Here is a 57,032-nt window from a genome sequence, read left to right as displayed (position 1 = left end):
TTCGTGGCAGACTCTGGTGGATCTCGGCGAAGAAGTCGTCGACCGAGCGTACGCGGTTCTCCGCGACATCCGGCACCGGCGGACGAGCCTCCGCCATGCGCTCAGGCGTCCAGTAGGTATGAGCCTGCACCTGCTCCGCCGCCGGGACCTCCACCCCCTCGACCACGCTGCTCACCCGGTCATGGACCGAGCCTGTCAGATCATCCAGCGGCACTGAGGCGTGCACCGTCGGGGCGCCACCCCCCGTTGACACCACAAGCAAGCCCCCAAGGGCCAGAGCTGCCGCTGCACCGGACATTCGACCGTGAACCATTGACCTTCTCCTCCCACGCACCCCCTGGGTGCCACCGTGAAACCGCCATGGCGTCTCCTGTGCGAGACCATGACGCGGGTCACGCTAGCAGCCGGTCAGCGGGCCAGGAAGGGCTCCCGTCGCTGCCGGTGGATCACGCGGCACAGAAGTGTTCGGACTGAAACGGGCAAGCACTGTCTATGGACGGGGATCCTGACATGGCCGCTCGGTGGCGGAGAGCTGCGTCGGGAAGGGCAGCCGCCGTCTCAGCTGCGGATGTAGGTCTCCCACTTGCGGGACTGGTGCTCAGCCTCCACCGTGCGAACCGTGCCGGACTTGGCACGCATCACGATCGACTGAGTGGTGACCCGCTCGCCCTCGTAGCGCACCCCGCGCAGCAGGTCACCGTCGGTGATGCCGGTGGCCGCGAAGTAGCAGTTGTCCGAGGTGACCAGCTGCTCGGTGGAGAGGATGTCGTCGACGTCGTGACCCGCGGCGGCCGCCGCCTCGCGCTCTGCGTCATCTGTGGGGGCGAGACGCCCCTGGATGACGCCGCCGATCGCGCGGATCGCACAGGCGGTGACGATGCCCTCGGGAGTGCCGCCGATGCCCATCAGCGCGTCCACACCGGAGCCCTCACGAGCCGCAGCGATGCCGCCGGCGACGTCGCCGTCCATGATGAACCGGGTGCGGGCGCCCGCATTGCGGATGTCCTCCACCAGCCGGGCGTGGCGCGGACGGTCCAGCACACAGACGTTGAGCTGATTGATGCGCTTGCCCTTGGCCTTCGCGATCAGGTGCAGGTTCTGCTTCACCGGCAGGCGAAGATCCACCATGTCAGCCGCCTCCGGGCCGGTGACCAGCTTGTCCATGTAGAAGACCGAGGAGGGGTCGAACATGGAGCCGCGCTCGGCCACGGCCAGCACAGCCAAGGCGTTGTTGTAGCCCAGAGCGGTCAGCCGGGTCCCGTCGATGGGATCCACGGCGACGTCGGCCTCCGGACCCGCTCCGTTACCCACGCGTTCCCCGTTGAAGAGCATCGGGGCCTCGTCCTTCTCGCCCTCGCCGATGACGACCACCCCGTTGAGGTTCACCGTGTCGAGCAGGGATCGCATGGCATCGACCGCGGCCCCGTCGGCTCCGTTCTTGTCCCCATGGCCGACCCACGCGCCGCCAGCGATGGCGGCGGCCTCGGTCACCCGGACGAGCTCGAGGGCCAGGTTACGGTCTGGCTCGGAGTCCCCGACCGCCAGCCGAGGAGAGAGATGGGAGAAGTCCTGTGGGCTCTCGGCGCTGGGGGCGGGGGTCGTCGTTGCAGTCTCGGACTCGTTGGACACGTCGTCAGCCACCTGTTCGTCTCGCCGTGGGCGGCCTCGTCGCCGCCCGTTGCTGTCGGTGCCTCGATGATAGCGCGGGACGTGCCCGGAGGGCCTGGTGACCAGCGGGTACAGACGCCTATGACATGTAAGGTTCTGCTCACCTCGGCGCTGCGCCGGGGTGAGGTCGGGGTGCTCTCGAGGCGCTCATCAGCGCCGGACTGCGCGGCGCAGCGCTGGCGACGTCCCGCGCGTCCGGGGCATCGATCGTCAGCGTCGATCGTCCGTGTCAGGGGTCCTCGTAGGAGGCGCCGCATCCCGGGCTGGCCCCGGCCGGGCTCATGCCCATGTCATCCCAGGTCTCGATTCCGGGCTGCTCCCAGTTGGCGCGCGCCTGGGACTGCTGCCAGAGAGCCTCGTCGATCTCGTCCTGCGACTGTCCGGTGTCACCGATCGTCGATGTTTCGATGCCCTCCCAGCAGGCCATGTGGGCTTCCAGGTCGTTCCACTCGCCGATCTCCAAGTAGTCCGGATGACAGTACGGGTCCGGCATGGCTCCGGTGCCGTCCCAGTCCTGAGGCCATCCGACCGGCTGGCTTTCGCCATTATGGGCCGCCTTCTCTGCCAGGGCCTCTTCATCTTCACAATGGAGGTGGTGGACCTCGACACCGGCCCCGTCCTGACCGGGCAGATACCGGACATCTAGCCCGTCCCCTGTGTCGATGATCTGTTGGCTCGGCCGGAACTCGCGATCATCAGCAGGCTCAGCGGGGCACATGTGGACCAGGTCGTGCTCTCGGATGGTCGTGCCCGACTCCACGTAGATGGCTTCGTCCGCGCACCCGTCGGGCATCTCGACGCCCTCAGCCAGGTGCTCCTCGGAGAGCGGCACAGTGCGGCCTTCGTCAACCTGGCTGCGATTCTCGGCGGACTCCTCCTCACCAGGAGCGGCTCCCGCGGCGGCATCGGCACCGGCATCGGCAGAAGTACAGGCGGAGGTCAGCAGCGCCGCAAGTGCAGCTGCGACAGCGAGTGACGAACAGTTGTGACGCAGTGCCATAGCCAGTGGTTCCTCTCATCAACGGTGAGCATCACGGTTCCCACAGTACCGGCCCTCGGGGACAGAGGGCTCCTTCATGTTTTCTCCCTCCTCTGCGAAGCGTGACCGCCCTCCGGGTGGCAACACCCCCGATCGAGCTGCCCCGGATCCGGCTGCCCGCCGATCGGGAGACCGCAGTACGAGACGTGTCAGGGGTGCCTGGCACCCTGGAAGACATGAAGGAAACACTGCTTCTCGGCGGGCCCGGATCGGGGTGATGCCGCGGATCCAGACAGCGAGGAAGAAGTTCGGAGCAGAGTTCGGAGGATGGTCCGGAGCACGGTCCGGAGCACGGTCCGGAAGGCGTGTCATAGGGGGTGGATAGCGTGGGAGACATGGAACACCAGCACCGGAACAACCAGAGGCGCGACGACGGCGCCGCCGTCGGTGGTGCTGGTGCCGGTGTGCTGCCGGAGCGGATCGCCCACCTCGCCGACGAACCCGAACTCACCACCGGCTACGAGCTGCTGATCACCTCCCGCCAAGCCGAAGCCCGTGCAGTCACCGCCCTGCTGGCCTACCAAGACCGGCGGAACCGCGAAGCCGAGAATCTCGGACTGGGGTTCCATGAACGCCGCGCCGCCAGTGACGCCGCCACCCGAAATGCCGCCCTGACCCTCGGTGTCAGTGAGCCCGCCGCCTTGGGGATCCTCACCGCAGCCCGGACCACCCGGGCGAGCATGCCGGCCACCTGGGCGGTCTACTCCTCTGGGGTGGTCGACACCGCCCGGATGCGCGCCATCGCCCGGGCCAGTCAGACCCTGCTGCGTCCGGCCGATGTGGAACACCTGGATGCGGCCGCCGCAGACGCCGCGACCCGGCTGACCCCAGGGGAGCTGCGGTCCTGGCTACGCCGCTACACCGCAGGTCTGAACCCCGCCCAGTACGCGGCTGACTGCGCCGCCGCCCGGGCTGATCGATGGGTCAGGGTCCAGCATGATGATCACGCGATGAGCTACCTGGAAGCCCGGCTGCCCACGATAGCGGCCGCGGCGATCGCCAACCGGCTCCGTGCCGCCGCCCGCGGACAGCAGCACCCGATTCCCGTCCCGGCCGGACTCCACACCACCACAGCAGAGCACACCGGAGCAGCGCACACCGGAGACGACCCAGCCGCAGCATCGGGCACCGGAGCAGAACACACTGGAGCGGCGCACGCCCAAGACCATCCCGCCGGGGCAGTCACCCAACGCCAGGCCCAGGTTCAGGAGCACCTGCCCGTCGAGCATCCTGAGCTGCCTGCTCCGGGAACGCTCGACGAGGACCCCGGGCAGAACTCTGCCCAGCAGCAGCACCAGACCCCGGATCGGGGCCAGGAGCAGGGCCTGGATCGGGGCCTGGATCGGGGCCAGAGCGTGGTCCCTGTTCAGGTCCAGGACGGCCCGGAGATCCTCCCCGGAGATACCCCGCCCCCAGGGGATGCAGACCGGCTCGAACTGGCCCCCGATGATGCTGACTGTTCTGATCTCAGGACCCTGGCCCAACGGGAAGCAGACCTGTTCACCGCGTGGCTGCTCGTCGGCCGAGTCGACGGTGCTGCGATCGAGGCGAAGATCGCAGTGATGATCCCCGAGGCCACCCTGACCGGAGACTCCCAGGCCCCTGGGGTCAGTGCAGACCGGACATGGGTGATCCCGCCTGAGGATGCCCGCCACCTGGCCGCCCAAGACCAGACCCCGCCCACCAGCACCGACGGAACCGACGCACGCCCCGGCACAGGTGCCGGCGCCAGTCATGACTGGTACCAGGCCCGCTACCAGCCGACTCAAGATCCTGCCGGCTCCGACGGGCTGGACCCTACCGACGATGAGGCTGACATCCTCTCGATCACCTACACCGGCCGCTACGCCCCGGCCCGGCTGCGAGACGCGATCACCTTCCGCGACGGCACCTGCCGAGCCCCCGGCTGCGAGACCCCGGTACCCCGCTGTGATCTCGACCACCGACTGCCCTACCCGGCAGGGGCCACCACCGGGAACAACCTCCAAGCACTCTGCCGCAGGCACCACCGACTGAAATCCCACGGACACCTCACACTGCCCGAACCAGTGTCACCCGAACCCCCGACAGCCGAACCAGTGCCACCCGAACCCACGGCAAGACCACCAGCCCCCTCGGAACATGCCCCGTCAGGCCCCATCCCACCGGACCCCAGCCCACCGGGCCCGGGCTCGTCCGAGAAGGTTCGGCCATCTCGGCGGCACCACCACCGGCACCACCGGCACGACCGGCAACACCGTTCCCCGCTCGAGCGTGCCCTGCACGACTCCCTGCCCCATGGTGCTGCTCCCCTCCGCGGGGCCGTCGATCTGCTCCACTGCACCGCCCGCATCCGGATCTGACCACACCCGGATCTGACCCCACCCGGATCTAACCGCCGCGGCAGCAGATCGTCCTCACCTGCGCGCGATCACGTCGTAGCGATGCCAGTGCTTCGGGCCCCGGCCACTGGGCCTGTCGAACTCATGCTCCTGCAGCTGCAGGACCTCGAGCCCGGCCACCACCGCCTCCACCTGCTCCCGGGTGTGGAAGGTCATGCCCGCCACGGGGTGCCATCCTCAGCGTGCCCGCACCACGGCCCGGGCCAGCATCGTCAGGTGTTCGACGGCGCCGGAATCACGCCTCACCGCCTGCTCTCCGCCGAAGTGAGCAGTCGAGTTCATCAGGCCGAAGACCGCATGCGCCCGGTGCCGCAACGCCGAGGACGACTCCTCACCGTGCAGATCCGCCATCGCCGCCACCCACAGGTCCAGGTACTCGCGCTGACGACGGCGGATCAGGTGCCGCGGCTCCTCCCCCATCCGCGGCAGCTCCTGCTCCTGGATCCGAATGACACCCGGACTGCGCAGCGAGAACTCCACGTGGAAGTCGATCAGCCGGTCCACCCTCTCCCCGGGGTCCCCCGCACCCTCCATGATCCGTGCACCCCCGGCGAGCAGGCCCTCACTGACCTCCAGCAGGAGCTGAGCCAGCAGCTCCTCCTTGCTCGCGAAATGCCGGTAGATCGCCTGTGCGGTGACCCCCGCCTCCGCGCCGACGTCGCGCAGGGTGACCGCGGAGAACCCGCGCGTGCCGAACAGCCGCCCGGCCGCAGCCAGCAGTTCCTGCCGGCGCCGCACCTTGTCCTGCTGACGACGGGTCCGCGGCTCGCCGGGCCTCTCCTCCGGCTCGGCGTCGGGGATGGACATCATGTGAGCACCGCCACTAGAGTCGGTTTCAGTGAACAATCGTTCACTCAAATCTACTGGACACCGGACCCGCCGCACAGCAGGAGGACACGTGGAGCCACGGGGCATCTCGCACACCCTGAGCAGCACCGTGGACCCCCGGGACGCGATCTTCCAGGCCAATGCCCGGCGGAACCAGCATCTGCGCGAGGACCTCCTCCAGACGCTGCGCCGCACCGCCCAGGGCGGTTCGGAGAAATCTCGGCAACGGCACCAGCAGCGCGGCAAACTGCTCCCCCGCGAGCGCGTGGACCGGCTCCTCGACGTCGGCAGTCCCTTCCTCGAGATCGGCGCCCTGGCCGCCCATGGCATGTATGACGACGCCTCCCCCGGGGCCGGCATCATCACCGGCATCGGCCTGGTCCACGGTCGGCGGGTGATGGTGGTCTGCAACGACTCCACCGTCAAAGGCGGCACCTATTTCCCGATCACGGTGAAGAAGCATCTGCGGGCCCAACGGATCGCCGCGGAGAACCGTCTGCCCTGTCTCTACCTGGTGGACTCCGGCGGCGCGTACCTGCCCCTGCAGGACGAGGTCTTCCCCGATGAGGACCACTTCGGCCGGATCTTCTACCACCAATCTCAGCTCTCCGCGCAGGGCATCCCGCAGATCGCCGCAGTGATGGGCTCCTGCACCGCCGGCGGGGCCTACGTGCCGGCGATGAGCGACGAGTCAGTGATCGTCCGCAACCAGGGAACCATCTTCCTCGGCGGCCCGCCGCTGGTGAAGGCCGCCACCGGGGAGGTCGTCACACCCGAGGAGCTCGGCGGCGCGAAGGTCCACACCGCTGAATCCGGGGTGGCCGACCACATCGCCGAGGACGACGACCACGCCCTGCAGATCCTCCGCGACATCGTCGCCACCCTGCCGTCCCCCGGGCCGCCCGCCTGGGAGCGCGCCGCAGTGGCTCCTCCGCCCCGACACGACCCCGGGGAGCTGGACGGCATCATCCCGCAGGACGTCAACCAGCCCTATGACGTCCACGAAGTGATCGCCCGGATCGTCGACGACAGCGCCTTCCACGAGTTCAAACGCGACTACGGCACCACGCTGGTCACCGGGTTCGCCCACCTCGACGGCCACCCGGTGGGCATCGTGGCGAACAACGGGATCCTGTTCTCCGAGTCCTCCCTGAAGGGCGCGCACTTCATCGAGCTGTGCGACCAGCGGGGCATCCCCCTGCTGTTCCTGCAGAACATCTCCGGATTCATGGTCGGCCGCGACTACGAGGCCGGAGGCATCGCGAAGAACGGCGCCAAGATGGTCACCGCCGTGGCCACCACCCGGGTCCCGAAGATCACCGTGGTGATCGGCGGCTCGTTCGGGGCCGGGAACTACTCCATGTGCGGCCGCGCCTACTCGCCCCGCTTCCTGTTCATGTGGCCCAACGCCCGGATCTCTGTCATGGGTGGAGAACAGGCCGCCGCCGTGCTGGCCACGGTGAAGCGCGACCAGCGGGAAGCCTCCGGCGAGACGTGGAGCTCCGAGGAGGAGGACGCGTTCAAGGCGCCGATTCGGCAGACCTACGAGGACCAGGGGCAGCCGTACTACTCCACCGCCCGGCTCTGGGACGACGGCATCATCGACCCCGCCGACACCCGCCGGGTGCTCGCCATGGCGCTGGAGGTCTGCTCGCGGACCCCGCTGCCGGATTCGACCTTCGGCCTGTTCAGGATGTAGGAGGCCAGATGCCGCAGCACGAGACGACCCGCCCCACACCGCGCCCCACACCGCGCCCCACACCGCTGTTCTCCACCGTGCTGGTGGCCAACCGCGGAGAGATCGCCTGCCGGGTGATCGCCACCCTGCACCGGTTGGGCATCACCGCGGTGGCGGTCCACTCCGAGGCGGACGCCGACGCCGCCCACGTCCGCAGGGCAGACCGTTCCGTCTGCCTGGGACCGGCCGCCGCGTCCGCCTCCTATCTGGACATCGCCGCCGTGATCGAGGCCGCCCGCACCACCGGGGCCGAGGCCATCCACCCCGGCTACGGCTTCCTCTCCGAGAACGCCGCCTTCGCCCGCGCCTGCGCCGAGGCGGGCCTGGTGTTCATCGGCCCCGGAGTCCACGCCCTGGAGATCATGGGCGACAAGATCCGGTCGAAGAACCATGTGGCCGCCGCCGGCGTGCCGCTGGTCGACGGAGTCTCCGCCCCCGGGCTGGGCGATGACCAGCTCGTCGCCGCGGCGGCTGAGGTCCCCTTCCCGGTACTGATCAAACCCTCCGCCGGTGGCGGAGGCAAAGGCATGCAGGTGGTGGAACACCTCGAGGACCTCTCGGCTGCTCTTCCGGCCGCCCGCCGGGTCGCCCAGGCCGCGTTCGGGGACGACTCGCTGATGATCGAGCAGCTGGTCCGCTCCCCCCGGCACATCGAGGTCCAGATCCTGGCCGACGCCGACGGGCACGTCATCCACCTCGGCGAGCGCGAATGCTCCCTGCAACGGCGCCACCAGAAGGTCATCGAAGAGGCCCCTTCTCCGCTGCTGCGGGACGCCGACGACGGCGAGCAGCTCCGCGCCCAGCTCGGCGAAGCCGCCTGCCAGGCGGCCCGCAGCGTCGACTACCGCGGCGCCGGCACGGTGGAGTTCCTGGTCTCCGACGCGCAGCCGGACCAGTTCTTCTTCATGGAGATGAACACCCGCCTGCAGGTGGAGCATCCGGTCACCGAGGAGATCACCGGAGTCGACCTGGTGGAGCAGCAGATCCGCATCGCCGCGGGCCAGGCGCTCCAGCTCACCCAGGAGGACATCGAGCTCACCGGCCACGCCGTCGAAGCCCGGGTCTATGCCGAGGTCCCCGAGGCGGGATTCATGCCCGCCACGGGCCGGATCCTGCACCTGCGGGAACCCTGCGGGCCCGGCATCCGGGTGGATTCCGGACTGCGGGAGGGATTCGCCGTCGGCGTCGACTATGACCCGATGCTGGCCAAGGTGATCGCTTCCGGCCCGGACCGGGACCAGGCGCTCGCCCGGCTGGATCGAGCACTGGGACAGACGGTGGTGCTCGGCGTGGAGACCAACCTGGCCTACCTGCGCAGCCTCCTCGCCGATGAGGACGTCCGTGCCGGTCGCCTGGACACCACCCTGATCGAACGTCGGCTGCCCGAGCTGACCTTCCCCCGCCCCGACGACGACATGCTCACCGCCGCCGCGCTGCTCATCCGCGGCGGCGGTGAGCATGGCGTCGGGCAGGGCTCCCGGACCCCTGACGGCTGGACCCCCGGCGGCTGGACCTGCGATGGCTGGCGGCTGGCCGACCAGGCGGTGCCCACCCTGCTGGTCACCCACCGCTCCCCCGACGGCCAGATGCTGACCGCCGGTGTGCGGCTCGACGGCACCGCGGCCCTCACCGCGCTGGCGCCGCAGAGCACACAGTCACCCGAGGCCGGACCCGGCACGCACCTGCTGACCCGAGAGGCCCGGTCTCGGCCGATGGCGCTGGCCGCCGACGGTGCGGAGGCCTGGGTGTGGGCCGCCGGCCAGACGGCGCGACTCACAGTCGCGGACCGGCAGACCCAGACGACGACCGCCCTGGCCCAGCGGGAGGCGGAGCTGACCGACGCGCTCCCGGAGGTGACCGCCCCGCTTCCCGGCACGGTGATCGCCGTCCACGCCGAGGACGGCAGCCGGGTCACCGCCGGGGATCCGCTGGTGACGATCGAGGCGATGAAGATGGAGCACCGGATGCTCGCCCCGTTCGACGGCACGGCGGGCCTCGTCGTCGCCGCCGGGGACCAGGTGTCGCTCGGCCAGGTGCTGGCGCGGGTGACGCACACGACGAAGGAGGACTGAGCCCCATGCCGCAGTCGATGAACCACGTGCTCAGCGACGAGCACCAGGCCCTGGTGGAGGCGGTGCGCGACTTCACCCAGGAGGTGGTCGCCCCGGTCTCCGCACAGCACGACAAGGACCATTCCTTCCCCTACGAGGTCGTCTCCCAGATGGCACAGATGGGCCTGTTCGGGCTCCCGTTCCCCGAGGAGCACGGGGGCCAGGGCGGAGACTACTTCGCCCTGTGCCTGGCGCTGGAGGAGCTGGCGAAGGTCGACCAGTCGGTGGCGATCACCCTCGAGGCCGGAGTGTCCCTGGGCGCGATGCCCATCTACCGTTTCGGCACCGCTGAGCAGAAGGAACGCTGGCTGCCGGAGCTGACCAGCGGCTCACGACTGGCCGGCTTCGGGCTCACCGAGTCCGAAGCCGGCTCGGACGCCGGCGGCACCCGCACCAAGGCGGTGCTCGAGGGCGGGGAATGGGTCATCGACGGCACCAAGGAGTTCATCACCAACTCCGGCACCGACATCACCTCCCTGGTGACCATCACCGCCGTCACCGGAGAGCAGACCAGGGCCGACGGGAGCGTGAAGAAGGAGATCTCCACGATCCTGGTGCCGACCGACACTCCCGGCTTCACCGCCGAGCCCGCCTATGACAAGGTCGGCTGGAACGCCTCCGACACCCACCCGCTGACGCTGCGCAACGTGCGGGTCCCCGAGGAGAACCTGCTCGGCGAGCGCGGCCGCGGCTACGCGAACTTCCTGGGCATCCTCGACGAGGGCCGCATCGCGATCGCCGCCCTGGCCACCGGGGCCGCCCAGGGCTGTGTGGACGAATCCGTCCGCTACGCCCAGGAACGGGAGACCTTCGGTGCCGCGATCGGCACGAATCAGGCCATCTCCTTCAAGATCGCCCGCATGCAGGCCCGAGCACACTCCGCCCGGCTGGCCTACTACGACGCCGCCGCCCGGATGCTGGCCGGCAAGCCGTTCAAGACCGAGGCCGCCATCGCGAAGCTGATCGCCGGAGAGGCCGCCATGGACAACGCCCGCGACGCCACCCAGGTGTTCGGCGGCTACGGCTTCATCAACGAGTTCGTCGTCTCCCGGCACTACCGGGACTCGAAGATCCTGGAGGTCGGCGAGGGCACCACCGAGGTGCAGCTGATGCTCATCGCACGCAGTCTGGGCATGATGGACGCATGAACGATCAGCAGATCATCCAGCAGCGCGGCCTCTACCTGGACGAGCTTCAGACCGGCGCCCTCTACCGGCACGCCCCCGGACGCACCGTGACCGAATCGGACAACGTCGGGTTCACCACCCTGACGATGAACACCCAGTCTCTGCATCTCGACGCCCACTGGGCGGCCGATCAGCCCTTCGGCCAGCCGTTGGTGAACTCCATGCTCACCCTCTCCACCCTGGTCGGAGCCTCTGTGGCGCAGCTGACCCAGGGCACCATCGTGGCGAATCTGGGCTTCGAGGAGGTGCGGTTCCCCCACCCGCTGTTCCACGGGGACACCCTCTACTCGGAGTCCGAGATCCTGGACACACGGCCCTCCTCCTCCCGCCCGGGGCAGGGCATCGCCACGATCCGCCACCGGGGACGGAACCAGGACGGCACCGTGGTCGCCGAATGTGTCCGCTCCGTGATGCTGTGGGTCTCCGAAGAGGCCCACCGGCAGAGCTCAGCAGGAGGTGCCGCATGAGTCCGCGTCCTGATCTGGCCACCGGACCGACCCTGCTGTTCTGCCCGGCTGACCGGCCTGAGCGCTACGCCAAGGCGGCCGAGCGCGCCGACGCCGTCATCCTGGATCTGGAGGATGCCGTCGCTGAGGCGGACAAGCCCGCCGCCCGCGAGCACCTGCGCGCACACCTGGAGACGCTCGTCTCACCAGAGGCGCAGGCGCTGCGGGAGCGCACCGTGGTCCGGATCAACCCTGCCGAGACTGCCGCCTTCGACGCTGACCTGGAGCTGTTGGCCGGCACGGGTGTGGAACTGGTGATGCTGGCCAAGACACAGACCTACGACGACGTCGCCGCCGTCGCCGAAGCGCTGCCCGAGGCCGGGATCATCGGTCTCTGCGAGACCGCCGCCGGGGTGACCCGGGCGGAGCAGATCGCCTCCCACCCGCACGTGGTGGCGCTGATGTGGGGAGCCGAGGACCTCATCGCCTCGATCGGCGGCAGCTCCTCCCGCGGCCCCGATGGCCGCTACCGTGATGTGGCCCGCCAGGCCCGCGCCCAGGTGCTGTTGGCCGCCGCCACGCACGGTGCCGCCGGCATCGATGCGATCTACGCCGACATCGACGACACTGAGGGCCTCGCGGCCGAGGCCGCCGACGCCGCCGCCAGCGGGTGGACGGCCAAAGCCTGCATCCATCCCGCCCAGGTGCCGATCATCCGCGACGCCTACGCCCCCACCGAGGCGGAGCTGGAGCACGCCCGCGCCCTGCTGGCCGCGGTGCCGCATCACGGTGGGGCGTTCCGCTTCCGCGGGGCCATGGTGGACCTGCCGCTGATCCGGCACGCCGAGCGGGTGGTCCACCGCGCGGAGACCGCCCGGGGACGATGACCCGCACTCCGGCCAGCCGGATCAGCCACGGCGGAACCGTGTGCCCGGCAGGGGACGCGCGGAGGTCCCCTTCCAGGCGCGCAGCGCCCAGATCGTCATGGTGATCACCACGGCCCAGGCGCTCAGCACCACTGCCGCGGGGACGACCCCGGGTTCGGAGACGAACGCGCCCACCGCCACCAGGGACACCTGACCGGGGATGGTGGAGACCACCCCGGCCAGCAGGAAGTCCCGCTGGGAGACGCCGAAGGCCCCTGACCCATAGTTGACCGGCCAGTACGGCAGCCCGGGCATGAGCCGCAGCGTCGCCACCGCCGCGAAGCCGGCGTCGGCGAGATGCCTCTCCACCGTCGCGGCATGGGTGCCGAGCATCCTCACCACTGTGGCCCGGCCCAGCCCCCGGGCGAGCCAGTACGCGCCCCAGCACCCGAGGAGGACTCCGACGATCGAGAGGAGACTGCCCTCCAGCACACCGAAGAGCAGCCCGCCGGTGACCGCCATGATCGTCACCGGGATGGGGGTCATCGCCACCACGGCGTAGAGTCCCACGAACACCAGCCGGGCCGCCCATCCCAGCCCCTCCATATGCCCTCGCAGCTCCTCCACCGAGGGCAGCCGCACGTTGAAGGCGATCCAGAGCATCAGCAGCAGCACGACCACCAGCAGCGTGTTGCGCAGGTAGGTGCCCCACTGCAGGCCGGTCCTGGGCGAGGGGGCGTCGGCAGCGGCGTCGTCGGGGACGTCGTCGTCGGGGACGTCGTCGTCGGGGGCGGAGCTCGCGTCCGGCTGATCCTGACTCATCGGTTCTACTCTACGCCGCTCATGACCACGAGCTGCCGGTCCGTCATCGACGGTCAGGTGGACGGAGCACCGGCAGATGTTTGGGACAATGGTCGGGTGACAGAGCGCGAACACGAGCCCCAACCCTCCCAGGACCACACGCCGGCCAAGCCGCAGCTGACCGCCGCCCAGTCCAAGAGGATCTCACAACCCATGGTCGCCATGGTGATCACCATGGCCGTGACCGTCGGAGCCGTCGCCGCCGTCTACATGATGAACCCGGAACCTGACGTGGAGCCCTACCACCGGGACGAGGACGTCCACCAGGAAGCGGTCTATGTCGCCGACGTCGCCGAGTTCGCCCCGCTGGCCCCGGAGGTCCCGGAGAGCTGGACCGCCAACTACGCCCGCTGGGAGACCCGCCCCCAGCACGGAGTCCCGGTCTGGGAGGTCGGCTACACCACCGACGCCGTGGACTTCATCGGATTCGCCCAGACCGACCAGGGCAACCCGACCTGGATCGCGGAGGAGACCCGCCAGGCGGTCCCCTCGGGCAGTCTGACCGTGGACGGGCTGGTGTTCGAAGTCCTCGACGGGGAGCGCGAGCGCACTTACTATGTGCTCACCGAGGAGCAGAACCCCGTCGACGACACCACAGTGGTGGTGTCCGGCGACGCCTCCGACGAGGAGTTCTCCCGTGCCCTGGACGCCCTGGTGGAGTCCCTCGGCGAGGTCCCCCGGGACGAGGCGCAACACCGTGAGGACCCGGACACAGACGGGTGACACGCCGTGGCATAGGCTGTTGCCACCTGCCATGGAGCGGACCCCTGCCCGTGCACCGCTCCTGACCACCTGTGACACCTGCCGAGGAGCGCCATGACCGACACCACCACGCCCGCTGTCAGCCTGCCCGCGCCCACCACCCCCGCCGAGGTGTGGGAGCGCCTGCAGGCCGGCAACGCCCGCTTCGTGTCCGGCGAGGTCGCCCATCCGAACCAGAACGCCGCCCGCCGCAGCTCGCTCACCGAGGGCCAGCACCCCATGGCGGTGATCTTCGGCTGCTCGGACTCCCGGCTGGCCGCGGAGATCATCTTCGACGTCGGCCTCGGAGACGTGTTCGTGGTGCGCACCGCCGGTCAGGTGATCGACGACGCCGTCCTGGGTTCCCTGGAGTACAGCGTGGATGTGCTGGAGGTGCCGCTGATCGTGGTGCTCGGCCATGACTCCTGCGGCGCGGTGACCGCCGCGATGGACTCCGCCGCCTCCGCCACCACCCCCACCGGATTCGTGCGCAGCCTGGTGGAGCGCATCACGCCCTCGGTGCTGGCCGCCCAGCGCCAGGGGCTGACCACGGTCAATGAGACCGTGGAGGAACACGTGAAACAGACCGTCTCACGGATCACCGAGCACTCCCGCGCCATCTTCGAGGCCGTCCAGGAGGGCCGCACGGCGGTGATCGGTGTCACCTACCGGCTCGCCGAGGGCCGGGCTGACCTGGTGAGCACCACCGGCGAGGTCTGAGCGCGTCACAGGGCGCTTCACAGGGCGCGCTTCACAGTGCGGCGGCTCGTCGCGGAGGCTCACCGGCGTCCATAGAATGGGCCCATGACCCAGAACTCTGCTGCTGAGACCGAATACCGCATCGAGCGCGACACCATGGGTGAGGTGAAGGTGCCCGCCCACGCGCTGTACCGGGCCCAGACCCAGCGCGCCGTGGAGAACTTCCCCATCTCCGGACGCACCCTGGAGCGCGCCCACATCGAGGCGCTGGCCCGGGTGAAGAAGGCCGCCGCCCTGGCGAACCAGGAGCTGGGCGTGCTCGACGGCGAGCTCGCCGAAGCCATCGCCGGTGCCGCCGAGAAGGTCGCCTCCGGCGAGCTGGACGAGCACTTCCCGGTGGACGTGTTCCAGACCGGCTCCGGCACCTCCTCGAACATGAACACCAACGAGGTGCTGGCCACCCTGGCCAACCAGGCGCTGCAGGAGAAGGGCTCGGACAAGCAGGTCCACCCCAACGACCACGTCAACGCCTCACAGTCCTCCAACGACGTCTTCCCCACCTCGGTGCATGTGGCCGCCACCGGTGCGCTGATCAACGACCTCAAGCCCGCCCTGACCTACCTGGCCGAGGCCCTGGAGGCCAAGGCGGAGGAGTTCGCCGACGTCGTGAAGTCCGGCCGCACCCACCTGATGGACGCCACCCCGGTGACCCTGGGCCAGGAGTTCGCCGGCTATGCCGCCCAGGTCCGCTACGGCATCGAGCGCATCGACTCGTCCCTGCCGCGCGTCGCCGAGGTCCCGCTGGGCGGCACCGCCGTGGGCACCGGCATCAACACCCCCCTGGGCTTCGCCGAGAAGGCCATCGCCCACCTGGCCGAGGACACCGGCCTGCCCCTGAGCGAGGCGCGCGACCACTTCGAGGCGCAGGCCAACCGGGACGGGCTCGTGGAGGCCTCCGGCCAGCTGCGGACCATCGCCTACTCGCTGATCAAGATCAACAATGACCTGCGCTGGATGGGTTCGGGCCCCAACACCGGGCTGGGCGAGATCGCCATCCCGGACCTGCAGCCGGGATCCTCGATCATGCCGGGCAAGGTGAACCCGGTCATCTGCGAGTCCGCCATCCAGGTGTGCGCCCAGGTGATCGGCAACGACACCACGGTGGCGCTGTCCTCCACCAACGGCGCCTTCGAACTCAACGTCGGCATCCCGGTGATGGCGGCGAACCTGCTGGAGTCGATCCGCCTGCTGACGAACACCTCCTACGTGATGGCGGACAAGATGATCTCCGGGCTCACCGCCAACGATGAGCGCTGCGCGTTCCTCGCCGGCGCCTCCCCCTCAGTGGTCACCCCGCTGAACAAGCACATCGGCTATGAGGCCGCCGCCGACATCGCCAAGCACGCAGTGAAGAACAAGGTGACGGTCCGGGAGGCCGTGGTGGAGCTGGGCTACCTGGAGCGCGGCGAACTCACCGAGGCCCAGATGGACGAGGCCCTCGACGTGAAGTCCATGACCCAGCCGGGCTGATGACCTTCTCATCCCCCGTGCCCGCAGTGCAGGCGGCGCTGGAGGCCGCGCTGCCCGGCCGGGTCACCTCTGATCCGGCCGGGCTGAGTGCGCTGTCCACCGACCGGTCCGGCCACCCTGGCGCAGGGGCCCCGCTGGCCGCCGTGCACGCCGAGTCGGTGGAGCACGTCCAGCAGGTGTGTCGGATCGCCAGCGACCACTCCCTCCCGGTGGTCACCCGCGGGGCCGGCACCGGGCTGGCCGGCGGGGCCACCGCCGGAGCCGGGGAGATCGTGCTCTGCCTGGACCGGATGGACCAGGTGCTCGAGATCTCCGCGGAGAACCGCTTGGCCGTCGTGCAGGCCGGGGTGATCAACTCACGGCTCAACCAGGAGCTGGCCACTCACGGACTGTGGTGGTCCCCCGACCCGGCCAGCAAGGACATCTCCACGGTGGGCGGCAACATCGCCATGAACGCCGGCGGGCTGCTGTGCGCCAAGTACGGGGTCACCCGGGAGTCCGTCCTGGCGCTGAAGGTGGTGCTCGCCGACGGCCGGGTGCTCGAGGTCGGGCATCGCACCGTCAAGGGCGTCACCGGCTATGACCTCACAGCGCTGATGATCGGCTCCGAGGGCACCCTGGGCATCATCGTGGAGGCCACGTTGAAGCTGCGGCCCGCCGTCGTCGGGGACACCCCCACCCTCAGTGCTGTCTTCGGCAGCATCGTCGACGCCGCCGCGGCCGCCGCCGAAGTGGTCCGCGCCGGTCATGTGCCGGCGGCCATGGAGCTGCTGGACCGTCCCTGCCTGGACGCGATCGCCGCCCACACCGGGGAGGAACTGGCCGCCGACGGCGAGGCGCTGATGCTGCTGCAGCACGACGGCCCCTCCGCGGCCGAGGAGATCGCCGCCACGGCCCAGATCCTCGCCAGCCACCGGGCGCAGATCACCCGCGCGACGGACCAAGAAGACTCTGACCGACTCTTCGCGCTGCGCCGTCTAATGTTCCCCTCCCTGGAGGCGCTGGGCTCGCTGCTGATCGAAGATGTGGCGGTGCCGCAGGGCCGACTGGCCGACGCCTTCGCGGAGATCCGCCGCATCGAGGAGGAGTTCGGGCTGTCCATCCCGACGGCCGCCCACGCGGGGGACGGCAATCTGCACCCGACCTTCTCCTTCACCGGGGAGACGGTGCCGCCGGAGATCTGGGAGGCTGCGGGCAGGATCTTCCAGATGGCCCTGGCCATGGGCGGCACGCTCACCGGTGAGCACGGGGTCGGGCTGCTGAAACGCCGCTGGGTGGCCGACGAACTCGGCGCCGATCAGTTCGACCTGCAGCGCCAGATCAAGGCCGTCTTCGACCCGGGAGGGATCCTCAACCCCGGGAAGATCTTCACTCCGTGAGCATCCGAGCCGGGGCGCCGTCGTCGAGGGCCCACCCGATGACCATGCGCTGATCCTCGGCGAGCGGCTCCGGCAGCGCCGAGACCGGGAACCAGCCGACCTCCACCGACTCGTCGTCGTTGACCCGCGGGTCCCCGGCCACCGGCTCCATCTGCAGCACCGTGTCCAGGAAACGGCACCGGTCACCGTTGCCGTACTGCACCAGGTGGGAGGCGAAGACCCCGGCCACCCGCACCGGACGGGCGACGACGGCCGTCTCCTCCTCGATCTCGCGCACCGCTCCGGCAGCAGGCTGCTCACCGGGTTCGAGGATCCCGGAGGTCACCGTCCAGGCTCCGTTGTCGCTGCGCTTCACCAGCAGCACCTGCGGCTCGGGCAGATCAGCCCCGTCGGCGCGCCGACGCACCACCACCCCACGGACGGAGGGGATCCACAGATCGGCCGTGCCGATGTGGGCACGCAGCTCACGGATGAACTCTGGGGTCGGTGCCATCGTCTGCCACCCTAGCGGCTCAGGTCGCGATCAGGGCCAGTGCCGTGCCGAGGATCAGGAAGGGGCCGAACGGGATCCGCGTCCGCCGATCCGCCCGCCGGGTCAGCAGCAGGATCACCGCCACCACACCGGCCAGGAGGAAGGACAGCAACACTGCGGCCGCCACTGTCGACCATCCCAGGAACCCGGTGTACAGGCCCAGCACCACGGCCAGTTTGACGTCGCCCATCCCGATCGACGGCGGATGGGCCAGCCGCACCAGCAGGAACAGGAACCCCCAGAGCAGACCAGCCGCCACACCGCGGAGCAGACCCGGGATGTCGCCGATGAGCAGGGAGACCGCCAGAAGGATCCCGGCGGACACTGCGGCCCACGGGTACAGGATGCGGTTGGGCAGCCGGTGCTCCCGGAGATCGATCGAGCTCAGCGCCACTGCGCACACCGCGAAGATCGCTCCTCCCAGGAGCAGCAGCACCCCGGCGATCAGTTCCGCCGCGGACCCCGCCGTGATCAGGTCGCCGATGAAGGGAATCACCTCTCCAGCATAGGGAGTCCCGCTCCTCAGCGGAACAGCGGCCCGCTGGCCTGTGGATGACGCGGAGTCAGGGCCGCACACGTTCGGGCAGGACGACGCCCACGGCCTGTTCGCCGTCGACCACCAGCACCGGCGCTGTCCCCGCAGGGTCCTGCACGACGACGTCCACTGGCACCTCTGCGGCGAAGGGCTCGGTCAGCGCGGCGCAGCGTCGGCGTCCCCAGTGCTCCGGTTCGGACTCCCTGGCCTCCTGCAGCCTCTCCGACCGCAGGATCCCCTGAGGCCGGTCCGAGAGGTCAAGCACCACGAGGCATCCGTGGTCGGGCGTCCGTTCTGCGGCCTCCTGAAACGACCGTGTGGTGCTGATCGTCGCGTGCAGCGGCATCAGCACGGAGCGGACCGGCACCGAGGCCCCGGCCCGCGGCCGGTCCGGCGGGAGCTTGTTCGACGCCTGCTGGTCCCCACGGCGGCGGGCCGCCGTGACATGCGCCGGAACGGCGGCGGCGTCGGCGGAAACCGGGAGATCCACCGTGATCTCAGGTCCTGCCCCTTCGTCGTTGTGCGCCGCGATGTGGCACAGGACCTGATCGAGGGACTGCGGATCGATGTGCTCAAGCCCGCAGAGACTCACCAGCAGCTCTGGGCAGTCCGGCAGGTGGACCCGGCGTTCGAGGAAGGTGATCAGCTGAGGCGTGGTCTGTGCGGTGAGCGCTCCCTGCACACGGATGCGGAGCGCTTCACGGATGCTGTCGGGAGACAGGTCGAACTGAAGCGATCGGTACATCATTCACCCCTTGGACGGTGAATGGGAAGGGGCCTGCTGCTAGACCCGCTCGATCTACTCAACCACACAGGATGCATTCTTCGGAAGACGGCATGACCGTCCTGCTCATGCCCCCGCAGACCTCGGGGTCCACAGACCCGGGGTGCGTATAGTGGTGCCTCACCTCACATCGCCGTGGGCCGACAGAGGCGCCACGAGATCGGAGCCGCCGTGCCCCCGCAAGGACCCTCGACGACACCCGCCGAGATGCTCTACGACCTGCTGGTGGACAGTGACGATCTCACCGGCTTCCTCCGCGACCTGGCACAGATCTCCGCCCAGGAGGTCGGGCCGGGAGGAGCCACCCACTGCGGAGTCCTGTTGGAGCGGCATCGGCGCAACGTGGTGGTCGGCTGGAGCAGCCCGGAGGCCCGCCAACTCGACGAGACGCAGGCCGGCTTCGACGAGGGTCCGTGCCTGGACGCGCAACGCACCGCTTCCTTGATCCGGGTCCCGGACGTCCGCTATGAGGCGCGCTGGCCCGAGTACATGGGTGTGGTGCGGCAGTCCGGCATCCGAAGCATACTTGCCGTGCCGCTGACGCTGAACGACGCCGGACTGGCCGCGATGAACTTCTACACCTCGGAGCCGGCCGGATTCGACGACCCCGACATCGCTCGGGCCCGCCATCATGCACATCTGGCATCCCGTGCGCTCTCAGTGGCGCTGCGCATCACCCAGGGTGCAGAAGAGGCCGCGGATCGACGCCGTGCCATGGAGTCCCGCACCGCCATCGACGTCGCGGTCGGAATCATCATGGCGCAGAACCGGTGCAGCCAGGAGGAGGCCTCCGAGATCCTGAAGCGGGCCTCCAGCAACCGGAACATCAAGCTGCGTCAGCTCGCCGAGGAACTGCTGGCCTCTCTCGGTCAGCCGAGACCCACGACGCCGTTCGAAAGCTGACCTGCCTCTCCCGACACCCTGCCACCGCTGAAGCATTCCGTGTAACCTGAATCACAAGTCTGTTGGTTCAATGAATCAGGGAGGACGCATGGTCGAGTCATGGCGGGAGGCCCGTCTTATTCCAACCTCCGGAATACGAGGCGCCACGGACCAGGAAGTCAGAGCTACATCCGCGTTGTTGGCGGTGCTCAGCATCGTTCCGAGCTTTTCACACGCCTTGCTCAAACCCTGTGGCGCCCCTCTGGGCCGCGTCCGAGCCAATGTTGAATGCTTCGTCGAAGTGGCCTTCGAGGACAAGAAGAAGAAGCGCTCGCCCCGTCCGGACGGGCTGATTCGAGTCACGCGGGGAGGCACCGCATGGACCGCCCTCGTCGAGGTCAAGACAGAGGGTAACGATCTCGCCAAGGAACAGGTCGAGTCGTACATGGATGTGGCGAAGGAGAATGGGTTCGACGCCGTCATCACCATCTCCAACGAGATACCACCGATCCAAGGAGCCCACCCGTTGCCGCTCGACGGGCGCAAGCTGAGGGCGGTGCCGGTGTACCACTTCTCCTGGGTGCGGATCATCTCACTGGCGATCATGGAACGTGAGGTTCGCGGCATCGAGGATGACGAGCAGAAGTGGATACTCGGCGAGCTCATCCGATACCTCGAGCATGAGAATTCCGGTGCTTTGGATTTCACGGACATGGGACCGTCGTGGACGTCGGTGACGGACTGCGTGAAGACGGGCCTGGTCAGACGAAGCGACCCGGATGTGCTTGACGTGGCCACCAAATTCGACGGTCTTGTCCGGTACATATGCCTCAAGCTTGGCCAACGGCTGGGTGTGGATGTCGGACCTCAGTTGCCCCGAAAACAACGCGACAACCCCGACGAACGAGCCGCTCAGTTGGCTGCCGAGCTCGAGAAGGACGGCTCGTTCTCTGCGCGGATCCGCATCCCTGGGACGGTCGGCGATATGGACCTCAGATGCGACCTTCGCGCCAAACAGGTGCAGCTCGCCTCGACTGTTCCGGCCTCAGGACACGCACGCAACACCACGCGAGTGAATTGGCTGCTCCGCCCTCTGGACGAGGGCCTCTCCGATGTCATCATCGAAGCTCACGCCGGCCGACGACGCCACGCCGACAGCTTGGAAGCGTTCAAGGAGGACCCGAGGGAGGCGTTGCCCGACGACTTCCCGGAGGTCAAGAGCTTCACGATCACCCGCGTCAGCCACCTTGGACTTCAGAAGACGACCAAGGGCCGGGATTCGTTCATCAACGGCGTCATGCAGGCGATCGACGAGTTCTACGCGAGCATCCTGCAGCGCCAACGGACGTGGACCCCGCCCGCCCCCAAGTATCGATCCCGCCCAGAGGAGTCACGGGGAGACGAGGTCTACAGCTCAGAGGAGCTCGCAGGTGCCCCCGTCGGTGATGCTGAAGAATCCGAACTCGTCTCGTCATGCACCGAGTGATCCCGACGCTGTGCGTCCAGCCGCGGTCCCTAGAATGGACACCTGACCGCAGGTGAGCCGACGGACCCACCGCCAGGGAGCGAGGCACGATGAGGGACATCTCCGCACGGACGGGATCGGCGCAGGATCCCCAGGGACGCGACTCGTGGGGGACCCTGTGGCAGGACGCCCGCCGTCGTGCCGTGCGCACCTTCGCGCCGGTGGTCGTCCCGGTCATCGCCATGTGGGTGCTGTGGTTCGTGAGCATCGCCGCCGGCGACTGGTTCAACCGCACCTTCGGACTGCGCCCGCGCAGCCTGGACGGCCTCTCCGGGATCCTGTTCACTCCCCTGCTGCACAGCAGCTTCGGACACGTGATGAGCAACTCGATGGCCTGGCTGCTGCTCGGAGGGATCATCGCCCTGCTGGTGCGGCGCTTCACGCTCGTGATGATCAGCATCTGGCTGCTCGCCGGCGCGCTGATGTGGCTCACCGGGCGGCCCGCCCGCAGCTGGATCTGCAACCACCCGGACGGCTTCGACGCCTGCATCACCCCGTTGCAGGTCGGCGCCTCCGGAGTGGTCTACGGATTCGCCGCATTCCTGGTCGCCTACGGGCTGATGACCCGGCGGGTGGCGGCGATCCTCGCGGCCCTGGTCGTACTCTTCTTCCAGGGGCTCTCCCTGATCCTGGGGATGCTGCCGATCACCGCCGGCGCCGGGGTCTCCTGGGAAGGTCACCTGGCCGGAGCGGTGGCCGGCGTCGTCGTCGCCTTCTTCTTCACCCAGGAGGCCCGGGCCGCGCGGGCGGCCCGAGCCTCCTCCGGATGACGGCGCTGCAGGCTCAGTCGGTCTCCAACACCTCGGTGACCAGCGCGGCGATCCGCGAACGCTCCGACCGGGTGAGCGTGACGTGGCCGAACAGCGGGTTGCCCTTGAGCAGCTCGACGACGGCGGCGACCCCGTCGTGCCGCCCCACCCGCAGGTTGTCGCGCTGGGCGACGTCGTGGGTGAGCACGATCTTCGAGTTCTGCCCCATGCGGCTCATCACGGTCAGCAGGACGTTCTTCTCCAGCGACTGGGCCTCATCGACGATCACCCAGGCGTCATGCAGCGAACGGCCCCGGATGTGGGTCAGCGGCAGCACCTCCAGCAGTCCGCGGTGGGTGACCTCGTCGAGGACGTTCTCGCTGACCAGCGCACCCAGGGTGTCATAGACCGCCTGGCCCCAGGGGTTCATCTTCTCCGTCTCAGTGCCGGGCAGATAGCCCAGCTCCTGACCGCCGACGGCATAGAGCGGTCGGAAGACGATGATCTTCTTGTGCTCGCGGCGCTCCAGGACCGCCTCCAGCCCAGCGCACAGGGCCAGCGCGGACTTCCCCGTCCCCGCGCGGCCGCCCATGGAGACGATCCCGACCTCAGGGTCCATGAGCATGTCGATGGCCAGGCGCTGTTCGGCCGAGCGGCCGTGGAGCCCGAAGACCTCCTGATCGCCCCGCACCACCTCGACGTGCCGCGGCGCCTGAGACACCGGCTGGGTCTCCCCTGCCGTCGTCTTCACCCGGCCCAGGGCCGAACCGGTCCCCGAGGAGATGATCAGCCCGGTGTTGATCGGTAGCTCCGAGGCGTCCTCCAGGTCGATCCGTTCCCCGGCATAGAGGCCGGAGACCTGCTCGTCGGTGGCCGAGACCTCGGCGAGGCCCGTCCACCCGGAGTCGGTCACCCACTCGTTGCGATACTCGTCGGCATCCAGGCCCATCGCCGAGGCCTTCACCCGCATCGGGAGGTCCTTGGAGACCACTGTGACATCGCGCCCTTCGTCGGCGAAGCTCTTCGCCACGGCGAGGATGCGCGAATCGTTGTCCGTGCCGCGGAACCCGTCCGGGAGCACGTCCTGGGAGATGTGGTTGAGCTCCACCAGCAGGTGGCCGCCCTCCTCATTGAGCGGGATCGGCTGGTTCAGCGCACCATGGGTGACCCGCAGCTCGTCCAGCAGACGCAGTGCGGAGCGGGCGTAGTACCCCAGGTCGGAGTCATGGCGTTTGTTCTCCAGCTCGGAGATGACGATGACGGGGATGATCACCTCATGCTCGGCGAACCTCAGGATCGCCTTCGGATCGGAGATCAGGACCGAGGTGTCGAGCACGTAGGACTTCTGCGCGACCGCATGGTCGATCGTGCCATCGTGCTCGGCGGAGGTATCAGGGGCAGGGGTGTTGACGGAGACCACGGTCACTCCAGACCGGAAACAGAAAGAGGCCCCGCCGTGCGGTCTGCCGTGCTCGGAGAGCACATGCTCGGCCACCTCGACGGAACCTCGCCAGTTCCCGCATCGATAGTCGGACGATGTCTGCGGTTCAGCCCCCAGCAGGGGCCGGACCGACCCCGTCTGCCGCTCGGCATGTGTGTGGGCCTCCCCGGTCAGGTACCTGACACTGCCCAGCCTAAAGCCCGTCGGCACCCGAGGGGTCCATGCGCGCGGCGTGGCCACATGACATCTTGATTAACGTCGCGTGACGGCTGCAGCACGGGCCGCCTCAGCCGCCGAACCGGCGCTGCCGCTGGGCATAGTCACGCAGGGCGCGGATGAAGTCCACCCGGCGGAAGTCCGGCCACAGGGCTTCGCAGAAATAGAACTCCGAGTAGGCCGACTGCCACATCAGGAATCCGGAGAGCCGCTGCTCGCCCGAGGTGCGGATGATCAGGTCCGGGTCGGGCTGCCCGCGAGTGTAGAGCCACTGCGAGATCGACCCCGGAGTCAGCTCCTCGGCGACGTCGCTGAGCCCCCGCCCTGCGGTCTCGGCCTGCCGCAGCAGCTCCTTGACCGCATCGACGATCTCCTGCCGGCCCCCATACCCGACCGCGACGTTGACGTGCACCGCCGGCGTCTGCCCCCGAGACCGCCGCACGATCCGCCGGATGCTGCCGGTGCGGGTGGTGACCGTCTCGCCGTCGGCATCCGCCCCGGCCTCCCCGGCACTCCTGGGATCGTCGCAACGTCCGGGATCTCCGGCATCCTCGGACTCCGCCTCCCCGGCCTCGGCCGCGTTGCGTTCCCCCAGCTGCCGCAGTCGAGCCGCCAGAGGCTCCGGCAGCAGATCCAACGCACCCACCGGGTGCACGCGCACCGGACGGCCGCCCGGGCGGCTCTCCGCCAGGCGGTCCAGAGTGTCGCCGATGATCTCCATCAGCTGATCCAGCTCGTCGGCGGAGCGGTTCATGTTGTCCGTGGAGAGCATGTAGAGGGTGACGGTGGGGATGCCCAGTTCTGCGCACCAGTCGATGAACTCCACGATCTTGTGGGCCCCCGCAAGGTGCCCGTCGGCGGTCGGCGTGCCGGCCAGTTTGGCCCATCGCCGATTGCCGTCCACCACCACGCCGATATGCTGAGGCATCCGGTCCCGGGGCAGCGCGCGGCTGAGCCGTGACTCGTACATGCTGTAGGCCAGGTCCTTCAGCCTCATGCGGCCTCCCGTCGTCAGCGCCCCGCCGTGCTCCACCACCGTACCGCGCCCTCCTCGGTGCCACCGTTGACAACCCACGGCACATTTGCGAAAGTTAATCCAGGATCGGTGGCCCGACGAAAGCAGCTGACCCCATGGCCTCGCACAGTGACCACACCCGCAACCACCCGCTCAGGCACGCCACCGTCGTCGGCGTCCTCCTGCTGGCCCTGGGATGCACCCCCGAGAACGCGCAGGAGCCGGAGGAGCCCCCGCAGCCCGACGACACCGCCGACCCCGCGGACGAGCCGGAGAGTCTCGAGGACGGGCCTGTCGAGGACCCCGACTCCGACGCGGACGCCGAGCCGGACCTCACCGAGCCGGACCTCACCGAGCCGGGCACTGAGCCGGACCTCACCGAGCCGGTCGTGGTGGAGCAGGCGGTGTGGAACTTCGACGCGATGGAGGAGGTCGAGCTGCGGGTCGTCATCCACCCCTTCGTCCGCGTCCCCACCGGGGAGGACGACGGCGCGCTCCTCAACGGGCTCATCACCTACGAGGTGACCTCCGCCGACGGCGAATACCCCCTGGAGCGCTACGGGGTGCACCCCCACGAGGTGCGCCTGGTCGACACCGAGGCGATGACGCTGTCCTTCCCCGCCTACGCCACCGACGGCACCTCGGAGGAGCACCTGGCGGACGTCGAGCAGCCCAGTGCGCGCGCCGGGGAGGACCCGGTCCGCTGGGCAGGCGTCCACCGCGACCCCGGCACCGATGTCACAGCTGTGCTGCTGCCCTACCTGGGGCTGATCGAAGACGTCGGGATCGTCGACGCCGAGGAGGTGGACACCTCCGAGTACCTGCCGGTGCAGGATGCGCTGAGCGAGCTGGTGGAGGTCCACGAGACCACCTGGGACCTGCGGGTCCACCGGGAGCGCGCCGACGGCGACATCCAGGTCCGCGAGTCGGACCACGAGGCAACGATCACTCTGGACTCGGACATCCTCTTCGCCATCGACGAGCACACGCTCACCGATGACGCGGACGCCGCGCTGCAGGCCGCCGCCGAGGAGCTCGAGCGTGCCGACGGCGGCGAGCTCGAGATCATCGGCCACACCGACGACGTACGCTCCGTGGAGCACAACCAGCAGCTCTCCGAGGATCGGGCCGACGCGGTGCACCGGCGCCTCGACGAGCTGACCGACCTGGAGGACTTCACCGTCAGCACCGACGGTCGGGCCTTCCACGAGCCGGTGGCCAGCAACGACACCGAGCATGGCCGGGCCCTGAACAGGCGTGTGGAGCTGCGCTACACGCCGGCGCCGCAGGACGGCACCCCCGCTGAGGAGACCGGCGACGACACCGAACTTCCGCCCACTGACGGCCCGGTGGGCACCGCGGACGAGCCGATCACTGTCAGCGGCCCCCACGGGGGTGCGGCGGAGATCACTGTGGAAGAGGTCCGCCCCGCCGGCGACCTGCTGGTCGGCCGTGTGCGGGTGGAGGTGACCGAACCCTTCGACGGCGAGGAGCACGCCGGCCCGCTCGCCTGGGCGCTGAGCTTCGGAGACCTGGGCCTGCACGAAGGACATGACACCCCTTACAACCCAGGGCATCAGGTGGACGCCCTGACGCTGCTCGTCGGGGACCAGCGACACTTCCCGCTGGAGCTCGGCAGCACGGAGCACGTCGAGGGCTCTGACAGGGACGGCTTCCGCATCGAACACGGCGACCCCTGGCGGGTGATCGCCGGCGACCGGGGCTTCGGCCACGAGGCCGACGCCGAGGTCGGCGCCTGGGCGGTGGCCACCGTACTGTGGCCGACGACCGGCCAGGAGGAGGTGGTCGTCGACGTCCCCGGGCGCAGCGAGCACGCGGATCGCCCGTGGTCCCAGCCGTGGCGGGCAGTGGACGTGCCGGTCGAGGCGAAGCGCTGATAGGCAGGGCCGCGCCCATCCGCACACGTCACCCCAGGTCAGCGGCCTGCAGATGACATAGGGTGAGGCGGGAACCCCTGCAGAGAGGACCCGGACTGATGACCCGCGTCGCACCGCCGCCGATGCTGATCTTCCTCGCCTGCGCCTACGGGCTGGCCTGGCTGGTCGCGCTGCCGCTGTGGCTCGGTGACGGACTGGCCACCCCGTGGTTCACACTGGTCGCCGTGGCCATGATGTTCACACCCACAGTGGCGGCTCTTGTGGTGGTCTTCCTGGTGGAGAAGCCGCAGCACAAGGCCCACGCGCTGGGCCTGGTGCCGCTGCGTCCGGTGGGCAGGTTCGTGGGCCACCTGGCGCTGGGGCTGACGGTGCCGATCGTCGTCTGCCTGGCCGCCCTGCCGATCGGTCACCTCGCCGGGGTCTTCCCCGCAGACTTCACCGGGCTCAGCGGCTTCGCACAGATCGCCGAGGAGCAGCTGGCCCAGGTCGGCGTCGACGAGCTGCCGATGTCCATCGAAGCCCTCGCAGCGCTGCAGGTGTTCAATGTGCTCATCGCCGCCCTGATCATCAATCTGCTGCCCGCCCTGGGTGAGGAGATCGGATGGCGCGGATGGATGCTGCCCCGCCTGATGCGATTCGGGCCCTGGGGCGCCATCGGGATCTCCGGGGTGATCTGGGGCCTGTGGCACGCCCCACTGATCCTGCTGGGCTACAACTACCCCGACGCTCCCGGGTGGCTGGGGCTGGCGGCGATGGTCGGGCTCTGCACAGTGATGGGCGGCATCTTCGGCTGGCTGCGCCTGCGCAGCGGCTCGGTCTGGCCCACGGCACTGGCACACAGCACCTTCAACGCCGCGGCCAGCACCTACATGATCTTCATCGCCGCGGATGCGACCTTCAACCCCCTGCACGCCACCGTCACCGGATGGACCGGCTGGATCCTGCCCGCCGTCGTCGTGCTGCTGGTGGTGATGACGGGTCGATTCGCCCCTGCCGCTGCAGATGCTCGGCGCACCACAGCTCACCCATGAGCCGTGCGCCACGATGTTACCCGCTGGTCACCTGCGCCGATTAGACTGGATCCATGGCACCGCAGTCCGACCTCGACCAGCGTCACACCACCATGGACGACCACCACCGGCCCGCGGGCACCCACGGATCCGGCAGCGACCAGCCCCGCGGCGGCGTCGCCCCGGCAGACCGGCTCTTCGACTCAGACCTCGCGCTGAAGCCACGGCTGCGCGGCTGGCTGCATGCCGGGATGGTGCCGTTGGCCCTGGCCGCCGGCATCGTCGTCATCGCCCTGGCCCCCACCAGCACACTGCGCGCGGCCTCCGTGGTCTACGCGATCACCGGGCTGCTGCTCTTCGCCGTCAGCGCCACCTACCACCTCGGCCGCTGGTCCCCGCGCACGAAGCTGCTGCTCAAACGCCTGGACCACACCAACATCATGCTCATCATCGCCGGGACCTACACGCCCCTGACCCTGGCGCTGCTGCCCGAGCCCAAGGACCTCATCCTGCTGATCGGCGTCTGGGTCGGAGCGCTGGGCGGCGTGGCCTTCCGGCTGTTCTGGACCTCCGCGCCGCGTTGGCTCTACACCCCCGTCTACGTGATCCTCGGGCTCGCCGCGCTCGTCTTCCTGGGAGACTTCTTCGCCGCCGACCTCGTCGCCGCGATCCTGATCTGCGCCGGCGGCGCCGCCTACATCACCGGTGCGGTGTTCTACGCGCTGAAGCGTCCCAACATCTCCATGCAGTGGTTCGGCTTCCACGAGCTCTTCCACGCCTGCACGCTCATCGGCTTCATCTGCCACTACATCGCCATCATGTTCGCTCTGCTGGGCTGATCTCCTCCAACGCCTCCTCCACGGTCCCCACCGGCGGCAGACAGACCATCGCCGAGGGCGCGTTGAGACACACGCTGAGCTGAAGCTCCCCAACAGGCGCATCCCCCGGCAGCTCCACCGGCTCCACCGGCATCCCGGCCAGCGCCGCCGTCCGACGCACCTGCCGCGCCTGCTCGGCCTCAGCAGCCAGCAGGCGCAGCGCCGGCGAGCGCCGGGCGGCCCGACGCGCCACCAGCAGGCTCGCCCCCGCCACGGTCGGCGCCTTCGCCGCCACCAACCCCAGATGGTGCAACAGATCCGTGGCCCGCAGCTCCAGCGGCACCTCCAGGGCCTCCGCGGTCTGCAGTGCGGCCGCCAGGGAGGCCACCGCACTCGGCTCCGGCCCGTCGAGCGGTCCCGCCAAGCTGGGGCCCGCCTGGGCGGCCGTGAGGAGACCGTCGTCGTCGAGGTGCTCCCGCACCTCCCAGCCGCGCTCCCCCTGACGGGTGAAGGAAGCCAGGGTGGCCCGCAGCACGGCGACCCCGCGGTCCAGCCACCACCGACGGCCGGTGGCGGAGCTCAGGGCGAAGCAGGCAGAGGCCACCTCAGCGTGGTCCGCCACCGTGCCCGGCCGTCCGTCGGTGCGGCCGCCGTAGGAGACCCGGGCGACACCGGAGACTCCACTGTCACCGTGCTGGCCGTCCCCGTGCTGGACATGCAGCCTCCACAACGATTCGGCCAGCTCCTCGGCGAAGTGCAGCGACTCCTGCTCGCCCCACAGCATGGAGGCCTCGGCCAGGGATCGGACGGCTGTCGCGTTCCAGGAGGCCACCACCTTGTCATCCCGACCCGGCTGGGGGCGGGAGTCCCGGCGCCGCAGCAGCTCCGCGGCCACCAGCTCCCAGTCCTGCTGGTCCTCCGCACTCAGCGGGGCGGAGAAGTGCAGGGTGCGGCCCGTGGTGACGTCCATATGGCCGCCCTCCGGCGGGGCTCCGCGGCTCAGCGTGGCCAGGCGGCGGGACTGCTCCATGCCCAGCCCGGCAGCACGGGCGGCGTCGACGATCTCGGCGTCGCTGAACAGGTACGTGCCGCCTTCGACGTGACGCCCCTGCTCATCCACCGTGTCCGCGTCCAGCGAGGAGGCCAGCAGCCCTTCGGCGGTGACCATGCGGCGACGCAGCCACCCGATGGTGGCCCGCGCCCGATGCTCGGCACGGCGCCGTTGCGCCGCGGCGGCGGCCGGGTGCACGCTCAGCCGGGCCAGATGCCCCAACAGCTGGGCGTTGTCCGCCAGCATCTTCTCGAAATGCGGCACCATCCAGGCGCGGTCGGTGGCATACCGGGCGAAGCCGCCCTCGAGCTGGTCGAACAGGGCGGAGCGGCCCATCGCCTCCAGGGTGCGCACCGCCAGCTCCCCGGCAGGGTCATCCGGCGCCGACGTCTCGCGACGACGCCAGAAGGACTCCTCCAGCAGGAACCCCAGCAGCGGCGAGGGCGGGAACTTCGGCGCTGCGCCGAACCCGCCGTTCACGGTGTCCTCCTCCTCCGCGAGCGCGGCCAGGGCGTCCGTGACCCGCGCGTCAGAGGCGGTCTCGAGGCTCACCTCACCGCCCCCGTCCGGCTCTTCGCCGACGTCGAGCGGGCTGAGCGCGATCTGCGCCTGCTGTCGCCGCTGCGCCCCGAGCGCCTGGGCGATCTTCTCCGCCGAATCCTCCACCTCCTGACGCCGCTGCGTCCAGGCCGTGTGGACGGCGTCGAGCACCTCCCGGAAGGCGGGCACCCGGCCGCGCCGCACCGGCGGGAAGTAGGTGCCGGCATGGAAGACCCGCCCATCGGGCAGGGTGAACACGCTCATCGGCCACCCGCCCTGGCCGGTCAGCGTCTGGGTGGCGGCCATATAGGCGTCGTCGACGTCCGGATGCTCCTCGCGGTCCACCTTCACCGCCACGAAACGGGAGTTCAGCGCCGCCGCGGTCTCCTCATCGGCGAAGGACTCCCCGGCCATCACATGGCACCAGTGGCAGGCGGCATAACCGATGGAGAGGAACACCGGGACATCCCGACGCCGAGCTTCCTCGAAAGGCTCCGGACCCCACGGATGCCAGTCCACCGGGTTCTCGGCATGCTGACGCAGGTACAGAGAGGGGCTCTCAGCCAGACGGTGTCCCATGCCGCCAGTCTCCCGCAGCCTCCGCGGTGACGTCGATGGCGGCCCACCGGGGGCGGCCCCCACTGATCCCCACAACCGATCCTCCCGATCCGCCCGAGCAGACGCCCACCTTCAGCCGTCGCATGGGGAATTCTTCGAGGTCCATGCTCCTGTGCGGGCTTTGCACCTCGAGGAATTCCCCACCCGAGCCAACGCTGACCCAACCTGTGGAAAACGCCGACGCGTGATCGGCCGGTCGCGGCAGACTCATCGCATGCCCCGACGACGTCCGCTCCCTGACGACCTCCTCCACTCCGCTTTCACCCGGAGGACTGCCCGGTCCCTCGGAATCCCCGATGACAGGCTCCGCCGGCACGACGTGGTGAAGCTGCTGCCGGGGGTCTACGCGACACGGACCCTCGTGGAGGAGACTGCGCCGGATCGCCGCCATCTGATCGCCGCCTCCGCGCTGGTCCGAGACACCCCCGGAACCTGGGTGTCCCATACGACGGCGGCCCAACTGCGAGACCTGTGGCTCCCACCTCGGCTGGCGCAGGAGACCGCCGTCCACCTCAGCAGCCATGCCTCCCGCGACACGCGGGTGCAGAGGCGAGGCGTCGTCGGACACCGGTGCGCAGTGCGGGACCAGGACGTCGTCCTCGAAGGAGCTCATATGCTGAGCTCACCGGCCCGGAACTGGATCGAGCTCGCCGCAGACTGTTCGATCCGGCAGCTGGTGGTGCTCGGAGACCAGCTGGTGCGCACCCCGTATCTCCGGCACGAAGGCCGCAGCCTGCCTCACACCGGACGTGACCAGCTGCATGACATCGTCGACGTCGCCTCAGGAACACCTGGACTGCGACGCGCCAGGGCCGCGCTGCGGTGGATCCGTGAAGGGTCAGACTCTCCCCCGGAGACCCTTCTCCGACTGGCCCTCATCCGGGAGGGTCTCCCCGAGCCGCAGCTCCAGGTGCCGGCCGCCGCCGAGGTCCCCGGTTCCCCGCGTGCGGACCTGGGCTATCCCGCGTGGCGGATAGCCATCCAGTACGAGGGAGCCACCCATTACACGCCGGAACAGCACCGCTCCGATCATGTGCGGGACAATGCGTTCTTCGCCGACGGGTGGCTCGTGCTGCGGTTCGACCGCAGCGATCTGCGGGATGGATTCAGACGAGCGGCACAGCAGGTCCGGGGAGCGCTGAGGGCCCGGGGTGCGCCAACGTGAGGCCCGACGGCGGCAATATGTCGGGGAGAAACTCGAGATACGAAGCGCGACGCAGCTCTCCCACCACGAAAAATTCCCCACTCGACGGGAGACCCCGACCGACCCTCAGCGGGTGAGCTCCAGGCGCGGCACCCCCGGAGGCTCGAAACCGAACACCTGCCCGTAGAAGCTCAGCGAGGCCTCCTGGGCGGCGATGATGTGCTCGGCCTTCCGGAACCCGTGCTGTTCGCCCTCGAAGAGCAGATAGGCGTGCGGGATGCCCTTGGCCGCGAGCGCGTCGCGGAACATCTCGGCCTGGTTGGGCGGCACGATCGGGTCCTCGTCGCCCTGGAGCAGCAGCACCGGGCAGGACAGCGAGTCGACGTGATTCAGCGGCGCCCGCTCCACATAGATGTGTTCGTCCTCGGGGTACCGGCCGATGAGCCCGTCCAGGTAGCGGGACTCGAAGTCATGGGTGTCCTGGGCCAGCGCGACGGCGTCGGCCACTCCGAAGCTGGAGACCCCGGCGGCGAACACGTCGGTGCGGGTCAGGCAGGCCAGCGTGGTCCACCCTCCCGCGCTGCCGCCCTCGATGCCGAGCCGTTGGCCGTCGGCGATGCCTTCCCGCTCCAGGTGGCGCATCACCTCGGCGGTGTCCTCGACGTCGACCACGCCCCACTGGCCCTTCAGCCGGTCCCGGTACGCGCGCCCGAAGCCGGTGGATCCGCCGTAGTTGATGTCCACCACGCCGATGCCGCGGGAGGTGTAGTAGGCGATCGCCAGGGACAGCCCGACAGCGGCCTGCCCCGTCGGCCCGCCGTGCACCTGGGCGATGAACGGGGGCAGCTCCCCTGAAGGTGCCTGCGCCCCCGTGTTCCGCGGACGATACAGCACCGCGTGGATGTCCTGTCCCTCCTCCGAGGTCACGGTGATCGGCTCCGGCACCGGCAGCAGGCCCGGGTCCGGGGCGTCGTCCCGAGAGGAGCGCACGGTGCGCAGACCCTCCACGCGCCTGCCAGGCGCCGCCCCGTCCGCCGCAGATCCGCCCACCAGCACGCCCGCATGCACGCCGGGGAACTCCTCCGGGGACATCCCGGCGAAGGCGAGCAGCCCGTCGGCGCGGTACACCACCCCGGCGATGAGGGTGTGCGGCAGGTCCAGATCCGTCACCGTGCCGGCGGAGATGTCCAGGACGCCCAGGCGGTCGACCGCGGTGCCGTGGACCACCAGGGCGGTGTCAGCGTCCAGCGGCGTCAGCCACCGCTGGCCGAGCTGCCACAGCGGCCCGGCGAACTCCTGGGCCGCGACCTCCCCCGCCGGCAGCACCGGCTCCGGGTCCGCACCCACGGTGAGGGACCAGGGGCTCCACCATCCGGTGCGGTCGCACAGGTAAATCAGCCGCTCGGCGTCCCGCCATTCGGGTTGCAGCACGGAGGTCTCTGTGTCGCCGTCGGCCACGGTGTCCTCGACGACGACGCCGGCCTCCAGACGTCCGACGTGCAGCTCGGTGCCGTCCCAGGGCATCTGCGGGTGCTCCCAACAGATCCAGGCCAGGTGCGCGCCGTCGGGCGAGACGCGCGGGTGGGCCACGAAGCGCGACGCCGGGGTCACCTGCCGGATGAGCGCGGCGTCGTCGGCGGCGGAGCCGTCCAGCGGGACAGCGGCGATGTACCGTTCGATGCCCGAGCCGCGAGTGTGGTCCTCACAGATCCACCAGACCTCGTCCCCCTGTCCGGGCCGCGGCACATGCAACGGCTGGGCCCAGCGCAGCGACGGACCTCCCGCGGAGGCCACGGTCTGCCCGATGGGGCTGAGCGGGGTGGGGTCCTCGCCCTCCCGGAAGCGATGGATGCGCTGGTCGGCGAAGTTCACGAACAGGATGAGCGGGCTGTCCCGGCCGTCGTCGATCGCCAGCCAGGAGGCCCCGCCGTACTCGTGCACGCGCGAGCGGGCGTTGTAGGGGGCCGGGAGCACCGTGACGGTCTCCACCGGCGCCGGGCCGTCAGAGTCTGCGCCCGGCAACGGCACCGGTGCGGCGCTGCGCACGATGGCCTGGCGTCCGGCCTCCGCGGCCAGACCTTCGGTCCACCACAGGTGCTCCCCGACCAGAGTGGGCGCGGAGACCCGGTTGCCGCCCAGGGCGAGCTGCTCGGCGGTGATGGTGGAGGGCCACTGGCCATAGGGCAGGGTCGCGGGAAGCGTGGTGGAGTGTGCGGCGTCAGACATGACGCCAGTCTAGGGAATGCCGGCGACGATCAGCCGAAGACAGCGGAGGCTCAGCGCGCGGCGTCGGCGCCGGGACGCTCCTCGTCGGGTTCAGCAGACTCCGCCCCCGGTGTTTCCGCGGCAGATCCGAAGCGTTCCGCCGCGGCGGCGTCGCGGGCATGCCGCTGGGCCTCGGAGATCTCCGCGGGGACGATCTCTCCGGGGAACTCAGGCTCCTCCCCGGACAGCTCGGCCTCCACCTGCGAGCGGTACTGCATCCGGCGCATGCGCTTGGCCAGATCACGGACGACGACGATGAGCAGCACGACGATCAGCGCGGTGAACAGGAACCCCTCGATGCCGGGGGTGATGTCAGACTCCTCCAACCCGGGGCGCAGCTCGGGAGCGTCACCGCCGCCCCCACCGGGCCACCAGTTCGTCAGTGCTGGGAATGGATGCACGGGACCCTCTCGCCTCTGGTCCGAAGTCTGTCACTTATCTGCGGGCCAGTCTACGCCGTGTAGAAAACGAAAGCACACGGTGCAGGTCAGCGGATCCCGGCGAACAGGTCATGCTCGGGCAGCTGGGTCTCCACCCGGGAATCGATGAGCACATAGTCGTCATAGGGCCACACCTCACGCAGGAAGTCGTTCGACGTGGCGAAGAAGAACCCGTCGGGCTCCACCTGGGTGCGGTGGGCACGCAGCGCCCGATCCCGGTGCTCCAAGTAGTCACCGACCGGCACCTGGGTGGTGACCTCATGCTTGGTCAGCCAGGTCACGCCTCCGTCGTCGTCATAGCGGGCGAGGCGCTCCCCGTAGGGGGACTCATAACCGGCCTGCAGCAGAGCCTCGTGGATCGCCCGGAACCGGCCAGGGTTGAACGCCCGGTCATAGTAGAGCTTCTTCGGCTCCCAGGGCTGGCCCGCATCCGGGTAGAGCTCGGCGTCACCGGCAGCATGGTAGGCCTCCACCGAGATCTTGTGGGACATGATGTGGTCCGGGTGCGGGTACCCGCCGGACTCGTCATAGCTGATGATCACGTGCGGACGGAACCGGCGCACCAGGCGCACCAGCGGGTAGGCCGCCTGCTCCAGCGGCAAGGTCGCGAAGGAGCCCACCGGCAGAGGCGGCATCGGGTCGCCCTCGGGCAGGCCCGAATCCTCGAAGCCCAACCAGACATGCTCCACGCCCAGCGCCTCGGCGGCCTGTCGCATCTCCACCCGGCGCACCCCGGTCAGATCCCGGTGACACTGCTGCAGCTCCCCCGCCGCAGGGTTCAGCAGATCCCCGCGCTCCCCGCCGGTGGCCGTGGCCACCATGACCTCCGCGCCGGCATCGACATAGGCGGCCATCATCGCCGCACCTTTGGAGGACTCGTCGTCGGGGTGGGCGTGCACGGCCAGCAGCCGCAGCCTCCGCGAGGGCGGCACCTGCTCACGGTGCTCCTCCGCATGAGGGTCGACGGTGTCACGGAACCCGCGCGGAGGGCGGACCGATGCGGCGTCCTTGCGGATCACCGGTGTCGAGGCGGAGAGGGTCTCGGCCGGGTGGTCTGGGGTCGGGGTCACAGGGGATCTCCGTGGATGGTGGGCGGATGGACGGTGGGCGGGTGGACGGTGGGCGGGTGAGGGCCTGCGGCTCAGCGCGACTCCGTCGGGAGACCAGGGCCCTCATCATGGTCCCTCGACGCATCAGAACCTCCTGACGCACTAGAATAATCCCGATGAGTCACTCCGCCCCCCACAGCCTGGCCGAGCGCTACGGCACCCCGAGACGCTCCCTGGCCCCCAGGACCCGCCTGTGGCTGGTGGTGGGGGCGCTCATCGCCGCGCTCGCCCTGGCGGTGTACTTCACCGTCGGCAACACCGTGGGACAGATGACATCGAAGGACGTCGGCTACGTCATCCATTCGGACACCTCCGCCTCGGTGGACTACGAGGTCACCAAGGACTTCGACGTCACGGTGCAGTGCATGGTGCAGGTCCTCGACGACTCCTACGCCGTCGTCGGCGCCAAGACGGTGACCATCGGCCCGCATGAGGGAACCAGCCCGGCGGACCGCAGCCAGTACTACCGCACCGACCTGCGCACCGAATACCGCGGAGTCACCGGGATCGTGGACTCCTGCTGGGAGCTGGACTGATGGGACCCGACTCCCTGATGTACCGGATGCGCGGTGTGATCGCCCTGGCACTGCTGGTGTGCTTCGTGGCCGCCTTCGTCCTCACCGCCTGTGCCACCGACTCCCCGGACCCCGACTCCACCCCGAGCCCGGACGCCGAAGTGGTGGTGCTGGCCGCGGCGTCGGTGGAGCCGGCGCTGCAGCGCGTCGAGCAGGACCTGCAGAGCCGCGGCGCCGGGCTGACCCTGGCGGCCGAGTATGCCGGGACCTCCACAGTGGTGTCCCAGCTCCGGGCGGGCCGGCCGGCCGACGTCGTCATCACCGCTTCCCGCACCCACATGAACGACTTGGTCGAGGACGGGCATGTGAGCCAGGACGCCTTCCCAATGGCCACCAACCGACTCGCCCTGGTGGTCCCCGCCGAGAACCCCGGCGGCGTCGACAGCTTCGACGACTTCATCGCCCACGCCGAGGAGCTGCTCACCGCCGTCTGCGCCGTTGAGGTCCCCTGCGGCGAGCTCACCGCCACCATGGAGGACGAGCTCGGTGTGGACGTCGCCGCCGACACCGAGGAGACCTCGGTCGCCTCGGTGATGACGAAGGTCCGGATGGGTGAGGTCGACGCCGGCTTCACCTATGTCACCGATGCCCAGGCCGCCGGCGACGAGGTGCAGATCTTCGAGATCCCGGACTTCCCGCACAACGACACCCAGATCTGGGCGGGCATCACCGCGGCGCCGGAGGACCGTGAGTCGGCCGAGCAGCTGCTGACCCTGCTGGCGGGCGAGGCCGGGCGCTCCGCGTTCGAGGAGGCCGGCTTCCTGCCCCCGCCGGCCGCCGAAGCCTCCTCCCTCGACTGAGCCCTCCATGGCTCGCCGTCTCGACCGTCTTCCCGGGTTCCTGTGGCTGCCGGCTGTGGCCGGTGCGGTGCTGCTGACCCTCCCGCTGCTGGCGCTGCTGCTGCAGGCGGATCTGCTCGCCGTGCCGGAGCTGCTCTCCTCCCCCACCACGCGGGGTGCGCTGCTGCTGAGCTTCCAGACGGCGACGACGGCCACAGTGCTGTGCCTGCTCTGCGGGGTCCCGCTGGGAGTGCTGTTGGCCCGCGGACGCGCACCGGTGCTGCGCTGGGCCCGCCCGCTGGTGCTGCTGCCTCTGGTCCTGCCGCCGGTGGTGGCCGGTGTCGCACTGCTGGCGGCGTTCGGCCGGATGGGTCTGCTGGGGCAGCCGTTGGCCGCGCTGGGCGTGCACGTCACTTTCACCTGGATCGCGGTGGTGCTGGCCCAGGCCTTCGTGGCGATGCCGTTCATGGTGCTCTCGGTGGAGTCGGTGGTCTCCTCCCTGGATCGCGAGTACGAGGAGGCCGCCGCCACGATGGGGGCCGGCCCCGCCGCCTCCCTGTGGTGGGTGGTCCTGCCGCTGATCCGACCGGGCCTGGTGGCCGGCACTGTGCTGTGCTTCGCCCGGTGTCTGGGAGAGTTCGGCGCGACGCTGGCCTTCGCCGGCTCGGCGGCCGGGAGCACCCGGACCGCACCCGTGGAGGTCTACCTGCTCCAGCAATCCGATCCCGAGGCGGCCTCGGCGCTGGCCGTGGTGATGATCGCGGTCGCGCTGGTCGTCGTCGGACTGGTCTACGGGCCGGGACGGCGGCTGTTCACGCCGCTGCGCTGAGGGATGGGCCGCAGCATACGGCGCCGGGGGAGGCCTTCATCGTTGAGGTTCTGCCGTGTCACCACTACGATTGTGGAAACGCAGAACCACCCCGCCGGGGAGCGACCGGGATCAAGGTCCGGGGCGTACGTCCTCAGGCGGGGTCTTTGCATGTACGACGAGGAACCTCACGGCATCGCAGCCTTGACGGGACGTCTCCCGTCACAGGGGGCGATGCCGTCTGATGTCTCGGCGGGCCGCCGGCTCCGCTGAGAGGTTCCTCTTCAGACCCGAGGAGAACAACAGTGGCGACGCACGCTCAGCAGACCGACGAGAACGCCCAGTGGCTGACCCAGGAGGCCTATGACCGGCTCAAGTCTGAGCTGGAGCACCTCAGCGGCCCCGGGCGGCAGGAGATCGTCGACCGTATCGAGGCCGCCCGTGAAGAGGGCGACCTGAAGGAGAACGGCGGCTATCACGCCGCCAAGGAGGAGCAGGGCAAGGCCGAGGCGCGCATCCGGTACCTCACCGACCTGCTCGAGAACGCCTATGTGGGCGATGCCCCCACCAGTGACGGCACGGTCACCCCCGGCATGGTCGTCACCGCGACGATCGCCGGCAACGAGATGCGTTTCCTGTTCGGCAACCGGGAGATCGCCGGGGACTCGGACCTACAGGTCTACTCGGCCAGCTCCCCTATCGGCGAGGCCATCAACGGGGCCAAGGCTGGGGACAAGCTGTCCTACCCGGCGCCCAACGGCAAGGAGATCCCGGTGGAGATCCACTCCGCAGAGCCCTTCACCGGCTGAGGCTCAGACCCAGCAGCTCAGACCCAGCCGTCGAGGTCGCTGGCGTTGTCCTGGCGTCGGCGGCCCCGGCGGATGCTCCGGCGCGTGCGCCAGGAGGTCCGCGCCGAGGTCCTCTGCCGCGACGTCTCCTGTGCAGCCCCGTCGCCCAGTGCGGCGGGGCGCTTCCGTCTCTCCTCGCGGTTGCGCATCCAGCGGCCCAGCAGCCAGGCGAGCCCCGCCAGAGCGGCGAGGCTCAGCGCCCACATCAGACCGATGGCGGCCAGCCCGATCAGATCGGCCCACGCCCCATCAGCTCCGGCTGCCTCTGGTGCGCCTGCCGCCTGCGGCACTTCGGCGTCCTCCTGCACAGTGGTCATCGGGACACGTCCTCAGTTCATCACGATCGGCTCGTAGCCCTCGGCACGGAGGCTGTTGAGCACCAGGGCGGAGTGCTCCTCCCCCTTGGTCTCCATGTTGATCACGATGGAGACGTCCCCCATGGACAGCGCCCCGCCGATGCGGGTGTGGTCCACTCCGGTGACGTTGGCGTCGGTCTCGGCGATGATCCGCGAGATCATGGCCAGCTCGCCGGGCCGGTCCTTGAGCATGAGCTTCACAGTGAGGAAGCGGTTGGCGGCGGAGAGGCCGCGCTGGATGACCTTCAGCATCAGCATCGGGTCGATGTTGCCGCCGGAGAGCAGCGCCACGATGGACTTCGGCTCGATGCCCAACCCGGCGAGCCGGCCTTCCATCAGGGCGGCGACGCCGACCGCGCCGGCCGGTTCCACCACCATCTTGGAGCGCTCCATGAGGAAGATCAGCGCCTGGGCGATGGCGTCCTCGCTGACGGTGACGACGTCGTCGACGAGGTCCTTGATGATCTCGAAAGGGATGTTGCCGGGCCGGCCGACAGCGATGCCGTCGGCGATGGTGCGCACACCCTTGATGGGCACCAGCGCGTCGGCGGCCAACGACGGCGGATAGGCGGCGGCGTTCTCGGCCTGCACCCCGATGATGCGCACCTCGCGGCCCTGCCGGGCGGCCTCCTGCTTGATGGCCACCGCGTTGCCGGCCAGCAGACCGCCGCCGCCGATGCCCATGATGACGGTGTCGACGTCGGGGACCTGTTCCAGGATCTCCAGGCCGATGGTGCCCTGGCCCGCGACGACATCGGTGTTGTTGAACGGGTGGATGAACACCGCCCCCGACTCGGCGGCGTAGTTCTGCGCCTCGGTGAGCGCTTCGTCCACATTGGAGCCGTGCAGGATCACCTCGGCCCCGTGGTCCCGGGTGGCGGCCAGCTTCGGCAGCGCCACCCCGCGGGGCATATAGATCGTCGCGCGGATGCCGAGCTTCTTGGCCGCCAGCGCCACACCCTGAGCGTGGTTTCCGGCGGAGGCGGCGACGACGCCGCGTTCCTTCTCCTCGGCGGAGAGCCGGGCCATGCGCACATAGGCGCCGCGGACCTTGAAGGAGCCGGCACGCTGGAGATTCTCGCATTTGAGGTGGACGGTGGCGTCCATCATTCGGCCCAGGGCGCGGGAATGCTCCATCGCCGTGGGGACGATGACACCGTCGAGGAGCTCCCGGGCGGCACGGATGTCTTCCAGCTGCACGCTGAGGTGTCGGCCGGGCAGCTGCTGCCGGGTGCGGTGCTCCGAGATGGGGTCTCCTCCTGCCGCCGAACCGTCCGGGCTCGGCATCGGGTTCTGGCTCTGACGGGTGCTCTGGCGCTGGATCTGTTCGATGGGAGTCATCTGGGGCCTGTGTCAGTCCTCATCCTTGGTGGTGCCGGCGCCGTTCTTCACCGGGCGCGCACCGCGTCGGGGGAACGCGGGCTTATCCGGGTCCAGCCCCGGCATGGTCTCCAGGAAGCGCCGTTTGATGCCGGCCTGGGTCTCCTGCTCCTGCGCCTCGATCTCACGCCGGGCGGCGACCCGGCGCAGCTCCTCCTCCTGCTGCTCCCGTTCCATGGCGACGGCTTCGTCGTCATGGCGCCACTCCTCCTTCACGATGTAGCGCACCGAGCGGTTGATGAAGGCCAGCACCGGCACGGCGAAGAGCGCTCCGACGATGCCCAGCAGGGTGGTACCGGCGGTCACCGCGAGCACCACGGCCAGCGGGTGCAGCTTCACGGCCTTGCCCATCACGATGGGCTGCAGCACGTTGGACTCGATCTGCTGGACCAGCAGCACCACCCCGAGCATCAGCAGGGCGTTGACCAACCCGTTGGCCACCAGCGCCAGCAGCACGGCGATCGCGCCGGTGACCACGGCACCGATGATCGGGATGAAGGAGCCGAGGAAGACCAGCACGGCCACCGGCAGGGCCAGCGGCACGCCGAGCAGCGCGGCACCGATGCCGATGCCGACGGCGTCGACGGCGGCCACGAAGACCTGCACCCGCACATAGGTGCCCAGCGAAGTCCATCCCCGACGGCCGGCTCCGTGGATGGCGGGACGGAACTTCCGCGGGACGAAGTTCACCGAGAAGTCCCAGATGCGGCGACCGTCGGAGAGGAAGAAGATGAGGGTGAACAGCGCCAGAATGAGGCCGACGGCCAGGTTCCCGGCGGTGGAGCCGATGGACATCGCCCCGCCGAGGATCGATTCGGAGTTGTCCTGCACCCACTGGGTGACCTCGGCGACCCACTGGTCGAACTCCTCGGCCGAGATGGAGATGCCCAGGTCCCGGCCGATCCCTTCGGCGGCGGCGACGAGCTCCATCACCCCGGTGCGGACCTGGTCGGCCATCTCGGCGAAGCCGGCGACGATCTCCTGGCCCACCTGGAAGAGCAGCCCCAGGACGAAGGCGATCAGCAGCAGGATCGTGGTGATCGCCGCCAGGATCCGCGGGAAGCGCAGCTTGCGGAGGAAGTCATGGACCGGGCGCAGCAGGGTCGCCAGGAGCGCGGCCACCAGCAACGGGATGATCAGCAGCGAGACGTAGCTGAGCAGCCACAGCAACACCCCGGTGAACGCCAGGATGAGCAGCACACGCCACGACCAGGCGGCGGCGATCCGCACGCCCCAGGGGATGTCCTCCTGGATCCGCTCGGCGTCGGTGAGCCCGGCCAGTCGCTCGTGCTCGAAGCGGATGTCGGTGGCGCCGTCATCCTCGGCACCGGGTGTGCGGGCCGAGGGTGCGGACTGCTGCTCCGAGGCGCCGTCGGCGGGCGAGGCCGCCGCATGCGCGCCCGCAGGCACCGCGACCGGCTGCTGCCGGCCGTGCCCGTCCTCGACGGCACCTTCTCGGCCGCCGGCGCGGTCCTGCTCAGCGTTCATGCGCTCCATGGTGACACAGCTCTCCTGGACTCGAAGGATCAGTGTGCGTCGGTTCAGTCTATGAGACGTCCCCAGACGACGACGGGTCCGCTGCGCACCTGGCAGGCGCGCGGCGGACCCGTCGCGGTGTCATGCGTGCCGCACCGGGATGCGGCCTCGCCGAGACTGCGTCGTCAATCCGCCATCGACCGGATGATGGCGATGATGCGCAGGATCTCGATGTAGAGCCACACCAGGCTCACGGTCAGGCCGAAGGCGGCCGCCCAGGCATACTTGCGGGCGACGCCGGCCTCCACGCCCTCCTGGATGTTGGTGAAGTCCAGCACCAGCGAGTAGGTGGCCAGCAGAATGGCCAGGGCACCGATGGCCAAACCGATCCACGGGCTGAACTCGGTGCGCAGGCCGAACATCGAGGAGGTCCCGCCGAACATCATCAGTCCGAAGTTGAGCAGGCAGAACACCAGGTAGGCCAGGCCGGCGACCATGAACATCTTGTTCAGCTTCGGGGTGGCGCGCACCTTCCCGGAACGGAACAGCACCAGCACCGAGGCGAAGACGATCGCCGTGCCCATCACCGCCTGCAGCACGATGCCGGGGAACTGCCACTCCAGGAACATCGAGATGCCGCCCAGGAAGAGTCCCTGGAACGCGCTGTAGGCGAGGATCAGCGCTGGGTTGGGCTCACGCTTGAAGGCGTTGACCATGCCCAGGGCGAATCCGCCCAGCACACCCAGGATCATCAGGCCGCTGGCCAGGGCCGGGGACGCGGCGCCGACGGTGACGGAGACTCCGGCACCGATTAGCACCACGACGAAGCTGATCAGGGTCCTGCGGATGACCTCGTCGTAGGTCATCCGGCCCAGGTCCTCGCCGGTGGGCGAGGGCTGGCCGTACATCTGGTGCAGCTGATCGGCGCCCGGGGTCTGCTGACCGGGCATGCCGTGCTGCTGGGCGTAGGTCGGTCCGGCGCCGGGATGCTGGGCCCGGGGCTGCTCGGTGACGGTGCCCTGGTCGCTCATGTAGAAACGACGGCGCTCGCGCTCCTTGAACTGCGAGGGGAACGCCTGCGAGTTGAAGATCGGGTTGGACATGTCGTGGGCCGCACTCCTATCGGGGCTCGTGGCTCTGTCGAATGCGCAGCTCCTGCTCGACCGTCGACGGACGGCCCTACGGCGGACCGGCGCCCGCCGAGGCAGGGGTGCAACGCTGACGCACCTTGGGAACAGTCTACCGGGAACACGGCGTGATGTGCGCCGCATACCCCCTGGTGAGCCGCCCGGTGACAGGACCGTCCGCGCAGAGCTGAAGCGCGTGGCCGCCGCCGGTGCCGCCGCCGGTGCTACTACCGGTGCCATGCCGGCCTGTTGGCGCGCGGCGCGAAGCCGTCCTACAGTAGGGCGGCAGACCCGTTTGAACGCCGTTCAACACAGGCTCACCGCCTGCCAGAGATCAGGAGCTTCCGATGACCGCGCGTCCCGACCCGCAGACCCCCGCACCGCCGGAGAGCTCCACCACCCCCGGACAGGCCCGTCCCTCGGAGCCCCTGGTGGCGGGCCCGGCCAGCGCCTCGGTGCGCGGCGTCGCGCAGATGGCGATGTTCGCCGCTCTGGTCGCCGTGCTGGGCCAGCCCTTCGCGATCCCGCTGATCGGCGGAGTCCCGATCACCCTGCAGACCCTCGGCGTCATGCTCGCCGGCGCGATCCTCGGCCCGTGGCGCGGCGCCGGATCCATGCTGCTGCTGCACGCCCTGGTGGCCGCCGGCCTGCCGCTGCTCTCCCATGGCTCCGGTGGCCTCGGCGTCTACGCCGGCCCGACGGCCGGCTTCGCCCTGAGCTGGATCCCCGCGGCCTTCGTGATCGGCCTGCTCACCCAGTGGCGGTGGCCGCTGGCCTGGTGGCGGACAGGTCTCGGCGTCGTGCTCGGCGGCATCGTGGTGGTCTATGCCTGCGGCATCCCCGTGATGGCCTTCCAGCTCGGCCTCACGCTGACCCAGGCGACGGCGGCCAGTGCGGGCTTCCTGCCCGGCGACGTCGCCAAGGCCGTGATCGCCGTCGGGATCACCCAGGCGCTGGTGAAGGCCTACCCGGCCCCCTTCACCTGGGCCCGCCGCCGATGATCACCGCCACAGTGCGGCGCCGAGCACCGCGGGCGACCGTCGGCGGCCAGGGGGCGGCCGCAGCGATCATGCCGCTGCATCGCCCCGGCACTTCCCCCCTGCATCGGGCGTCAGTGGGCACCAAATTCCTGCTGGTGTTCCTCATCGCCCTGGCCGTCTCCCTGCAGCGCGAGAACCTGTGGGTCGTGCTGGGCGCCTGGGTGCTGGTGCTGTGCGGACACGCCGCCGCCGGAGTCGGGCCCGCCGGCCTGCTGCGGCGCCTGTGGGGGCTGCGCTGGATCCTGGTCATCCTGACCGTGCCGCAGCTGATCTTCCTCGACCCCCAGACCACGGCGCTGAACGTCTCGCGCGTCGTGGCCGTGATCATGGTGGCCGGGCTGTTCACCCTGACCACCCGCACCACTGACATCATGGCGGCCTTCGACCGGGCCCTGGCACCGCTGCGACGGTTCGGCGTCGACACCTCGCGGATCTCCCTGGCGCTGTCCCTGACGATCCGCTCGGTGCCGGTGATCCTGGCCTTCTCCTCCCAGATCCGCGAGGCGCTGGCCGCCCGCGGCCGACGTGTCACCCCGAAGGCGTTGGTGATGCCGCTGCTGGTGATGTCCCTGCGCCATGCCGAGGAGACCGCCGAGGCGCTGGCCGCCCGCGGGGTGCGCTGACGCCTCCCCGTCACCGACGCCTCCACGTCACCGACATCTCAGACCTGCCGTGACGCGACGGAGACCAGCCGGTGGAGCGGGTGCTCCTCGGCCAGACCCAGCAGGGCGACGGCGCCGTCGACGCCTTCCCCGCCCGCCTCACGGAACCGCGCCTCAGGCACGTCCTGAGCGAGGCGGCGGCGGAACTGGCGCCTCAGCGCCGCGGAGCGGAACGTCCCGCCCACGGCGGCGACCTGGGGCCGCGCGTCAGCGCCATCCTCTCCCACCCGGCGCAGGGCCGTGGAGGCGGAGTGCGCCAGCTCCGCGGCGGCGTCGACGGTGATCCGACGGGCCACCTCGTCGGAGTCAGCCAACTCGCCGACAGCCCGCGCGAAGGAGCCGACCACACTGACCGCCGCGGGGTCTCGCTGCAGCTGGACGTAGGCATCCTCCAGCTCAGGCCAGCGCGCCTGGACCACATCACGGAGGGCAGTGGCCGGCCCCCTCCCGTCATGGGCTCGCATCACCGCCTCCAGGGCGGCCCGTCCCACCCAGTAGGCACTGCCGGCGTCGCCCATCAGGTGCCCCCAGCCGTCCACGCGAGCCACTGACCGCGCACCTACTCCGAGGGTGACCACTCCCGTCCCCGCGGCCACCACCACACCGCGCACGGCCCCCAGTGCTCCGAGGTACCCGGTGACCGAATCATGGGCGAGCCGCACGGAGCCGATGTGCGCATCGGTCGTGTCGGAACCGTCCAGGAGCCGGAGAAGGTCGGCGGCATCGGCGTCTGGAGCGGTCAGCCCGGAGACGCCGACGGCGACGGCGGCCCGACCATCACCACCCCTCAGCCCGGCGTGGCCGAGAGCGCGGATGATGTCCCGCAGCTGAGGCAGCAGCGGCCGGTGGGTCTGCACGCCGGCCATCTCCAGGGACTCCGGTGGAACGCCGGGCCGACGGATGCGCACCTTCGTGGCCGTCTGCCCGGCGTCCAGCGCGAGCTGATTCCCGTCGCCGGACGCGGGCTCCGCACGCGTGAGAGTCACTGTTCCTCCGAGGATGGCTGAGATCCCGTCATCCTATGGCACACGAGTCCGCTCGCCGACAGCCGCTCAGCCCAAGGCGTCCTCGATCTCGGCGTGCATCCCTTCGGCCGCCTCCTCTGCGCTGAGTCGACCGAAGAAGAACTCGTCGAGATAGCGGATGACGATGTCCTGGACCGCCCCATAGCCCTCCGGCGGCATCGGCGGCGCCTCGGCGACGGCCTCCTCCACACTCTCGGAGTACTCGACCACCAGAGCCTCCACCTCGCTGAGGTCCTCGCGGACCTGGTCGCGGATGGTCTCATTGCCCGGGATGCCCCGTTCGATCTTCTGCAGCTGCCCGGCGCGCTCGTCGTTGACCAGGAAGTCCACGAAAAGCTGCGCCTCCTCGGGGTGCTCCGTCCCTGCGGCCACCGAATAGAACATGGAGGCCTTGTAGTACATGCCGGCCGCGGAGGCATCACCGGTGAGGCTGGGCACCATCAACGGCTCCAGCTCCGCCCCACCGTCACCGGCCATCGCCACCAGCATGGCATCCCAGACCGGCGCCACGGCCGCTTCGCCGGTGGCGATGAGCGTCTGTTCCCGCGCGATGCCATGCTGCTCGGCCATCTCGGCGGCCGACGGCAGCGCGCCGACCTCCTGGAACTCTCCGAGCATCTCGAAGTAGCCGACTGCCTGATCCGCATCCCAGGAGAGCTGGCCGTCATCGTCGACCATGCTCTCACCGGAGGTCTGCCGCAACCACAGCTCCAGACCGCCCGAGTCGAAGAAGGTCGCCAGCCCATAGCCGTCGGTGTTCTCTGAGATCGCGGCCGTCATGTCCTTCAGCTCATCCCAGGTCCACGTGGTGCCATCGGGCATCTGCTCCCCGGCCTCCTCGATCAGCCCCGGGTTGACTGCGTAGGTCAGCGCGGTCTGCCCCACCGGCATGGCGTAGAGCTCTCCGTCGAGAGTTCCGGTGCTCATCAGCTCATCGGTGAACTCGCTGGTGTCGATGTCCTCCAGCGGCAGCAGGATCCCGGACTCGATGTACTCGCGCAGGTAGACCAGATCCATCTGGATGATGTCCGGCGTGTCTCCGGCCGCGGTCTGGGTGGCGAGCTGATCCCAGTAGCCATCCCACTCGCCGTAGCGATGGTCGATGGTGATGTGCGGGTGCTCCTCCTCGAAGAGGTCGATGATCTCTTGGGTGTACTGATGCCGGACGTCGCCGCCCCACCAGCTGAAGGTCAGGCTGACGTCGCCGTCATCGCCTCCTTCGCCGCAGGCCGTCGCGGCGAGGCCGACGATCGCCAAACCGGCGCCTGCTCGCAGCCAGTGCCTGCCGCGCCATGTGGCTCGTCGGGTGTGCGGGGAGGTCAGTGCAGTGCTCATCGGCTTCTCCTCATCATCGACGCCATGCCGGGTCGGCATATGATCCGCCACACACTCTACCTTTGTTGCAAGGAAATACAATACCTAGAGAGGCACCTTGGCGCGCCACTTGAGCACAGAAAAGTGCTCCCATGAAGGAATTCCTAAGAGCTCGTTCACCGGGGCACTTTTCTGTATTTACATGTCGCCTCCAGGCTCTCAGCCGGCCGCACATGCCGAACGGTCGAAGCGCTGGCTGACGAGTGCTGACTCAGCGAATCGCGGCCTCGATCTCACGGTGCATGCGCTCGGCGGCCTCATCAGCGGTGACGCGATCGAAGAGGAATTCGTCTTCGTACCTCCAGATGATCTCCTGGACGGCTCCGTAGCCTTCCGGCGGCAGCGGCGGGGACTCGGCGACCACATCCTCCAATTCCTCGTTGTACTGCAGGACTCGTGCTTCCGTCTCTGACAGCTCGTCCCGGATCAGGTCTCGGATGTCCTCGTTGCCCGGAATCCCGCGCTCGATCAGCTGGAGACGTCCAGCCTCCTCACTGTTCACCAGGAAGTCCACGAAGAGCTGCGCCTCCTCCGGATACTCAGTTCCGGAGGAGACGGAGTAGAACATGGAGGCCTTGTAGAAGATCTCCGCCTCGTCGGCGCGCCCGGCCTCACTCGGGAATCGCAGCGGAACCAGCTCGATGTCCTCAGCGCCGCCGGACAACGCGACGATCTGGGTGTCCCACCACGCGTCCATGGCTGACCCGCCCGTGGCGATGGCGGTCTGTTCGAGGCCTGCTGTCCGGTCTTCGGAGATCTGGGACGCCGGCGCCACCGCCTCACGGCCTCGAGCCTCGTCGAGCATCTCGAAGTATCCGGCCGCCTCCCCCGGGTCCCAGGCGAGCTCTCCGGACGCGTCGATCATGCTGACTCCGTGATGCTGCCGGAGCCAGATCTCGAACCCCGCATCGCCGAACGGCCGCGTCTGGCCGAAGGCCTCGGTGTTCTCGGAGATCTCCTGGGACAGAGACGCCCAGTCCTCCCAGGTCCAGGTCTCGTCATCGGGCAGGTCCAGACCCGCCTCGGCGAAGATCTCAGGATTGGCCACCAGGGTGAAGGAGGTGGACCCCACCGGCATGCCGTAGAGCGTGCCCTCGTGAGCGCCCGTGCTCAGGAGCTCCTCGGTGAACGCCGAGGTGTCGACATCCTCGAGCGCCAGCAGCAGGCCGTTCTCGAGGTACTCGCGGATGTACATCAGATCCATCTGCATCACGTCCGGGGTGTCTCGCGCGGCAGATTGAGTGGCCAGTGAGTCCCAGTATCCCTCCCAGGCCTCAAACTCCGGCCGAACCGTGATGTGAGGGTGCTGCTCCTCGAAAGCATCGATGATGTCGCGCGTGTAGGCCTGACGAGTGTCCCCTCCCCACCAGGTGAAGCGCAGCTCCACTCCCCCATCGGACTCGTCGCCTCCGCCGCCTCCGCAGGCGGTGACAAGGAGTCCGAGGATCGCAAGTCCAGCCCCTGCTGACGACCGACGTCTCGGGCGAGCCGTCGTGCGCGCGTCGCTCCTGGGCTGCGGTGTGGCATTCATGCGGGGCTCCTCATCCTTGGGGATCTCTCTGGTCCGGCCTGGTCTCCGGGGCCCTCCAGGTCTGGAGACGGCCGCACATGCCGAACAGCCGAGGTCCGGGTCGGGGTTCGCCGCGGATCACGGAAGCGTCCTGCAGGTGGGAGGCGTCGCCGTCGGCGAGCGCCTCCAGCTGGGCTCGCGTACGCTCGGTCTCGGCCTCCACGGTCGCGGCCCAGATCTCGCGCCAGTGCTCGATGCGGGGACGCACCAGCGCCGCCGCGCGCTCATGCAGGCGCCGCAGGGCCGCCGTCCCGTCCTGCTCGACGGCGGCGAGCAGCTGGCGGTAGCCCTCGATCGCCAGGTCTCGGCGCGCCCTCGCCGCCTCGGCCCGGGCCGTCTCGTCGCCCTCCGGCAGGACCACCGCCTGGTGATAGCGATCCGGGTCGGCGAGGATCTCGTCCGGGAAGGTCATCACCGCATCTCCAGCCTCCGGGAGTCCGGCGTTCTGCATGATCACCGCCAGCTCCAACCCTGCGTGGTTGACCAGCCGGTGCACGGTGCCGGGGGTGAACCACAGCAGGGACCCCTTCTCCAGCGGATCCTGCGCCGCACCGTCGGCGCTGAGGGTGTGCACTGCGCCGCGGCCGGCGGTGACCACATAGGCCTCAGTGGACACCGTGTGCAGGTGCGGGGTCCCGCCATGCAGGCCATCGGCGGTGTCCCAGTCGTAGACGCACAGGTCGCTCACCGAGGTTCCGCCGGGGAACCGCGGCAGGGAGCGCGTGGGACGGGCGGGGTTCTCCTGGGGGCCGCTCACAGCGCGAACTCCTCCCCCAGCGCCGTCAGCTCCTCCCCGCTGCAGACCGTCGCGATGAACACGAAGCGGTGGTGCAGGCGCAGCCGTCCCCCAGCCGGCAGGTGGATCTCCTGGTCGAAGGCCGGCGAGGGGCTGGTGACTGTGAAGATGCCCGTGCGGGTGAACCACTTGATGGGCGGAAGCTCGGCCTCCTGGGACTCGGAGGTTCCGGCGAAGGCCATCACCGTGCCGCCGCCGTCGAGCTCGTCATGCTCGGAGGAGAAGGCGACCCAGTCCGCCGGGGCGCCCATGGTGTTCTCCTCGCCTGCGGCGCCGGCGGAGTTCACGACGTCGCAGCCGGTCCAGGAGCGCGGACCGCGCCAGAACCAGCCGGTGTAGCCGGCGTGGGGCCGGCCCGCCGTCGTCGGGCTCCCCATGGGCAGCGTGCGGCCGCTGACGTTGGTCAGCTCGGTGGTGAGGTCGATGGCCCACACCCCCCGGCCGGGGCCGAAGCGGTCGACGTCCAGCGAGTGGACCCGCTGGATGCGGTGCTCGTCGAACCAGTGCTCCCCGCGGGAGGTGATCCACTCCAGGGTCTCGTCGAAGACGACGTCCTCACCGGCGGAGGGTTCCACGGCGAAGCCGGTGTGCTTCATCGTGCCGAGGTTGTCCCGCATCTGGTACCCCGTCTCCGCGGAGAAGGTGGGGCCGCCCCAGAAGTTCTGGTCCGCCACATGGGACCAGGTGAACTGCAGGCCGGTGTGCCAGCGGTGGTCCCAGGGGCGGCGCACCGCCGCCTCGGCGCCGTCGGTGAAGCGCAGCGGGAACAGATACGGCTTCGGGGCCTCCTCCTTCGGCGAGTCCGGGTGGATCACGTAGCGCAGGATCTCGGTGCCCGCGGCGTCGACGGCGATGGCGTCCTGCGCGGTGCGGACGTCGAAACCTGTGGTCACGGCGGTGCTGGTCACTGGACGGTCTCCTTGCTGACAGCGGTGTTCTCCGCGCTGCCGTAGACGAACGAGGGGTCATGCATGGCGGAGTAGTAGGTGCCCTCGGGGCGCATCTCCGCCCGCCGGACGGTCCGGCCCGTCTCGGCAGATTCATAGAGCGCGGCGATGAACTCCAGGACCCGGCGTCCGTCGTCACCCGAGGCGCGGGGCCGCACTCCTGCGGCCATCGCGTCCAGCAGCTCGGAGAGCTGCTGTGTGTGTGAGGACGGAACGTCCTCCTGCGGCACCCATCCTGCTGCCGAGCCTTCCGCCGTCCGGTGCGGCGCCGGGGTCCAGGTCCAGGAGCTGTTGTCATACCCGTAGAGGTGCTCCACCTCCACAGTGGCGTCCTGGAAGTCGAAGCGCAGGTAGGAGACCTCCCGAGGAGAGAGCACGGAGTTCACCACCGAGGCCATGGCGCCGTTGGCGAAGCGCACTGTGGCCATCGAGACGTCCTCGGTCTCGACGTCACGGTCCAGGGCGTCCGCGACGGCCGTGACCTCGGTCCAGTCGCCGAGGATCTCGAAGAGCAGGTCCATCTGGTGGATGCCGTGTCCCATGGCCGGCCCGCCGCCCTCGGTGGCCCACTTGCCGCGCCACGGCACCTCGTAGTAGCCGTGGGTGCGGTACCAGAGGGTGTGGCAGACCGCGACCAGCGGGCGCCCGAGGGTGTGGTCCCGGACCTGCTGCTTGAGCTGCTGGGCCCCGGAGCCGAAGCGGTGCTGGAAGACGTAGGAGGCGAAGGGGCCGTTCTCGCCCTCGCAGGCCGCCACGTCGTCGTACTCGGCCAGGGTGAGCACCGGGGGCTTCTCGCACCACACCCACGCGCCGGCCTTCAGACCCTTGATGACACCGTCCTTGTGCGCCACCGGTGGGGTGCACAGCACCAGCAGGTCGGGACGTTCCGCCTCCAGCATGGCGTCGACATCGCCGTAGCGGCCCGGGATTCCCCACTCCTCGGCGACGGCGGCGACGCGATCGGCGTCGACATCGGCGATGGCGACCACCGCCACACGATCCGCGTGGGCCTTCAGGGTGGGCAGGTGCGCCCCGGCGGCGATGCCTCCGGCGCCGACGACGGCGGCGCGGACGCGGGTGGTTGCGGCGGTCATAGATGTGCTCCTCGGGGTCAGGCGGGATGACGGCCATCATCGTGATGTGATCGATCACAGTGATGTGATGCACACGAGCGTAGGGAGCCGGTCGTTATGCTGTCAACACCCTGACCTGCCCGACTGACCTGCCCGACCTGCCCGACTGACCTGCCCGACTGACCTGCCCGACTGACCTGCCCGACTGACCTGCCCGACCTGACACGAGGTGAACCACGTGGCGCCCGACCCCGCATCCGAGGCGAAGCCCGCGCGCGCCGCGACCATCCACGAGGTGGCCCGACGCGCCGGAGTGTCCCACCAGACCGTCTCGCGCTATCTGCGCGACATGGGCCCCTTCCGCCCAGAGACCATCTCCCGCGTGGAGGCCGCGATCCAGGAGCTCGACTATCGGCCGAACATGATCGCCCGCTCCATGCGCACCCGACAGACCGGAGTCCTCACCGCGCTGCTCCCCTCCCCGGTCACCCAGATGCCCACCCCGATGCTCGCCGCCGCCGCAGAGACCGCCCACCAGGCCGGATACTCCATGGAGATCGCCGTCGTGGAAGGCTCCGCAGACGACCGGAGCGACCGGGCCCGTGAACTGATGGGCTCCGGCCGTGTCGAAGGCGTGCTCTCCCTCGTGGGACTCCCCGGCATGGAGGACCAGCCGAAGACCCCCTCCTCCGGGGCCCTGACCATCGTCGAACAGTTCGACGACCAGCTGCGCGGCCTGGGCACCCTGGCCGACGCCTCGGCACTGCGCGAGATCATCACCAGCCTCGCCGAGCACGGACATCGCCGGTTTCTGCACATCCAGGGACCGGGGGAATGGGCCTCGGCACGCGCCCGGCGCGAGGTCTACGAGCAGACCCTCGCAGACCTGGGCCTGGAGTCCCACGGCGTGGTCGGCGGCGACTGGTCCCCCGCCGTCGGCTACGAGGCGATCCGCTCCCTGCCGCCCACCAGCGGAGTCACCGCGGTGATCGCCGCCAATGACTTCGTCGCCATGGGAGCGATCCGAGCCGCCCAGGAGCGCGGATGGTCTGTGCCCCAAGCGCTCAGCGTGGTCGGCTGGGACGACATCGACCTCGGCCGATACGCCACCCCGTCACTCTCCACGGTGACCGTGGATCGCGCAGGACGCGGCCGCCACGCCATGCAGCGGCTCATCGCCCTGGTCCGGGGGCACCAGCCGCCCGAGGACGTCCCGGAGCCGAACCGCGTGGTGCTGCGCGAGTCCACCGGCCCGGCCCCGCAGCAGTGAGCGGCAGCGCGGACCCCAGAACCCGGCATGTCGCCCGGTCGATGGTGGAACAGACGGTGGAGCAGATGATGGAGCTGAAGGTGCCCCCACTGGGACTCGAACCCAGACTGTGCTGATTTTAAGTCAGCTGCCTCTGCCGATTGGGCTATGGGGGCGCATGCACGACGACGGCGAGCCGACCGCCAGGACCATCTTAGGTCTCCGGCAGCGGCTCGCCGTCGTCGTCTATGAGTCTCGCGTCTAAGTCTCTCGCCGTCAGGTCAGGACACCCGTGAGGGCGCCGTCGTCACGATCAGGCGTCAGCCTTCTTCTTGGCGGGGGTCGCCGCCTCCTCGAACTGACGTCGCGGGGTCTCCAGGTCACGCAGCGGGGTGATGTCGCGACCGAAGACGAACTCGTTGAGCCAGTTGCTGGCCACCCGCACTTTGCGCTCCACGGTGGGGATCGCCATGCCGTGGTAGCCACGGTGGGCCATCCAGGCCGGGAAGCCCTTGAGCTTGACGCCCATCGGGTTGCCCACGCCCTTGAACAGGCCCAGCCCGGCGACCGCACCCAGTGAGTCGTGCTTGTACTCGCTGATCTTCCCCTCACCGAAACGCGCGGCGAGCAGGTTCTTCACCAGTTGCTTGGACTGGCGCAGCGCGTGCTGGGCGTTGGGCACGCAGAAGCCGCCCGGACCGGCGCCGGTGAGATCCGGCACGGCGGCGACGTCACCGGCGGTCCAGGCGCCCTCGATCGGGCTGCCTCCCTCGTCGACGATCTGCAGCGTGGCCGAGGCGGTGATCCGGCCGCGCTCATCGACCGGGAAGCTGGAGCGGCGGGCGACCGCATTGGCGGCCACCCCGGCGGTCCAGACCAGAGTGTCGGACTCGAAACGATCGGCCTCGGACTTGTCCGCCATGTTGATCAGCTGCAGCTCGCCGTCCACGGCGGAGCCCAGAGAGGTGTTCAGCAGCACCTCGATGCCGCGGCCGCGCAGATGCTCGACCACGCCGACGGCCTGGTCCTCGGAGACCTCGGGCATGATGCGACCCATCGCCTCGACGAGCACGATCCGCACGTCCGACTGGCTCAGCCGCGGGTTCACGGACACGGCCGCGCGGATGATGTCCTCCATCTCCGCGATGCACTCGATGCCGGCGAAGCCGCCACCGACCACAGTGAAGGTCAGGGCGCGGGCCTTGGCCTTCTCGTCGGTCATGGTGGAGGCCGCCTCGATGCGATCGAGGATCTGGTTGCGCAGGGTCAGCGCCTCCTCGATCGTCTTCAGCCCGATGCCCTCCTCGGCCAGGCCCTCGATCGGGAAGGTGCGAGTCGTCGCCCCGGCGGCCATGATGATGTCCTGGTACGGGATCTCCAGGCTCTCGCCGTCATCGAGCTCCACGCTCGCGGCGCGGGCGGAGTGGTCCACCGCGGTGACATGTCCGGTGATGACTTCGGTGTCCCGCAGGTGCTTGCGGTGGGAGACCACAGCGTGGCGAGCCTCGATGTGCCCACCGACGACCTCCGGAAGGAACGGCTGGTAGGTCATGTAAGGCAGCGGGTCGACCAGGGTCACCACACCACCCTCAGCCTTGACCTTCTTCTGGAGCTTCTGGGCCACGGTGAGGCCGACATAGCCACCGCCGACGATCAGAATGCGCGGTTTCTCTGAGAGCTTCTGCGAGATTGCCATGAATGCCATCCTAGCGCTTGGTGCTGAGGGGGAACGTGAACTGCACACAACAGCGGCGGCGGGCCGGTGCCGAATGCTCGGCCCGTCCCACCGCCACGCTGCGTGTCCTTCGTCAGCTCAGTCTACTGCCAGGCCCGCGGTCCGGGGCGGGTGTGACGCCGGGCCGCCGTCCGACGTCGGCCAGCTGCGCCCAGCACTGCTGGGCAGTGCTGGGCACTGCCCCCGCAGGGGCTCAGGAGCGACGACGAGAGGTCAGATGCACAGCGGCCACACTGATCACCGAGATCACCAGCAGCGCCGCGACGCCGACCACCACCGGCCCGGCCCAATTCTGCACGACCCGGGCCTCGGTGGCCTGGGGCCGGTCGCGCGGGTCGCCCTCCGGCCCGGGTGAGACTCCGGCGTCGGCGGGGATGTCGGTGTGCTCGGTGTTCTGCGCCTCGCCCCGACGGTGGACCCGGATCCATTCCTCCAAGGTCTCGAAGGCGGCCGGGTCGAAGGCGGGGACATCGTCTCCCTCCACGGCCTCGGCGACGTTGAGCACTCCCTGGCCGAACTCCGGGTCGATCCCCTCCCCGTCTCCCACCGGGTCGGCGGTGCTCAGCAGCCGGTGCTTGACCTCTGCGGCGGAGAGGTCCGGATGGGCCGACCAGACCAGGGCCGCCGCCCCGGCCACGATCGGCGCAGCGCCGGAGGTGCCCATCCACTGAGTGTTGTGCCCATCGGGCACCGCACCGACCAGCGGCTCGGACGGTGCCACGAGGTCCACGGCGATGCCCTGCGCGGAGGCGTCCTCGCTGATCTGCCGCTCCTCATTGACACCGGCGACGGTGAGCACCCCAGGGATGGTCGCCGGCGCACCGACGCTCCAGCTGCCGGAGACGCGGTTTCCGGCGGCGGCGACGACGAGCACGTCGTTCTCCGCAGCACGCAGGAACGCCTCGTCCCAGGATTCCGGCCACTCCTGCTGATTGGGCAGTCCGAAGGACATGTTGATGATGTCGGCGCCGTTCTCCACCGCCCAGTCCACTCCCTCGACGACCTGGTCCTCCAGATCGGGGCCGTAGGCGTTGGGGATCTCCAGGGCCATGGAGACGCTGAGGAGGTCGGCCTCCGGGGCGACGCCGATCACGCCTGCAGCGTCCTCCTCATCCTCGTCCTCGTCGTCGTCATCGTCCTCGTCCTCGTCCTCATCGTCGTCGGTGGTCGAGGCGGGCACGAGAGCGGAAGCCGTGAGGTCCAGCGGTTCCCCGTCCGCAGCGGAGGTGAGCCGTTCCGGGCTCAGCGCCCCGGTCCCCGCGGAGAAGCCCTGGTTCTCCGCCTCCTCGAGTTCGTCGAGGAGGTCGTCCCAGAACTGTTCCCAGTCCTCATCGGTGAAGTCTTCGTAGTCCTCGGGTTCGGGCAGCTCGTCCAGCCCATCATCGGTGGGCTCGTGACCCCTGCCGGCGGCCAAGGAGGCGACCATTGTGCCGTGCTCGGTGGAGAACTGCTCGACCGGGCCTCCCGAGCCGTCCCCACCGCCGGAGACGTCGGTGCCGTCGACGACGGCGCCCTCCAGCGTCGGGTGCTCGCCGTCGATGCCGGTGTCCAGGATCGCGATCGTCACGCCCTCGCCGCGGGTGGTGTCCCAGGCCTCGGCGACGCCGTAGTCCTCGAGCCAGAACTGGGCGTCGCGCCAGGCGTCAGCATGGGCGGACGGTGCGGCGACGAGGCTCGGCGCCGCCACCACGGGGCCCATCAGCAGCGCGGCTGCGGCGATCGCGCCCCCGCGGGCGGCGCGCCGCCGAGGCTCCGGGGCGGCCTCGGGTCTGTGCTCAGTCCTGCGTGGCTCAGTCCTGCGTGGCTCAGTCATGCGAGGCTCCCTCCGGGGCCGCGCCGGTGGCGACCGAGAGCGCGATGCCGTCGAGGATGTCGTGCTCGGAGGCGAGTGCGGTGGTGACCCGACCCTTGGTGGCGTTGTTGACGTAGTCCAGGATGGTGCCCCAGATCAGCGCCCCCGCGCCGATGACGTCCACCCGTCCGGGATGCATGAAGGGCATCTGGGCGCGTTGGTCACGGGTGGAGTGCACCAGCTGGTCCACTGACTGGTGGATCCGGTCCAGCCCCACTTCGGCTCCGTGGATGAGGTCGGGGTCGTAGTCCTCGAGGTTCAGCGCGTGGGCGGTCACGGTGGTGACAGTTCCGGCGACTCCGATGACCACATCG

Annotated in this window: 52 protein-coding genes and 1 tRNA gene (2 of these 53 cut by a window edge); 24 read left to right on the top strand and 29 right to left on the bottom strand. The window is 69.5% G+C overall.

Annotation, left to right across the window (positions count from 1 at the left end):
* The 3 genes from ACYVKI_RS11575 to ACYVKI_RS11565 all read right to left on the bottom strand — a co-directional run.
* Positions 1-214, bottom strand: the start of a protein-coding gene (locus tag ACYVKI_RS11575) for a trypsin-like serine peptidase (RefSeq protein WP_460690494.1). It extends 734 nt beyond the left edge of the window; 214 of the gene's 948 nt are visible here — the first part of the coding sequence; it begins with the start codon at positions 212-214; its stop codon lies beyond the left edge, outside the window.
* A gap of 344 nt (positions 215-558) precedes the next feature.
* Positions 559-1,545: a class II fructose-bisphosphatase gene (gene glpX, locus ACYVKI_RS11570; RefSeq protein WP_460690536.1), complete on the bottom strand. Its 987-nt coding sequence runs from the start codon at positions 1,543-1,545 to the stop codon at positions 559-561.
* Positions 1,546-1,897: 352 nt separating this feature from the next.
* The gene (locus ACYVKI_RS11565) at positions 1,898-2,668 is read right to left on the bottom strand and encodes a hypothetical protein (protein ID WP_460690493.1); all 771 of its coding nucleotides are present in this window, start codon (positions 2,666-2,668) and stop codon (positions 1,898-1,900) included.
* A gap of 374 nt (positions 2,669-3,042) precedes the next feature.
* On the opposite strand from ACYVKI_RS11565, the gene ACYVKI_RS11560 reads away from it, so the two are divergent.
* On the top strand, positions 3,043-5,049 hold the full coding sequence (locus ACYVKI_RS11560; protein ID WP_460690492.1) for an HNH endonuclease signature motif containing protein: 2,007 nt from the start codon (positions 3,043-3,045) through the stop codon (positions 5,047-5,049).
* 54 nt (positions 5,050-5,103) lie between these two features.
* On the opposite strand, the gene ACYVKI_RS11555 is transcribed toward ACYVKI_RS11560, so the two are convergent.
* Both ACYVKI_RS11555 and ACYVKI_RS11550 read right to left on the bottom strand, forming a co-directional pair.
* On the bottom strand, positions 5,104-5,253 hold the full coding sequence (locus tag ACYVKI_RS11555; protein ID WP_460690491.1) for a hypothetical protein: 150 nt from the start codon (positions 5,251-5,253) through the stop codon (positions 5,104-5,106).
* Between the two features lie 12 nt (positions 5,254-5,265).
* Complete coding sequence (locus ACYVKI_RS11550; protein ID WP_460690490.1) at positions 5,266-5,898, bottom strand: TetR/AcrR family transcriptional regulator; 633 nt, start codon at positions 5,896-5,898, stop codon at positions 5,266-5,268.
* Between the two features lie 88 nt (positions 5,899-5,986).
* On the opposite strand from ACYVKI_RS11550, the gene ACYVKI_RS11545 reads away from it, so the two are divergent.
* Genes ACYVKI_RS11545 through ACYVKI_RS11525 form a run of 5 tightly spaced genes read left to right on the top strand, consistent with a single transcriptional unit; the run spans position 5,987 to position 12,285 of the window.
* Complete coding sequence (locus ACYVKI_RS11545) at positions 5,987-7,615, top strand: carboxyl transferase domain-containing protein (RefSeq protein WP_460690489.1); 1,629 nt, start codon at positions 5,987-5,989, stop codon at positions 7,613-7,615.
* A gap of 8 nt (positions 7,616-7,623) precedes the next feature.
* Entirely contained in the window at positions 7,624-9,726 is a 2,103-nt protein-coding gene (locus ACYVKI_RS11540; protein ID WP_460690488.1) for an acetyl/propionyl/methylcrotonyl-CoA carboxylase subunit alpha, read from the top strand.
* 5 nt (positions 9,727-9,731) lie between these two features.
* On the top strand, positions 9,732-10,913 hold the full coding sequence (locus ACYVKI_RS11535; protein ID WP_460690487.1) for an acyl-CoA dehydrogenase family protein: 1,182 nt from the start codon (positions 9,732-9,734) through the stop codon (positions 10,911-10,913).
* Entirely contained in the window at positions 10,910-11,419 is a 510-nt protein-coding gene (locus tag ACYVKI_RS11530; RefSeq protein ID WP_460690486.1) for a MaoC family dehydratase, read from the top strand. The genes ACYVKI_RS11535 and ACYVKI_RS11530 overlap by 4 nt, the downstream gene beginning before the upstream one ends.
* A complete protein-coding gene (locus ACYVKI_RS11525) occupies positions 11,416-12,285 on the top strand; it encodes an HpcH/HpaI aldolase/citrate lyase family protein (RefSeq protein ID WP_460690485.1) in 870 nt (289 codons plus the stop codon). The genes ACYVKI_RS11530 and ACYVKI_RS11525 overlap by 4 nt, the downstream gene beginning before the upstream one ends.
* 21 nt (positions 12,286-12,306) lie before the next feature.
* Here the strand turns inward: ACYVKI_RS11525 and ACYVKI_RS11520 are convergent, their stop codons facing one another.
* Positions 12,307-13,086 carry a TVP38/TMEM64 family protein gene (locus ACYVKI_RS11520; RefSeq protein ID WP_460690484.1) on the bottom strand — a complete coding sequence of 260 codons (780 nt, stop codon included), beginning with the start codon at positions 13,084-13,086 and terminating at the stop codon, positions 12,307-12,309.
* 96 nt (positions 13,087-13,182) lie between these two features.
* Between ACYVKI_RS11520 and ACYVKI_RS11515 the strand changes: the two genes are divergently transcribed.
* From ACYVKI_RS11515 to ACYVKI_RS11500, 4 genes are all read left to right on the top strand, one after another.
* Positions 13,183-13,848, top strand: coding sequence for a DUF4245 domain-containing protein (locus ACYVKI_RS11515; RefSeq protein WP_460690483.1), 666 nt, complete (start codon positions 13,183-13,185; stop codon positions 13,846-13,848).
* A 93-nt stretch (positions 13,849-13,941) separates the two neighbouring features.
* Complete coding sequence (locus ACYVKI_RS11510; RefSeq protein ID WP_460690482.1) at positions 13,942-14,586, top strand: carbonic anhydrase; 645 nt, start codon at positions 13,942-13,944, stop codon at positions 14,584-14,586.
* An 84-nt stretch (positions 14,587-14,670) separates the two neighbouring features.
* Positions 14,671-16,095, top strand: a complete 1,425-nt coding sequence (locus ACYVKI_RS11505; protein WP_460690481.1) for a class II fumarate hydratase — start codon at positions 14,671-14,673, stop codon at positions 16,093-16,095.
* On the top strand, positions 16,095-17,474 hold the full coding sequence (locus tag ACYVKI_RS11500; RefSeq protein ID WP_460690480.1) for an FAD-binding oxidoreductase: 1,380 nt from the start codon (positions 16,095-16,097) through the stop codon (positions 17,472-17,474). Before ACYVKI_RS11505 ends, ACYVKI_RS11500 begins: the two co-directional genes overlap by 1 nt.
* Here the strand turns inward: ACYVKI_RS11500 and ACYVKI_RS11495 are convergent.
* From ACYVKI_RS11495 to ACYVKI_RS11485, 3 genes are all read right to left on the bottom strand, one after another.
* Positions 17,464-17,967, bottom strand: a complete 504-nt coding sequence (locus tag ACYVKI_RS11495; RefSeq protein ID WP_460690479.1) for an NUDIX hydrolase — start codon at positions 17,965-17,967, stop codon at positions 17,464-17,466. The genes ACYVKI_RS11500 and ACYVKI_RS11495 overlap by 11 nt on opposite strands.
* A gap of 19 nt (positions 17,968-17,986) precedes the next feature.
* Positions 17,987-18,502 carry a prepilin peptidase gene (locus tag ACYVKI_RS11490; protein ID WP_460690478.1) on the bottom strand — a complete coding sequence of 172 codons (516 nt, stop codon included), beginning with the start codon at positions 18,500-18,502 and terminating at the stop codon, positions 17,987-17,989.
* Positions 18,503-18,569: 67 nt separating this feature from the next.
* Positions 18,570-19,289 (bottom strand): hypothetical protein, encoded by a 720-nt coding sequence (locus ACYVKI_RS11485; protein WP_460690477.1) that lies wholly within the window; start codon positions 19,287-19,289, stop codon positions 18,570-18,572.
* 207 nt (positions 19,290-19,496) lie between these two features.
* Between ACYVKI_RS11485 and ACYVKI_RS11480 the strand changes: the two genes are divergently transcribed.
* The 3 genes from ACYVKI_RS11480 to ACYVKI_RS11470 all read left to right on the top strand — a co-directional run bounded on the left by ACYVKI_RS11480 (position 19,497) and on the right by ACYVKI_RS11470 (position 22,502).
* Positions 19,497-20,228 (top strand): GAF and ANTAR domain-containing protein, encoded by a 732-nt coding sequence (locus ACYVKI_RS11480; protein ID WP_460690476.1) that lies wholly within the window; start codon positions 19,497-19,499, stop codon positions 20,226-20,228.
* Between the two features lie 88 nt (positions 20,229-20,316).
* Positions 20,317-21,693: a hypothetical protein gene (locus ACYVKI_RS11475; protein WP_460690475.1), complete on the top strand. Its 1,377-nt coding sequence runs from the start codon at positions 20,317-20,319 to the stop codon at positions 21,691-21,693.
* Between the two features lie 89 nt (positions 21,694-21,782).
* Positions 21,783-22,502: a rhomboid family intramembrane serine protease gene (locus ACYVKI_RS11470; protein WP_460690474.1), complete on the top strand. Its 720-nt coding sequence runs from the start codon at positions 21,783-21,785 to the stop codon at positions 22,500-22,502.
* Between the two features lie 13 nt (positions 22,503-22,515).
* On the opposite strand, the gene ACYVKI_RS11465 is transcribed toward ACYVKI_RS11470, so the two are convergent.
* The gene (locus ACYVKI_RS11465; protein ID WP_460690535.1) at positions 22,516-23,847 is read right to left on the bottom strand and encodes a PhoH family protein; all 1,332 of its coding nucleotides are present in this window, start codon (positions 23,845-23,847) and stop codon (positions 22,516-22,518) included.
* A gap of 361 nt (positions 23,848-24,208) precedes the next feature.
* Positions 24,209-25,108 carry a polyprenyl diphosphate synthase gene (gene uppS / locus ACYVKI_RS11460; RefSeq protein ID WP_460690534.1) on the bottom strand — a complete coding sequence of 300 codons (900 nt, stop codon included), beginning with the start codon at positions 25,106-25,108 and terminating at the stop codon, positions 24,209-24,211.
* Positions 25,109-25,269: 161 nt separating this feature from the next.
* Here uppS and ACYVKI_RS11455 point away from each other — a divergent pair, with 161 nt between their 5' ends.
* From ACYVKI_RS11455 to trhA, 3 genes are all read left to right on the top strand, one after another.
* Entirely contained in the window at positions 25,270-27,051 is a 1,782-nt protein-coding gene (locus tag ACYVKI_RS11455; protein WP_460690473.1) for an OmpA family protein, read from the top strand.
* Positions 27,052-27,149: 98 nt separating this feature from the next.
* Positions 27,150-28,082 carry a lysostaphin resistance A-like protein gene (locus ACYVKI_RS11450; RefSeq protein WP_460690472.1) on the top strand — a complete coding sequence of 311 codons (933 nt, stop codon included), beginning with the start codon at positions 27,150-27,152 and terminating at the stop codon, positions 28,080-28,082.
* A gap of 53 nt (positions 28,083-28,135) precedes the next feature.
* Positions 28,136-28,900 carry a PAQR family membrane homeostasis protein TrhA gene (gene trhA, locus ACYVKI_RS11445; RefSeq protein WP_460690471.1) on the top strand — a complete coding sequence of 255 codons (765 nt, stop codon included), beginning with the start codon at positions 28,136-28,138 and terminating at the stop codon, positions 28,898-28,900.
* Here trhA and ACYVKI_RS11440 read toward each other — a convergent pair.
* Complete coding sequence (locus tag ACYVKI_RS11440; RefSeq protein WP_460690470.1) at positions 28,878-31,049, bottom strand: thioredoxin domain-containing protein; 2,172 nt, start codon at positions 31,047-31,049, stop codon at positions 28,878-28,880. The two genes, trhA and ACYVKI_RS11440, sit on opposite strands and share 23 nt — an antisense overlap.
* A 253-nt stretch (positions 31,050-31,302) precedes the next feature.
* Here ACYVKI_RS11440 and ACYVKI_RS11435 point away from each other — a divergent pair, with 253 nt between their 5' ends.
* A complete protein-coding gene (locus tag ACYVKI_RS11435) occupies positions 31,303-32,253 on the top strand; it encodes an endonuclease domain-containing protein (protein WP_460690469.1) in 951 nt (316 codons plus the stop codon).
* 105 nt (positions 32,254-32,358) lie between these two features.
* On the opposite strand, the gene ACYVKI_RS11430 is transcribed toward ACYVKI_RS11435, so the two are convergent.
* The 3 genes from ACYVKI_RS11430 to mca all read right to left on the bottom strand — a co-directional run bounded on the left by ACYVKI_RS11430 (position 32,359) and on the right by mca (position 35,869).
* Positions 32,359-34,458 carry a S9 family peptidase gene (locus tag ACYVKI_RS11430; protein ID WP_460690468.1) on the bottom strand — a complete coding sequence of 700 codons (2,100 nt, stop codon included), beginning with the start codon at positions 34,456-34,458 and terminating at the stop codon, positions 32,359-32,361.
* A gap of 50 nt (positions 34,459-34,508) precedes the next feature.
* Positions 34,509-34,898, bottom strand: coding sequence for a hypothetical protein (locus ACYVKI_RS11425; protein WP_460690467.1), 390 nt, complete (start codon positions 34,896-34,898; stop codon positions 34,509-34,511).
* 86 nt (positions 34,899-34,984) lie between these two features.
* A complete protein-coding gene (mca, locus tag ACYVKI_RS11420) occupies positions 34,985-35,869 on the bottom strand; it encodes a mycothiol conjugate amidase Mca (RefSeq protein WP_460690533.1) in 885 nt (294 codons plus the stop codon).
* A gap of 293 nt (positions 35,870-36,162) precedes the next feature.
* Between mca and ACYVKI_RS11415 the strand changes: the two genes are divergently transcribed.
* The 4 genes from ACYVKI_RS11415 (at position 36,163) to greA (ending at position 39,017) form a co-directional block, all read left to right on the top strand.
* Positions 36,163-36,582 carry a DUF4307 domain-containing protein gene (locus tag ACYVKI_RS11415; protein WP_460690466.1) on the top strand — a complete coding sequence of 140 codons (420 nt, stop codon included), beginning with the start codon at positions 36,163-36,165 and terminating at the stop codon, positions 36,580-36,582.
* Positions 36,582-37,421: a molybdate ABC transporter substrate-binding protein gene (gene modA / locus ACYVKI_RS11410; RefSeq protein WP_460690465.1), complete on the top strand. Its 840-nt coding sequence runs from the start codon at positions 36,582-36,584 to the stop codon at positions 37,419-37,421. The genes ACYVKI_RS11415 and modA overlap by 1 nt, the downstream gene beginning before the upstream one ends.
* Positions 37,422-37,428: 7 nt before the next feature.
* Complete coding sequence (locus tag ACYVKI_RS11405; RefSeq protein ID WP_460690464.1) at positions 37,429-38,229, top strand: ABC transporter permease; 801 nt, start codon at positions 37,429-37,431, stop codon at positions 38,227-38,229.
* 284 nt (positions 38,230-38,513) lie between these two features.
* A complete protein-coding gene (gene greA, locus ACYVKI_RS11400; protein WP_460690463.1) occupies positions 38,514-39,017 on the top strand; it encodes a transcription elongation factor GreA in 504 nt (167 codons plus the stop codon).
* A 17-nt stretch (positions 39,018-39,034) separates the two neighbouring features.
* Here greA and ACYVKI_RS11395 read toward each other — a convergent pair whose 3' ends face one another.
* The 4 genes from ACYVKI_RS11395 to ACYVKI_RS11380 form a co-directional block, all read right to left on the bottom strand.
* Positions 39,035-39,373 (bottom strand): hypothetical protein, encoded by a 339-nt coding sequence (locus tag ACYVKI_RS11395; protein WP_460690462.1) that lies wholly within the window; start codon positions 39,371-39,373, stop codon positions 39,035-39,037.
* 12 nt (positions 39,374-39,385) lie between these two features.
* Positions 39,386-40,753, bottom strand: a complete 1,368-nt coding sequence (ilvA, locus tag ACYVKI_RS11390; RefSeq protein WP_460690461.1) for a threonine ammonia-lyase — start codon at positions 40,751-40,753, stop codon at positions 39,386-39,388.
* Positions 40,754-40,765: 12 nt separating this feature from the next.
* A complete protein-coding gene (locus ACYVKI_RS11385) occupies positions 40,766-42,289 on the bottom strand; it encodes an AI-2E family transporter (protein ID WP_460690460.1) in 1,524 nt (507 codons plus the stop codon).
* A 164-nt stretch (positions 42,290-42,453) separates the two neighbouring features.
* A complete protein-coding gene (locus ACYVKI_RS11380; RefSeq protein WP_460690459.1) occupies positions 42,454-43,371 on the bottom strand; it encodes a Bax inhibitor-1/YccA family protein in 918 nt (305 codons plus the stop codon).
* 371 nt (positions 43,372-43,742) lie between these two features.
* Here ACYVKI_RS11380 and ACYVKI_RS11375 point away from each other — a divergent pair, with 371 nt between their 5' ends.
* A complete protein-coding gene (locus ACYVKI_RS11375; protein WP_460690458.1) occupies positions 43,743-44,396 on the top strand; it encodes a biotin transporter BioY in 654 nt (217 codons plus the stop codon).
* Positions 44,393-45,058, top strand: a complete 666-nt coding sequence (locus ACYVKI_RS11370) for an energy-coupling factor transporter transmembrane component T family protein (RefSeq protein WP_460690457.1) — start codon at positions 44,393-44,395, stop codon at positions 45,056-45,058. Before ACYVKI_RS11375 ends, ACYVKI_RS11370 begins: the two co-directional genes overlap by 4 nt.
* A gap of 38 nt (positions 45,059-45,096) precedes the next feature.
* Here ACYVKI_RS11370 and ACYVKI_RS11365 read toward each other — a convergent pair whose 3' ends face one another.
* From ACYVKI_RS11365 to ACYVKI_RS11340, 6 genes are all read right to left on the bottom strand, one after another.
* Positions 45,097-46,083, bottom strand: coding sequence for a BadF/BadG/BcrA/BcrD ATPase family protein (locus tag ACYVKI_RS11365; protein ID WP_460690456.1), 987 nt, complete (start codon positions 46,081-46,083; stop codon positions 45,097-45,099).
* 66 nt (positions 46,084-46,149) lie between these two features.
* On the bottom strand, positions 46,150-47,457 hold the full coding sequence (locus ACYVKI_RS11360; protein ID WP_460690455.1) for an ABC transporter substrate-binding protein: 1,308 nt from the start codon (positions 47,455-47,457) through the stop codon (positions 46,150-46,152).
* A 250-nt stretch (positions 47,458-47,707) separates the two neighbouring features.
* Positions 47,708-49,027 (bottom strand): ABC transporter substrate-binding protein, encoded by a 1,320-nt coding sequence (locus ACYVKI_RS11355; RefSeq protein WP_460690454.1) that lies wholly within the window; start codon positions 49,025-49,027, stop codon positions 47,708-47,710.
* Between the two features lie 10 nt (positions 49,028-49,037).
* On the bottom strand, positions 49,038-49,823 hold the full coding sequence (locus tag ACYVKI_RS11350; RefSeq protein WP_460690453.1) for a cupin domain-containing protein: 786 nt from the start codon (positions 49,821-49,823) through the stop codon (positions 49,038-49,040).
* Entirely contained in the window at positions 49,820-50,770 is a 951-nt protein-coding gene (locus tag ACYVKI_RS11345) for a DUF6807 domain-containing protein (RefSeq protein WP_460690452.1), read from the bottom strand. Before ACYVKI_RS11345 ends, ACYVKI_RS11350 begins: the two co-directional genes overlap by 4 nt.
* Positions 50,767-51,903 carry a Gfo/Idh/MocA family protein gene (locus ACYVKI_RS11340; protein ID WP_460690451.1) on the bottom strand — a complete coding sequence of 379 codons (1,137 nt, stop codon included), beginning with the start codon at positions 51,901-51,903 and terminating at the stop codon, positions 50,767-50,769. The genes ACYVKI_RS11345 and ACYVKI_RS11340 overlap by 4 nt, the downstream gene beginning before the upstream one ends.
* Positions 51,904-52,120: 217 nt before the next feature.
* Here ACYVKI_RS11340 and ACYVKI_RS11335 point away from each other — a divergent pair, with 217 nt between their 5' ends.
* Entirely contained in the window at positions 52,121-53,152 is a 1,032-nt protein-coding gene (locus tag ACYVKI_RS11335) for a LacI family DNA-binding transcriptional regulator (protein ID WP_460690450.1), read from the top strand.
* An 81-nt stretch (positions 53,153-53,233) separates the two neighbouring features.
* On the opposite strand, the gene ACYVKI_RS11330 is transcribed toward ACYVKI_RS11335, so the two are convergent.
* From ACYVKI_RS11330 to ACYVKI_RS11315, 4 genes are all read right to left on the bottom strand, one after another.
* Positions 53,234-53,307, bottom strand: a tRNA-Leu gene (locus ACYVKI_RS11330).
* Positions 53,308-53,444: 137 nt separating this feature from the next.
* Entirely contained in the window at positions 53,445-54,827 is a 1,383-nt protein-coding gene (locus ACYVKI_RS11325; RefSeq protein WP_460690449.1) for an NAD(P)/FAD-dependent oxidoreductase, read from the bottom strand.
* 232 nt (positions 54,828-55,059) lie between these two features.
* Positions 55,060-56,679 carry a S8 family peptidase gene (locus tag ACYVKI_RS11320; RefSeq protein ID WP_460690448.1) on the bottom strand — a complete coding sequence of 540 codons (1,620 nt, stop codon included), beginning with the start codon at positions 56,677-56,679 and terminating at the stop codon, positions 55,060-55,062.
* Positions 56,672-57,032: the end of a Ppx/GppA phosphatase family protein gene (locus tag ACYVKI_RS11315; RefSeq protein ID WP_460690447.1), read on the bottom strand. The gene runs 680 nt beyond the window's last position; the window shows 361 of its 1,041 coding nt (coding positions 681-1,041); the start codon falls outside the window, past its right edge; the stop codon is at positions 56,672-56,674. The genes ACYVKI_RS11320 and ACYVKI_RS11315 overlap by 8 nt, the downstream gene beginning before the upstream one ends.

Source organism: Nesterenkonia suensis, from assembly GCF_054782935.1.
The sequence above is the reverse complement of the archived record's forward strand: the minus strand, read 5'-3'. Positions and strand labels throughout refer to the sequence as shown.

Bases quoted from the DNA above. Each gene is read 5' to 3' on its own strand.
- ACYVKI_RS11565 (WP_460690493.1), bottom strand. From the start codon at position 2,668: ATGGCACTGCGTCACAACTGTTCGTCACTCGCTGTCGCAGCTGCACTT.
- ACYVKI_RS11560 (WP_460690492.1), top strand. From the start codon at position 3,043: ATGGAACACCAGCACCGGAACAACCAGAGGCGCGACGACGGCGCCGCC.
- ACYVKI_RS11550 (WP_460690490.1), bottom strand. From the start codon at position 5,898: ATGATGTCCATCCCCGACGCCGAGCCGGAGGAGAGGCCCGGCGAGCCG.
- ACYVKI_RS11540 (WP_460690488.1), top strand. From the start codon at position 7,624: ATGCCGCAGCACGAGACGACCCGCCCCACACCGCGCCCCACACCGCGC.
- ACYVKI_RS11535 (WP_460690487.1), top strand. From the start codon at position 9,732: ATGCCGCAGTCGATGAACCACGTGCTCAGCGACGAGCACCAGGCCCTG.
- ACYVKI_RS11530 (WP_460690486.1), top strand. From the start codon at position 10,910: ATGAACGATCAGCAGATCATCCAGCAGCGCGGCCTCTACCTGGACGAG.
- ACYVKI_RS11525 (WP_460690485.1), top strand. From the start codon at position 11,416: ATGAGTCCGCGTCCTGATCTGGCCACCGGACCGACCCTGCTGTTCTGC.
- ACYVKI_RS11520 (WP_460690484.1), bottom strand. From the start codon at position 13,086: ATGAGTCAGGATCAGCCGGACGCGAGCTCCGCCCCCGACGACGACGTC.
- ACYVKI_RS11510 (WP_460690482.1), top strand. From the start codon at position 13,942: ATGACCGACACCACCACGCCCGCTGTCAGCCTGCCCGCGCCCACCACC.
- ACYVKI_RS11505 (WP_460690481.1), top strand. From the start codon at position 14,671: ATGACCCAGAACTCTGCTGCTGAGACCGAATACCGCATCGAGCGCGAC.
- ACYVKI_RS11500 (WP_460690480.1), top strand. From the start codon at position 16,095: ATGACCTTCTCATCCCCCGTGCCCGCAGTGCAGGCGGCGCTGGAGGCC.
- ACYVKI_RS11495 (WP_460690479.1), bottom strand. From the start codon at position 17,967: ATGGCACCGACCCCAGAGTTCATCCGTGAGCTGCGTGCCCACATCGGC.
- ACYVKI_RS11485 (WP_460690477.1), bottom strand. From the start codon at position 19,289: ATGATGTACCGATCGCTTCAGTTCGACCTGTCTCCCGACAGCATCCGT.
- ACYVKI_RS11475 (WP_460690475.1), top strand. From the start codon at position 20,317: ATGGTCGAGTCATGGCGGGAGGCCCGTCTTATTCCAACCTCCGGAATA.
- ACYVKI_RS11470 (WP_460690474.1), top strand. From the start codon at position 21,783: ATGAGGGACATCTCCGCACGGACGGGATCGGCGCAGGATCCCCAGGGA.
- uppS (WP_460690534.1), bottom strand. From the start codon at position 25,108: ATGTACGAGTCACGGCTCAGCCGCGCGCTGCCCCGGGACCGGATGCCT.
- ACYVKI_RS11455 (WP_460690473.1), top strand. From the start codon at position 25,270: ATGGCCTCGCACAGTGACCACACCCGCAACCACCCGCTCAGGCACGCC.
- ACYVKI_RS11450 (WP_460690472.1), top strand. From the start codon at position 27,150: ATGACCCGCGTCGCACCGCCGCCGATGCTGATCTTCCTCGCCTGCGCC.
- trhA (WP_460690471.1), top strand. From the start codon at position 28,136: ATGGCACCGCAGTCCGACCTCGACCAGCGTCACACCACCATGGACGAC.
- ACYVKI_RS11440 (WP_460690470.1), bottom strand. From the start codon at position 31,049: ATGGGACACCGTCTGGCTGAGAGCCCCTCTCTGTACCTGCGTCAGCAT.
- ACYVKI_RS11435 (WP_460690469.1), top strand. From the start codon at position 31,303: ATGCCCCGACGACGTCCGCTCCCTGACGACCTCCTCCACTCCGCTTTC.
- ACYVKI_RS11430 (WP_460690468.1), bottom strand. From the start codon at position 34,458: ATGTCTGACGCCGCACACTCCACCACGCTTCCCGCGACCCTGCCCTAT.
- ACYVKI_RS11415 (WP_460690466.1), top strand. From the start codon at position 36,163: ATGAGTCACTCCGCCCCCCACAGCCTGGCCGAGCGCTACGGCACCCCG.
- modA (WP_460690465.1), top strand. From the start codon at position 36,582: ATGGGACCCGACTCCCTGATGTACCGGATGCGCGGTGTGATCGCCCTG.
- ACYVKI_RS11405 (WP_460690464.1), top strand. From the start codon at position 37,429: ATGGCTCGCCGTCTCGACCGTCTTCCCGGGTTCCTGTGGCTGCCGGCT.
- ACYVKI_RS11395 (WP_460690462.1), bottom strand. From the start codon at position 39,373: ATGACCACTGTGCAGGAGGACGCCGAAGTGCCGCAGGCGGCAGGCGCA.
- ilvA (WP_460690461.1), bottom strand. From the start codon at position 40,753: ATGACTCCCATCGAACAGATCCAGCGCCAGAGCACCCGTCAGAGCCAG.
- ACYVKI_RS11385 (WP_460690460.1), bottom strand. From the start codon at position 42,289: ATGGAGCGCATGAACGCTGAGCAGGACCGCGCCGGCGGCCGAGAAGGT.
- ACYVKI_RS11380 (WP_460690459.1), bottom strand. From the start codon at position 43,371: ATGTCCAACCCGATCTTCAACTCGCAGGCGTTCCCCTCGCAGTTCAAG.
- ACYVKI_RS11375 (WP_460690458.1), top strand. From the start codon at position 43,743: ATGACCGCGCGTCCCGACCCGCAGACCCCCGCACCGCCGGAGAGCTCC.
- ACYVKI_RS11370 (WP_460690457.1), top strand. From the start codon at position 44,393: ATGATCACCGCCACAGTGCGGCGCCGAGCACCGCGGGCGACCGTCGGC.
- ACYVKI_RS11360 (WP_460690455.1), bottom strand. From the start codon at position 47,457: ATGAGCACTGCACTGACCTCCCCGCACACCCGACGAGCCACATGGCGC.
- ACYVKI_RS11355 (WP_460690454.1), bottom strand. From the start codon at position 49,027: ATGAATGCCACACCGCAGCCCAGGAGCGACGCGCGCACGACGGCTCGC.
- ACYVKI_RS11340 (WP_460690451.1), bottom strand. From the start codon at position 51,903: ATGACCGCCGCAACCACCCGCGTCCGCGCCGCCGTCGTCGGCGCCGGA.
- ACYVKI_RS11325 (WP_460690449.1), bottom strand. From the start codon at position 54,827: ATGGCAATCTCGCAGAAGCTCTCAGAGAAACCGCGCATTCTGATCGTC.
- ACYVKI_RS11320 (WP_460690448.1), bottom strand. From the start codon at position 56,679: ATGACTGAGCCACGCAGGACTGAGCCACGCAGGACTGAGCACAGACCC.